Source organism: Catenuloplanes sp. NPDC051500 (assembly GCF_044454585.1).
Classification (GTDB): Bacteria; Actinomycetota; Actinomycetes; order Mycobacteriales; family Micromonosporaceae; genus Catenuloplanes.
On the sequence record NZ_JBITDX010000003.1, the window covers coordinates 225,549 to 282,811 of the forward strand.

50 protein-coding genes (1 of these 50 only partly in view) are annotated in these 57,263 nt (G+C 70.3%); 38 read left to right on the forward strand and 12 right to left on the reverse strand.

Annotated features, from left to right (window positions below):
* Positions 1 to 289: 289 nt before the first annotated feature.
* A complete protein-coding gene (locus ACIA8K_RS07615) occupies positions 290 to 892 on the forward strand; it encodes an ArsR/SmtB family transcription factor (RefSeq protein ID WP_396056083.1) in 603 nt (200 codons plus the stop codon).
* An 8-nt stretch (positions 893 to 900) separates the two neighbouring features.
* Here ACIA8K_RS07615 and ACIA8K_RS07620 read toward each other — a convergent pair whose 3' ends face one another.
* Positions 901 to 1,218, reverse strand: a complete 318-nt coding sequence (locus ACIA8K_RS07620) for a helix-turn-helix domain-containing protein (protein WP_396056085.1) — start codon at positions 1,216 to 1,218, stop codon at positions 901 to 903.
* Positions 1,215 to 1,580 (reverse strand): type II toxin-antitoxin system RelE/ParE family toxin, encoded by a 366-nt coding sequence (locus ACIA8K_RS07625; RefSeq protein WP_396056088.1) that lies wholly within the window; start codon positions 1,578 to 1,580, stop codon positions 1,215 to 1,217. Before ACIA8K_RS07625 ends, ACIA8K_RS07620 begins: the two co-directional genes overlap by 4 nt.
* A gap of 65 nt (positions 1,581 to 1,645) precedes the next feature.
* On the opposite strand from ACIA8K_RS07625, the gene ACIA8K_RS07630 reads away from it, so the two are divergent.
* The 3 genes from ACIA8K_RS07630 (at position 1,646) to ACIA8K_RS07640 (ending at position 4,814) form a co-directional block, all read left to right on the forward strand.
* Positions 1,646 to 2,923: an MFS transporter gene (locus ACIA8K_RS07630; protein ID WP_396056090.1), complete on the forward strand. Its 1,278-nt coding sequence runs from the start codon at positions 1,646 to 1,648 to the stop codon at positions 2,921 to 2,923.
* Positions 2,924 to 3,032: 109 nt separating this feature from the next.
* Positions 3,033 to 4,127 (forward strand): hypothetical protein, encoded by a 1,095-nt coding sequence (locus tag ACIA8K_RS07635; protein WP_396056092.1) that lies wholly within the window; start codon positions 3,033 to 3,035, stop codon positions 4,125 to 4,127.
* Positions 4,128 to 4,349: 222 nt separating this feature from the next.
* Complete coding sequence (locus tag ACIA8K_RS07640; RefSeq protein WP_396056094.1) at positions 4,350 to 4,814, forward strand: GNAT family N-acetyltransferase; 465 nt, start codon at positions 4,350 to 4,352, stop codon at positions 4,812 to 4,814.
* 31 nt (positions 4,815 to 4,845) lie between these two features.
* Here ACIA8K_RS07640 and ACIA8K_RS07645 read toward each other — a convergent pair whose 3' ends face one another.
* Entirely contained in the window at positions 4,846 to 5,712 is an 867-nt protein-coding gene (locus ACIA8K_RS07645) for a menaquinone biosynthetic enzyme MqnA/MqnD family protein (protein WP_396056096.1), read from the reverse strand.
* A gap of 98 nt (positions 5,713 to 5,810) precedes the next feature.
* A complete protein-coding gene (locus ACIA8K_RS07650) occupies positions 5,811 to 6,740 on the reverse strand; it encodes a hypothetical protein (protein WP_396056098.1) in 930 nt (309 codons plus the stop codon).
* A 94-nt stretch (positions 6,741 to 6,834) separates the two neighbouring features.
* On the opposite strand from ACIA8K_RS07650, the gene paaA reads away from it, so the two are divergent.
* The 5 genes from paaA to ACIA8K_RS07675 are packed head-to-tail and all read left to right on the forward strand — an operon-like array spanning position 6,835 to position 10,394.
* Positions 6,835 to 7,791 (forward strand): 1,2-phenylacetyl-CoA epoxidase subunit PaaA, encoded by a 957-nt coding sequence (gene paaA / locus ACIA8K_RS07655; protein WP_396056100.1) that lies wholly within the window; start codon positions 6,835 to 6,837, stop codon positions 7,789 to 7,791.
* Complete coding sequence (paaB, locus tag ACIA8K_RS07660; protein WP_396056102.1) at positions 7,788 to 8,060, forward strand: 1,2-phenylacetyl-CoA epoxidase subunit PaaB; 273 nt, start codon at positions 7,788 to 7,790, stop codon at positions 8,058 to 8,060. Before paaA ends, paaB begins: the two co-directional genes overlap by 4 nt.
* A complete protein-coding gene (gene paaC / locus ACIA8K_RS07665; RefSeq protein WP_396056104.1) occupies positions 8,057 to 8,803 on the forward strand; it encodes a 1,2-phenylacetyl-CoA epoxidase subunit PaaC in 747 nt (248 codons plus the stop codon). The genes paaB and paaC overlap by 4 nt, the downstream gene beginning before the upstream one ends.
* A 47-nt stretch (positions 8,804 to 8,850) precedes the next feature.
* Positions 8,851 to 9,309, forward strand: a complete 459-nt coding sequence (gene paaD, locus ACIA8K_RS07670; protein ID WP_396056704.1) for a 1,2-phenylacetyl-CoA epoxidase subunit PaaD — start codon at positions 8,851 to 8,853, stop codon at positions 9,307 to 9,309.
* Positions 9,306 to 10,394 carry a 2Fe-2S iron-sulfur cluster-binding protein gene (locus tag ACIA8K_RS07675; RefSeq protein ID WP_396056106.1) on the forward strand — a complete coding sequence of 363 codons (1,089 nt, stop codon included), beginning with the start codon at positions 9,306 to 9,308 and terminating at the stop codon, positions 10,392 to 10,394. The genes paaD and ACIA8K_RS07675 overlap by 4 nt, the downstream gene beginning before the upstream one ends.
* On the opposite strand, the gene ACIA8K_RS07680 is transcribed toward ACIA8K_RS07675, so the two are convergent.
* The 3 genes from ACIA8K_RS07680 to ACIA8K_RS07690 are packed head-to-tail and all read right to left on the reverse strand — an operon-like array spanning position 10,391 to position 15,242.
* On the reverse strand, positions 10,391 to 11,332 hold the full coding sequence (locus ACIA8K_RS07680) for an aldo/keto reductase (protein ID WP_396056108.1): 942 nt from the start codon (positions 11,330 to 11,332) through the stop codon (positions 10,391 to 10,393). The genes ACIA8K_RS07675 and ACIA8K_RS07680 overlap by 4 nt on opposite strands.
* 41 nt (positions 11,333 to 11,373) lie before the next feature.
* Positions 11,374 to 12,210 carry an SWIM zinc finger family protein gene (locus ACIA8K_RS07685; RefSeq protein WP_396056110.1) on the reverse strand — a complete coding sequence of 279 codons (837 nt, stop codon included), beginning with the start codon at positions 12,208 to 12,210 and terminating at the stop codon, positions 11,374 to 11,376.
* Complete coding sequence (locus tag ACIA8K_RS07690) at positions 12,210 to 15,242, reverse strand: SNF2-related protein (protein WP_396056112.1); 3,033 nt, start codon at positions 15,240 to 15,242, stop codon at positions 12,210 to 12,212. Before ACIA8K_RS07690 ends, ACIA8K_RS07685 begins: the two co-directional genes overlap by 1 nt.
* A 94-nt stretch (positions 15,243 to 15,336) precedes the next feature.
* On the opposite strand from ACIA8K_RS07690, the gene mqnC reads away from it, so the two are divergent.
* From mqnC to ACIA8K_RS07805, 23 genes are all read left to right on the forward strand, one after another.
* Complete coding sequence (mqnC, locus tag ACIA8K_RS07695) at positions 15,337 to 16,527, forward strand: cyclic dehypoxanthinyl futalosine synthase (protein WP_396056114.1); 1,191 nt, start codon at positions 15,337 to 15,339, stop codon at positions 16,525 to 16,527.
* A gap of 735 nt (positions 16,528 to 17,262) precedes the next feature.
* Positions 17,263 to 18,345 carry an LPXTG cell wall anchor domain-containing protein gene (locus ACIA8K_RS07700; RefSeq protein ID WP_396056117.1) on the forward strand — a complete coding sequence of 361 codons (1,083 nt, stop codon included), beginning with the start codon at positions 17,263 to 17,265 and terminating at the stop codon, positions 18,343 to 18,345.
* 348 nt (positions 18,346 to 18,693) lie between these two features.
* Positions 18,694 to 19,386 carry a demethylmenaquinone methyltransferase gene (locus tag ACIA8K_RS07705; RefSeq protein ID WP_396056119.1) on the forward strand — a complete coding sequence of 231 codons (693 nt, stop codon included), beginning with the start codon at positions 18,694 to 18,696 and terminating at the stop codon, positions 19,384 to 19,386.
* 402 nt (positions 19,387 to 19,788) lie between these two features.
* The gene (locus tag ACIA8K_RS07710; RefSeq protein ID WP_396056121.1) at positions 19,789 to 21,087 is read left to right on the forward strand and encodes a geranylgeranyl reductase family protein; all 1,299 of its coding nucleotides are present in this window, start codon (positions 19,789 to 19,791) and stop codon (positions 21,085 to 21,087) included.
* Positions 21,088 to 21,199: 112 nt separating this feature from the next.
* Positions 21,200 to 21,565 (forward strand): NADH-quinone oxidoreductase subunit A, encoded by a 366-nt coding sequence (locus tag ACIA8K_RS07715; protein WP_396056123.1) that lies wholly within the window; start codon positions 21,200 to 21,202, stop codon positions 21,563 to 21,565.
* Between the two features lie 82 nt (positions 21,566 to 21,647).
* Positions 21,648 to 22,319, forward strand: coding sequence for a NuoB/complex I 20 kDa subunit family protein (locus ACIA8K_RS07720; protein WP_396056125.1), 672 nt, complete (start codon positions 21,648 to 21,650; stop codon positions 22,317 to 22,319).
* Positions 22,316 to 23,020, forward strand: coding sequence for an NADH-quinone oxidoreductase subunit C (locus ACIA8K_RS07725; RefSeq protein ID WP_396056127.1), 705 nt, complete (start codon positions 22,316 to 22,318; stop codon positions 23,018 to 23,020). Before ACIA8K_RS07720 ends, ACIA8K_RS07725 begins: the two co-directional genes overlap by 4 nt.
* Positions 23,017 to 24,339 (forward strand): NADH-quinone oxidoreductase subunit D, encoded by a 1,323-nt coding sequence (locus ACIA8K_RS07730; protein ID WP_396056129.1) that lies wholly within the window; start codon positions 23,017 to 23,019, stop codon positions 24,337 to 24,339. Before ACIA8K_RS07725 ends, ACIA8K_RS07730 begins: the two co-directional genes overlap by 4 nt.
* The gene (gene nuoE, locus ACIA8K_RS07735; RefSeq protein ID WP_396056131.1) at positions 24,340 to 25,347 is read left to right on the forward strand and encodes an NADH-quinone oxidoreductase subunit NuoE; all 1,008 of its coding nucleotides are present in this window, start codon (positions 24,340 to 24,342) and stop codon (positions 25,345 to 25,347) included.
* Positions 25,348 to 25,372: 25 nt separating this feature from the next.
* Complete coding sequence (gene nuoF / locus ACIA8K_RS07740; RefSeq protein WP_396056134.1) at positions 25,373 to 26,689, forward strand: NADH-quinone oxidoreductase subunit NuoF; 1,317 nt, start codon at positions 25,373 to 25,375, stop codon at positions 26,687 to 26,689.
* 100 nt (positions 26,690 to 26,789) lie between these two features.
* Positions 26,790 to 29,273 carry an NADH-quinone oxidoreductase subunit G gene (locus ACIA8K_RS07745; protein WP_396056136.1) on the forward strand — a complete coding sequence of 828 codons (2,484 nt, stop codon included), beginning with the start codon at positions 26,790 to 26,792 and terminating at the stop codon, positions 29,271 to 29,273.
* Positions 29,273 to 30,604, forward strand: coding sequence for an NADH-quinone oxidoreductase subunit NuoH (gene nuoH / locus ACIA8K_RS07750; protein WP_396056138.1), 1,332 nt, complete (start codon positions 29,273 to 29,275; stop codon positions 30,602 to 30,604). The genes ACIA8K_RS07745 and nuoH overlap by 1 nt, the downstream gene beginning before the upstream one ends.
* 10 nt (positions 30,605 to 30,614) lie before the next feature.
* The gene (gene nuoI / locus ACIA8K_RS07755) at positions 30,615 to 31,160 is read left to right on the forward strand and encodes an NADH-quinone oxidoreductase subunit NuoI (protein WP_396056140.1); all 546 of its coding nucleotides are present in this window, start codon (positions 30,615 to 30,617) and stop codon (positions 31,158 to 31,160) included.
* Positions 31,157 to 31,891: an NADH-quinone oxidoreductase subunit J gene (locus tag ACIA8K_RS07760; protein WP_396056142.1), complete on the forward strand. Its 735-nt coding sequence runs from the start codon at positions 31,157 to 31,159 to the stop codon at positions 31,889 to 31,891. Before nuoI ends, ACIA8K_RS07760 begins: the two co-directional genes overlap by 4 nt.
* The gene (nuoK, locus tag ACIA8K_RS07765) at positions 31,892 to 32,191 is read left to right on the forward strand and encodes an NADH-quinone oxidoreductase subunit NuoK (protein WP_396056144.1); all 300 of its coding nucleotides are present in this window, start codon (positions 31,892 to 31,894) and stop codon (positions 32,189 to 32,191) included. It begins immediately after the preceding gene.
* A gap of 10 nt (positions 32,192 to 32,201) precedes the next feature.
* On the forward strand, positions 32,202 to 34,124 hold the full coding sequence (gene nuoL / locus ACIA8K_RS07770) for an NADH-quinone oxidoreductase subunit L (RefSeq protein ID WP_396056146.1): 1,923 nt from the start codon (positions 32,202 to 32,204) through the stop codon (positions 34,122 to 34,124).
* A complete protein-coding gene (locus ACIA8K_RS07775; protein WP_396056148.1) occupies positions 34,121 to 35,647 on the forward strand; it encodes an NADH-quinone oxidoreductase subunit M in 1,527 nt (508 codons plus the stop codon). Before nuoL ends, ACIA8K_RS07775 begins: the two co-directional genes overlap by 4 nt.
* Positions 35,647 to 37,179, forward strand: a complete 1,533-nt coding sequence (gene nuoN / locus ACIA8K_RS07780; protein WP_396056150.1) for an NADH-quinone oxidoreductase subunit NuoN — start codon at positions 35,647 to 35,649, stop codon at positions 37,177 to 37,179. Before ACIA8K_RS07775 ends, nuoN begins: the two co-directional genes overlap by 1 nt.
* Before the next feature lie 91 nt (positions 37,180 to 37,270).
* The gene (locus ACIA8K_RS07785) at positions 37,271 to 38,251 is read left to right on the forward strand and encodes a polyprenyl synthetase family protein (protein ID WP_396056706.1); all 981 of its coding nucleotides are present in this window, start codon (positions 37,271 to 37,273) and stop codon (positions 38,249 to 38,251) included.
* A gap of 244 nt (positions 38,252 to 38,495) precedes the next feature.
* Positions 38,496 to 40,232 (forward strand): lysine--tRNA ligase, encoded by a 1,737-nt coding sequence (lysS, locus tag ACIA8K_RS07790; RefSeq protein ID WP_396056152.1) that lies wholly within the window; start codon positions 38,496 to 38,498, stop codon positions 40,230 to 40,232.
* A gap of 405 nt (positions 40,233 to 40,637) precedes the next feature.
* The gene (locus tag ACIA8K_RS07795) at positions 40,638 to 41,048 is read left to right on the forward strand and encodes a hypothetical protein (RefSeq protein WP_396056154.1); all 411 of its coding nucleotides are present in this window, start codon (positions 40,638 to 40,640) and stop codon (positions 41,046 to 41,048) included.
* A 138-nt stretch (positions 41,049 to 41,186) separates the two neighbouring features.
* The gene (locus ACIA8K_RS07800; RefSeq protein ID WP_396056708.1) at positions 41,187 to 41,984 is read left to right on the forward strand and encodes an IclR family transcriptional regulator; all 798 of its coding nucleotides are present in this window, start codon (positions 41,187 to 41,189) and stop codon (positions 41,982 to 41,984) included.
* Between the two features lie 73 nt (positions 41,985 to 42,057).
* On the forward strand, positions 42,058 to 43,446 hold the full coding sequence (locus ACIA8K_RS07805) for an alpha/beta hydrolase family protein (protein WP_396056156.1): 1,389 nt from the start codon (positions 42,058 to 42,060) through the stop codon (positions 43,444 to 43,446).
* Positions 43,447 to 43,520: 74 nt separating this feature from the next.
* On the opposite strand, the gene ACIA8K_RS07810 is transcribed toward ACIA8K_RS07805, so the two are convergent.
* Together ACIA8K_RS07810 and ACIA8K_RS07815 are read right to left on the reverse strand one after the other, a co-directional pair.
* Positions 43,521 to 44,912, reverse strand: a complete 1,392-nt coding sequence (locus ACIA8K_RS07810; RefSeq protein WP_396056158.1) for a non-reducing end alpha-L-arabinofuranosidase family hydrolase — start codon at positions 44,910 to 44,912, stop codon at positions 43,521 to 43,523.
* A 359-nt stretch (positions 44,913 to 45,271) separates the two neighbouring features.
* Positions 45,272 to 47,383 carry a PhoX family protein gene (locus ACIA8K_RS07815; protein WP_396056160.1) on the reverse strand — a complete coding sequence of 704 codons (2,112 nt, stop codon included), beginning with the start codon at positions 47,381 to 47,383 and terminating at the stop codon, positions 45,272 to 45,274.
* Positions 47,384 to 47,649: 266 nt separating this feature from the next.
* Here ACIA8K_RS07815 and ACIA8K_RS07820 point away from each other — a divergent pair, with 266 nt between their 5' ends.
* A complete protein-coding gene (locus ACIA8K_RS07820; protein WP_396056710.1) occupies positions 47,650 to 48,144 on the forward strand; it encodes a sigma-70 family RNA polymerase sigma factor in 495 nt (164 codons plus the stop codon).
* Entirely contained in the window at positions 48,141 to 48,869 is a 729-nt protein-coding gene (locus tag ACIA8K_RS07825; protein ID WP_396056162.1) for an anti-sigma factor family protein, read from the forward strand. Before ACIA8K_RS07820 ends, ACIA8K_RS07825 begins: the two co-directional genes overlap by 4 nt.
* On the opposite strand, the gene rarD is transcribed toward ACIA8K_RS07825, so the two are convergent.
* Both rarD and ACIA8K_RS07835 read right to left on the reverse strand, forming a co-directional pair.
* Positions 48,866 to 49,777, reverse strand: coding sequence for an EamA family transporter RarD (gene rarD / locus ACIA8K_RS07830; protein ID WP_396056164.1), 912 nt, complete (start codon positions 49,775 to 49,777; stop codon positions 48,866 to 48,868). The genes ACIA8K_RS07825 and rarD overlap by 4 nt on opposite strands.
* 55 nt (positions 49,778 to 49,832) lie before the next feature.
* Positions 49,833 to 50,210, reverse strand: coding sequence for a phage holin family protein (locus ACIA8K_RS07835; RefSeq protein ID WP_396056166.1), 378 nt, complete (start codon positions 50,208 to 50,210; stop codon positions 49,833 to 49,835).
* A 141-nt stretch (positions 50,211 to 50,351) separates the two neighbouring features.
* On the opposite strand from ACIA8K_RS07835, the gene eccB reads away from it, so the two are divergent.
* The 3 genes from eccB to ACIA8K_RS07850 all read left to right on the forward strand — a co-directional run bounded on the left by eccB (position 50,352) and on the right by ACIA8K_RS07850 (position 52,458).
* A complete protein-coding gene (gene eccB / locus ACIA8K_RS07840; RefSeq protein ID WP_396056168.1) occupies positions 50,352 to 51,659 on the forward strand; it encodes a type VII secretion protein EccB in 1,308 nt (435 codons plus the stop codon).
* A gap of 185 nt (positions 51,660 to 51,844) precedes the next feature.
* The gene (locus tag ACIA8K_RS07845) at positions 51,845 to 52,177 is read left to right on the forward strand and encodes a WXG100 family type VII secretion target (RefSeq protein ID WP_396056170.1); all 333 of its coding nucleotides are present in this window, start codon (positions 51,845 to 51,847) and stop codon (positions 52,175 to 52,177) included.
* A complete protein-coding gene (locus ACIA8K_RS07850; RefSeq protein ID WP_396056172.1) occupies positions 52,174 to 52,458 on the forward strand; it encodes a WXG100 family type VII secretion target in 285 nt (94 codons plus the stop codon). The genes ACIA8K_RS07845 and ACIA8K_RS07850 overlap by 4 nt, the downstream gene beginning before the upstream one ends.
* 110 nt (positions 52,459 to 52,568) lie before the next feature.
* Here ACIA8K_RS07850 and mycP read toward each other — a convergent pair whose 3' ends face one another.
* Positions 52,569 to 53,804, reverse strand: a complete 1,236-nt coding sequence (gene mycP / locus ACIA8K_RS07855; protein WP_396056174.1) for a type VII secretion-associated serine protease mycosin — start codon at positions 53,802 to 53,804, stop codon at positions 52,569 to 52,571.
* Between the two features lie 214 nt (positions 53,805 to 54,018).
* Between mycP and ACIA8K_RS07860 the strand changes: the two genes are divergently transcribed.
* Positions 54,019 to 57,263, forward strand: partial view of an SseB family protein gene (locus tag ACIA8K_RS07860; protein ID WP_396056176.1) — the 5' portion only. The gene runs 10 nt beyond the window's last position; the window shows 3,245 of its 3,255 coding nt (coding positions 1–3,245); it begins with the start codon at positions 54,019 to 54,021; its stop codon lies off the right edge, out of view.

Genomic DNA, 57,263 nt, shown 5'->3' on the forward strand with positions numbered 1-57,263 from the left:
ACCGCGGCCGTCAAGCGGCCCTCGACCATACGCCCCCACCCTCGGCATCTCCACCGATTTACAGGTCGCGGTCGCCCGAGGTGAGAACCGATCCCCGAGGCGGAATACTTGACGGAGCGCGAGCGGGAGGCCGGCGATGAGCGGCATTACGCGGTGGCGGCATAAAGGCACGCTCACCCGCATCGCCGACGGTCGCCTGAGTCCCGCCGGACTTCCGGTGCGCGGCCCCCGAAAGATCGAGGGGTGATGTGCGGCTGGGATGATCGGGGTGGCCGAGGGAGGGGTGCTGATGACCGACGCGGAGCGGCGTGGGACGCAGCGGGTGACGATTTCGGACCCGCGGGTGATGCGGGCGCTGGCACACCCGGCCCGGTTGGCGATCATGGAGCACCTCGGCTCGACAGGCGAATCGGTGACCGCCACCTCGTGTGCCGAGGTGGCCGGCCTGTCACCGAGCGCCACCAGCTACCACCTGCGCGCCCTGGCCAAGGCCGGCCTGGTCGAGGAGGCGCCGAGCCGGGGTGACGGACGCGAGCGACTGTGGCAGCCGACCGTCCCGGCGTTCGCCATCGACGCCGGTCAGGACGCGACGGACGACGTGCGGGCCGCCGAGAGCGCGCTCGTCGACGCCTTCCTGCAGCGCGACTTCGAGCGGATCCGCACCTGGGCGCGCTCGGCCCACCTGGCGCCGCCGGAGTGGTACAACGTCGGGCAGCTCAGCAGCATCGTCTGCACCATGACGCCGGACGAGGCGCTCGCGGTCAGCCAGGCCATCTCCGACCTGGTGGACCCCTACCGCAGCCGCACCCGCACCGCCCCGCCCGACAACGCCCGCACCGTCGTCATCCACTACGCCGCCACCCCGCGTGACGTGCTGCCCCCGGCCGACTGACCGCAGTCTCAGGCGATCGCCGCGACGTCCCCGTTCTCGAAGTAGATCGTCTGGCGCAGCCGTCCGCCGAGCGCTGTCGCATACCGCGCCAGCACGTCCTGCCCCGAGATCTTGCCCTGCTCGATCTGCGAGACCCGGCCCTTCGTGATCCCCATCCGCTCCGCGACCTGCTGCTGCGTGAGCCCTCGCGCCTTCCGCAGCTCCGCGAGCCGGTGCCCCACCACGGTGGCCAGCAGCTCCTGCTTGCCGGCCTCGACCGCTTCCTCCCCGCCCGCGCGCTCGACGTACTCGGCGCGCACATCCTTCCAGTGCACGTAGTTGCTCACGGCTGCTCGCTTTCCCCAGTTGAGCGTTCTTTCAGGTAAACGTCGTAGCGTTGCTCCGCCAACGGGATGGCCGAGCGGTACCACCTGTTCCATTCTCCTGCCTTGTCCCCCGCAACCAGCAGGATGCTGGAGCGCCAGGGATCGAAGACAAACAAGATCCGCATTGTGCCTGGCCGCAGCTCCTTCAGGTTCGCTATGGACGACCGGTGGATCGTGTCGACCAAAGGCCGCCCCAGGCCTGGACCGAACTCTGCGAGCAGGTCGAGCGCCTGCACCACGCGCTCGTTGTCGCCGGCTTCGAGGCCGTCGATCCACTCGAGTACCTCATCGATGACGCGGATCTCCCACTCGGTCTCCTCCACCCGAAAAGTATAGCGATTGCTAAACCCCCTTGCGTACCCAATATGTGAAGCGTTATTTTCGAAGTATGTCTTTCACATCTGGATCGGGTTGGCGGGACGCGTATCTGGCGGCCGGGGCGCGTGGGCTCTCCGTGACCGGTGACTTCCTGGCGGCGACCGCGCTCGCGCTCACCCTGCAGTCGGCGGGCGCGGGAGGGTTCGCGGTGGCCGGACTGCTGCTTGCCGGGGTGTTGCCGCTGGTGGTGCTGGCCCCGCTGACCGGGCGGGTCGTCGACCGGGTGGACAGCCGGCGGCTGCTGTGCGGCGTGGGGCTGGCGCAGGCGGCGGTGTGTACGGTGCTGGCCTTCGTGTCGTCGCCGGTGCTGATCGTCGCGCTTGTCGCGTTGCTCGCCTGCGGGCTGGCGTTGACCCAGCCGACGCTCGCGGCGCTGCTGCCGGCCATGGTCGGCCGCGACGACCTGCCGCGGGCCGCCGCGCTCAACCAGACGATGACCTCGATCGGCGCCCTGGCCGCGCCGGTGCTGGCCGGCGTGCTTGTCGGCGGGTTCGGCGCCCGGGTGCCGCTGCTGATCGACGCCGGCGCCTACCTGGCGCTTGTCGTGGCAGGCCTGCTGATCCGCACCCGTCGCGGCGGCAGCGGCGGCGGCGGGGTCAGCGGGGTCAGCGGGGTCACGACACCTGAGCGGACGGCATTCCGCTACTGGCGTGACCCGCTGCTCGGGTCGCTCACGGTGGCGATCGCCGGCGTGGTGCTCGGCGTGGGCGCGATCAACGTGGTGGCGATCTTCTACCTGCGGGAGACGCTGCACGCGTCCACCACCGCGTACGGACTGATCGAGGCGCTCTGGGCGGCCGGGCTGCTGGCCGGCACCTGGGTGGTCGCCCGGCTGGTCCGCCGCATGCGCGACGACGGCATGCTCGTCTACGGCACGTTGTGCACGCTTGCCGGCACCTGCGCGGCGATCGCGGCGATGGCGATCGTCCCGGCGTTGCTCTGGGTCGCCCCGTTCTACCTGCTCGGCGGCTTCTTCAACGGTGGGCTGAACGTGCAGCAGAACGTGCTGATCGCCCGCCGGGTGCCGGCCGAGTCGCACGGCCGGGCCTACGCGGTCTTCGTCGGCTGGGTGCAGGGCGCGAGCCTGACCGGGTACGCGCTGGCCGGCTTCATGCTCGAACTCGCCCCGCCCCGCACGCTTGTGTTCGCGCTGGGCGCCGCGGGCCTCACCATCTGCGCCCTGGTCGCGGTGCCGATCGTCCGCGCGATCCGCCGGGAGCGCGTGGACCGCCGGACGGCCGGACCGGTGACGGCCGGACCGGTGACGACCGCCCTGGTCGCCGCCTGACACCCGTACCCAATTGTCGTCATTCTCGGGTCCTGAAACGGGGTCGTCCGGTGCGGCGCGGGCGGCGACGATCAGATGCGCAGCCAAGAATTGCCGGACGGGGGACGAGATGACCGGCACACAGCGCACCACCGCCCGGGAAGACCTGGTCACAGTGCTGCTCGTGGGCGTCCTGGTGGCCGGCGGCATCACGGACGGCTGGGCGCACTCCAACCTCCCGTCCACGCTGGAGTCGTTCTTCACTCCCTGGCACGGCCTGATCTACGCCGGGTTCGCCGGCCTGGCCGCCTGGACGTGCTGGCAGGCCTACTCGCGTCGCGACGCCGCGCCGCGCTGGTGGCGTGACGGCTGGCCCGCCGGTTACCGGGTCGGTGCGCTCGGTGTGCTCGTCTTCGCGGCCGGCGGTCTCGGCGACCTGATCTGGCACGAGACGATCGGCATCGAACTGGGGCTGAACGCGCAGTTCAGCCCCAGCCACCTGCTGCTCGTCATCGGCGCGATGCTGCTCGCCAGCAGCCCCCTGCGCGCCTGGTGGGCCGCGGGCGAGAACGGTCTGCGCACGGTCACCGGCGTTGCCTCGCTCGCGCTGACCACCTCACTCACCACGATCCTGTTCAGCCACTCCAGCGCGTTCCTCACCGACGCGCCGACGCAGCCGTTCGCGCCGGGCAACGCGGCCTCAAACGGCGGGCTCGACGCGATCGGCGGCACGACCGCACTGATCGGCATCGACGCGTTCGTCTTCACCACCCCGATCATCGCGATTCCGTTCCTGCTCGCCCACCGCCGCCGCCCCACGCTCGGCGCGGGCACCGCGATCGTCGCCGCGACGGCCCTGTTCGGCCTGTTCATGTTCGAGTTCGCGGCCCCGATGGCGATCGCCGCGCTTGTCGCCGTGCTCGCCGCGCTCCTCGCCGACGTAGCAGTCCTCTGGCTCGACGCGGTCCGTGGCCCCCGCGCCCCGCTGCGGCTGCCGCTGGCCGGCGCGGTCTACGTCGCCATGGTCTGGTCCGGCCTGCTGCTCGGCCTGCACCTGGACGCGGGCCTGCGCTGGCCGATCGAGATGATCACCGGCATCGTGGTGATCACCGCCGCGCTCGGCGCACTGCTGGGCGGCCTGGCCGCACCCCCGGCCACCCACGTCACCCCGGAACCCCACACCCTCGTCCCGGCACCCGAAAAGGCACAGACCGGACGCCCCTGAAGCACAGACCTGAAACCCGAAAGCACAGACCTGAAACCCGGAAGTACAGGGCCGAAGATCCGGAAACCCGAAGCGATCTTCCCGCTTCCGCGGTGGTCCGGCCCGCACGCTCCCGCGGGCCGCGGTCCGCGGGTGGCAAGGGCACCTGACGGGTGTGCGATACCTCGCGGCCAGCGCCACCCGGCGGAGGCGTGCGACAGGTGTCCTGGAACCATGCGCGGCATGTCGAACATCTCCGAGAGCGTGAACCTGGCCGCGGTCGACGCCGGGAACTGGCGGGTGGTGGCGGATCTGTCCGTGGCGGCGCATCAACGTGAGTGGGTGGCTCCGCCGACCTACTACCTGGCGCTCTGCACCTACGGGGAGGCCGGGTGGCGGCCGCTGGCGGTCCGGGCCGGGGACGAGGTCGTCGGGTTCCTGATGTGGACGATCGACCCCGACGACAACGCGGCGTGGATCGGTGGCGTCGTCATCGACCAGACCCGGCAGGGACAGGGCATCGGGCGGGCGGCGATCCGCGCGCTGATCACGCGGATCGAGGCCGAGGAGCCGGGCGTGACCGGATTCGCGCTGTCCTACGAGCCGGCGAACGAGGCGGCCCGCCGCTGCTACGCCAGCCTGGGCTTCGTCGAGACGGGCGAGACCGAGGACACCGAGGTCGTCGCCCGCCTCACGAAAACGGCGTAGGGCGTATGCGGCGGATGGTCGTGCGCCGTCGCTATCCGCCACGCACGCCTGGCGCGGTGAAGAACGCCGGTCCGCCCTCGGGCAGGGCCGGCGCCTCGCCCGCGACGGCGGCCCGGCGAGCGAACTCGCGCAGCCCGTCGACCTGACGCGCGCCGAGCGAGAAGTCAAGCGCCCGGAAGTAGGTGGCCAGCGTGGCCGCGTCGAACGGCTCCCAGCGCGCGGCGGCCTCGGCGACGTCGTCCAGCTCGGCGAGGCACAGGTCGCGGGAGCGCAGGAACGCCTCGTGCACATCCTTGACCAGGCCGGGGTGCGCTGCGGCGAAGTCGCGGCGGGCGGCCCAGACCGCGAAGACCATCGGCAGGCCGGTCCACTCGCGCCAGGCCTGGCCGAGGTCGGTGACGTGCAGGCCGAGGCGCGGGGCCTCGTACATGGCGCGCAGCGCCACGTCGCCGATCACCACTGCGGCGTCCGCCTCAAGCAGCATGGCGGTCAGGTCGGGCGGGCAGGTGTAGTACTCCGGGTTCACGCCCCAGCGCTCGGCGAGGAGCATACGGGCGAGCAGCACGCTGGTCCTGGACGCGGAGCCGAGCGCGACCCGGGCGCCGTCCAGCTCTTCGAGCGGCTTCTTGGACACGATGTTGACGGAGAGCACCGGCCCGTCGCTGCCGACCGCTATGTCCGGCAGGACCACAAGCTTGTCCGCGTTCCGTACGTACTCGATGAGCGAGATCGGCCCGATGTCCAGGTCGCCCGCGACGAGCGCGTCGTTCAGCTTGTCCGGGCTGTCCTTGTGCAGGTCCACGTCGAGGAGGGCGCCGGAGCGCATCAGACCCCAGTAGATCGGGATGCAGTTGAGGAACTGGATGTGACCGACCCGGGGGCGCTGTGCGACGCTCATGGCCGCCAGGTTATCCGCCGTTCGGCGGCGCAGGCCCGGGCGGAAGGTCACAGTGCGGCCGAGAACACAAACCCTCAGAAATCGCTCGGCGGGGTGGCTCAGGACCGCAGTTGCCGGCCGACCTTCCGGCAGATGGCTGCGCCGTAGTCGAACCCGCGCCACGCCGGATACCTGGTCATCACGCCGATGCTCCAGCCGTCGCCGATCGCCAGGCAGTTCACGTGCCACTGGCCGAGCGTCTCCCGGACCACCCAGCCGTTCTTGATCGCGATGGTCGGCGCGACCGTGGCCGGGAACGCCCGGCGCAGGCCGAAGTCGCCCACGCCGCGGACCGCGCGCATCTCGTGCAGCAGCCACGGCGTCCAGGTCGCGCCGGCCGCCCGGCCGTCCGCGAGGCAGCGGCCGAGCAGCGCCACGTCGCGGGCGGAGAGCCGGGTGTTGCTCCACATCTGCCGGTGCGGCCCGCCGTCGACCAGCTGGCAGAGGCGTTGCAGCCGCCGGATCGACTCGGACCGGCCGACCGCGGCCCAGAGCGACTCCGCCGCGTCGTTGTCGCTGTCCCGGATCATGATGCGGAGCTGGCGCATGCGCGACTGGCCGGGGCGGCGGCCGGCCTCGTCCGCGCGGCGCAGGAAGTCAGCACCGATCCACGCTTTGATCAGGGAGGCGGTGGTGCTTGTCTCGCCGAGGTTGGGTGAGCCGGAGACGATCCCGGTGCGGTGGTCGAGCAGTGCCCAGGACCACCAGGCGTCGTCGTCGAGGTGCACGGCGGCCGGTCGGACCTCGTCCGCCGGGCGGGACTCCAGGACGCGTGCGGAGGTCGGCGGCACCGCGGCCTTCTCCAGCACCCGGGGCGGCGGCGCCGGTGGAGCGGCGGGCGTGTGCCAGATCGCGGGCGCGGCCTGTGCGTCGTCCGGGACCAGGCGCATGACGGCGACGCCGCTGCCGGCCGCGAGCACCGCCAGCACGGCGGCGGGCAGGATCAGCCCGCTTGCCCGGCGCCGTGGCACTGCTCGTCGCTTACCCACGAGAATGATCCTATGCCCGAAAAGTAGAAAATGCCGGTTTCGCCGCGTGTGACAGTCTATTGCTTGCGTGCCGGTGTGGTGTAACACTCGGGTGATGGACGGCATCGATGAGCTGACCCGCGAGGAACGCTTCGACGCCCTGGTCGCGGCCGAGGAGAAGGTCGAGCCGGCCGACTGGATGCCGGAGGCGTACCGGAAAGGGCTGATCCGCCAGATCGCCCAGCACGCCCACTCCGAGATCATCGGCATGCAGCCGGAGGGCTCCTGGATCACCCGGGCCCCAAGTCTCAAGCGCAAGGCGATCCTGCTCGCCAAGGTGCAGGACGAGGCCGGCCACGGGCTCTACCTCTACGCCGCCGCGGAGACGCTCGGCGTGACCCGCGACGAGCTGGTCGGCCACCTGCTGGAGAAACGGCAGAAGTACAGCTCGATCTTCAACTACCCCACGCTTACCTGGGCGGACATCGGGGCGATCGGCTGGCTTGTGGACGGCGCCGCGATCGTCAACCAGGTCCCGCTCTGCCGCTGTTCCTACGGGCCGTACGCACGGGCCATGGTGCGCATCTGCAAGGAGGAGTCGTTCCACCAGCGCCAGGGCTACGAGCTGCTGCACACGCTCGCCCACGGCACCGAGGCCCAGCACGCGATGGCCCAGGACGCGCTCGACCGCTGGTGGTACCCGTCGCTGGCGATGTTCGGCCCGCCGGACGCCGACTCGACGCACTCCACCCGCTCGATGACCTGGAAGATCAAGCGCTTCGGCAACGACGAGCTGCGCCGGCGCTTCGTCGACATGTGCGTACCCCAGGCGGAAGTGCTTGGTCTGCGCATCCCGGACGACGCGCTCCGCTGGGACGACGCCCGGCAGACCCACGACTTCACCCCGCCGGACTTCGACGAGCTGATGCGTGTGATCGGCGGCGACGGCCCGTGCAACGACGAGCGCATGGCCCACCGCCGCGCCGCTCACGAGGACGGCGCCTGGGTCCGGGAGGCCGCCACCGCATACGCGGAGAAGAACACCCGAAAAGCCGCGGGGGTACGGGCGTGAGCGCGGACTGGCCGCTCTGGGAGGTCTTCGTCCGCCCGCGCCGCGGCCTGTCGCACACGCACGCCGGCAGCCTGCACGCGCCGGACGCGGCCATGGCGCTGCGCAACGCCCGCGACCTCTACACCCGGCGGCAGGAGGGCGTCTCCGTCTGGGTCGTCCCGTCCACAGCGATCGTCACCTCCGACGATCCGGCCGTGGCCACCGCCCCGGACAAGGCCTACCGCCACCCCACCTACTACCAGGTCCCGGACGGAGCGCCGCACCTGTGACCGCGGACCTGGCCGCCTACCTGCTCGGGATCGGCGACGACGCGCTGATCGCCGCCCAGCGGCTCGGCGAGCTGTACGCGTCCTCACCCGAGATGGAGGAGGACGTGGCGCTTGCGAACATCGCGCTCGACCAGCTCGGCGCCGCCCGCCTGCTGCTCGAGTACGCGGCGGAGCTGACCGGCGACGGCGACGAGGACACGCTCGCGTTTCTGCGCGGCCCGGCCGAGTTCCGCCACCACGTGCTTGTCGAGCTGCCCAACGGCGACTTCGCTGTCACCATCGCCAAGCTGCTGTTCCTCGCGGCCTGGCAGCGCCCGCTCTACGCCCGCCTCGCGGTGGAGTCGGCGGATGTGCGGCTGACCGGGATCGCGGCCACGGCCGGGCTGGAGACCGCCTACCACCTCGACCATGCGGCACAGTGGACGATCCGGCTCGGCGACGGCACCGGCGAGTCGCATCGGCGCATGCAGGACGCGATCGACGCGCTCTGGCCGTACACCCGCGAGTTCTTCGCTCCTGATCCGGTCGCGCAGCGACTGCCAGGCGTCGCGGTGACGCCGACGCGCGCGGAGTGGGACGCGCTCATCGCCCCGACGCTTGCCGAGGCCACGCTGCGCACGCCCGCGGCCGGCCCGGCGGAGCCGGAGACGAACGGCCGCGCCGGCCGGCACACCGCACACCTTGACGCGCTGCTCGACGAGATGCAGTCGCTGTACCGCGCGCATCCGGGCGCACGCTGGTGACCCCGCACCCGCAGGGCACGGCCGCGGCCGTGAACCCGGAGGGCGTGGTGACGACCGCGCTGTCTGCCGCCTCGGCTGTCGTCGATCCGGAGCTGCCGTTTGTGACCATCGCCGAGCTGGGCATCCTGCGCGCGGTCGACGAGCTGGACGGCGGCCGCGTCGCCGTGACGATCACGCCGACCTACACCGGCTGCCCGGCCGTGTCCGTGATCCGCGAGGACGTGCGGGCCGCGCTCGCGGACGCCGGCTATCCGGACGCGGAGGTGCTGACCAGGCTGAACCCGCCGTGGAGCACCGAATGGATCAGCGCGGACGGCCGCCGCAAACTTGCGGACGCCGGGTTGGCGCCGCCCGCGGTGAAGCCGCTGCTGACGATCTCCGTGCGCTGCCCGCGCTGCGGCTCGCCGGACACCGAGGAGCTGAGCCGCTTCGGCTCGACCGCGTGCACCGCGGTGTGGCGCTGCCGTGCCTGCGCGGAACCCTTCCCGCGGGTCAAGGAGCGATGACCATGACCACGATGGTACGGAGGCGCCCGGTCTGGCACCCGCTGCCGGTGGCGGCCGTCGGGCGGCTCACCGCGGAGGCGGTCACGATCACGTTCGCGGTGCCGCCGGAGCTGCGCGCTGTTTACGCGTTCCGCCCCGGCCAGCACCTGACCGTCCGCTACGCGCCGGACGTGCGCCGCTCCTACTCGATCTGCTCGACCCCGTCCGAGCTGGCGGAGGCCGGAAGGATCCGGATCGGCGTGAAGGAGGTGCCGGGCGGCGCGTTCAGCAGCCACGGCGTCCGCGCGCTGCTCGCCGGTGCGACGCTTGAGGTGCTGCCGCCGCTCGGTACGTTCACCACCGCGCTCGACCCGGGCCGCACCCGACGCTACGGCGCGATCGTGGCCGGCTCCGGCGTCACCCCGGTGCTGAGCCTGATCGCCACCGCGCTCGCCACGGAGCCGGCCAGCACGTTCACGCTGATCTACGGCAACCGCGCGGCCGCGAGCGTGATGTTCGCGGACGAGCTCGGTGACCTGAAGGACCGCTACCCGTCCCGCCTGCAGATTCTGCACGTGCTGTCCCGCGAGCCGGGCCTGTCGCCCGCGCTCTCCGGCCGTCTCGACCGTCCGCGTCTTGAGCTGCTGCTCGGCAACCTAGTTCCGCAGGACATCGACGAGTGGTTCCTGTGCGGCCCGGCCGGCCTGGTCGAGACGGCCCGCGAGGCGGTGCAGGCCCGCGAGGCGGTGCAGGCGCCGTTGGTGCACGCGGAGCTGTTCTACGCCGGAGCGGAACCGACGGCCCCGATCGTGCCGGTGGGCGCCGCGGGCGACGTCGCGTTGACGTTCCGCCTGGACGGCCGCGAGTCAAGCACCACGATGTCCCACGACACCCGGGTGCTCGACGCCGCGCTTGCGGTCCGCGCCGAGCTTCCCTACGCCTGCAAGGGCGGTGTCTGCGCCACCTGCCGCGCCCGCTTGACCTCGGGCCGGGTCGAGATGGCACGCAACTACGCGCTGGAGCCGGACGACGTGGCCGCCGGCTACATCCTGACCTGCCAGTCCGTCCCGCTCACCGACGCACTCACAGTCGATTACGACGGCTAACGGATCGCGTCCAGCTTGACCAGGTCGTCCGCACTCAGGCGCCACGCACCGGCGGCCGCGTTCGCCCGGACCTGTTCGGGGCTTGTGGCACCGGCTATCACGCTCGACACGCCGCGCCGCGAGGTCAGGCCCGCGATCGCCACGTCGAGCAAGGTTTTGCCGCGGACCTGGGCGAAGCTCTCGATCGTCTCGATCACGTCCCACGGCGCGTCGGCAAGCAGCGCGGCATAGCGCTCATCCGAGAGACGGCCGCCCACCGGCGGGGGTGACTCGCGCCGGTACTTGCCGCTGAGCAGCCCGCTGTCCAGCGGGAAGAACGGCAGCAGCCCCAGGCCGAAGCGCTGGCAGGCGGGCAGCAGCTCGGCCTCCGGGTCGCGGTGCAACAGGCTGTACCGGTTCTGCGCGCTGATGAACGGCGTCCGGTGCGTGGTGCGGGCGGTCCAGGCCGCGTCGACGATCTCCCAGGCCGCGAAGTTCGAACAGCCCAGGTAACGCACCTTGCCGGCCCGGACCAGGTCGTCGAGTGCGGACAACGTCTCCTCTATCGGCGTGGCCGGGTCGGGCCGATGCAGCTGGTAGAGGTCGATGTAGTCGGTGTCCAGCCGGCGTAGCGAGGACTCGACCGCACGAGTCACGTAGCGGCGGGACGCGCGGGCGCCGAAGTCCTGCCCGTTGCCGCCGGCCATGTCCATGCCGAACTTGGTGGCGATGACCACGTCGTCGCGCCGGCCCTTGAGCGCGGCGCCGAGGAACTGCTCGGAGGTGCCGCGCGGCTCGCCGTACACGTCAGCGGTGTCGAAGAAGTTGATCCCGGAGTCGAGCGCGGCGTCGACCACGGCCCGGCTGGCGTCCGCGTCCAGGCGGCGCCCGAAGCTGCTGCAGCCGAGGCCGATCGCGGAGACCGTCAAACCCGAGTCGCCGAGTCGCCGATAACTCATCTCGTCCTGCCCCACAACCGCAGCTTAAGTCTCCCTGGTCGTCAGCCGGCACTGTCCGTCGGCAGGTCACCGCCATCAAGCGAACGGTAGGCCGCGCGCAGCAGATCCACCAACGGAATATGGCGAACCCGGATCTCGGGCGGGTCCAGCGCGCGAAGCAGCAGGTCAGGAGGGGCCGTGACGCGATTCATGCCGTGCTCGCGGAGCTTGGCGGGGGAAGCGCCGGGCGCGTAGAAACCGTCAAGCGCGTCGGCAAGCGGCACGTGCTCCACGGCCAGCGCGTCATAGGCGGGACCGGCCGTGCCCAACGACCCCAGAAGCTCCTCCCGGGTACGCCCCCGCCACGCCAACACCAGGAACGGGTCGTCGTCGAACGCCTCCGCGAGCAGGTAGAGCGCGGCGGACAGGTGCTTGCACGGGAAGCCCCAGTCCGGGCAGCTGCACTCCATGTCCAGCTCGGCCGGGAACAGCGGCGCGCCGAGTGCGTCGAAGACCTCGACGATCTCGGTGGGCATCTCGCCGGCAAGCAGTTTCGCGCGGTACAGCGCCTGCGAGGCCAGCTCCGACGAGATCGCGTCCCAGCGGCTCTCGTCGTACCGCTGGATGGTGATCGTGACCTTGTAGGGTTTCGGCCGCGAGCCCTGAACCTCGGACGTGACAGTGCCGGGCGCCACCGACAGGCTGAGCACCTGGCCCTTGCGGGCGTAGGCGCGGCCGCGGGCGAGTCGTCCCGGATCGCAGATGCCCTCCAGGATCTCGATGAAATGCCGTGACCACCACTGCTCGCCGATCGCGCCGCGTTGTGAGCGCGCCTTGAGACCGCCGCTGACCTCGATGGGCTTGGCGGCCTCGAACCAGCCGTCACGTCCGACCGGCATCAGCCCACCGCCGACGGGTCGAGCGCGAAGAGGTCGCGCAGCGCGTCCGTGGACAGGTCGGTGATCCACTCTTCGCCGGTGCCGACCACGGACTCGGCGAGCGCCTTCTTCCGCTCGATCATCTCGTCGATCCGCTCCTCAAGGGTGCCGGTGCAGATGAACTTCCGGACCTGCACGTTCTTACGCTGGCCGATCCGGTACGCCCGGTCCGTGGCCTGGTCCTCGACGGCCGGATTCCACCACCTGTCGACGTGTACGACGTGGTTCGCGGCGGTCAGGTTGAGCCCGGTCCCGGCCGCCTTCAGCGAGAGCAGGAAGATCGTCGGCTCGTCCGAGGTCTGGAACGTCTCGACCAGCTCGTCCCGCCGCGCCTTGGTGAGGCCGCCGTGCAGCCAGAGCACCGGGCGGTCCAGCCGGGCCTGCAGGTACGGCTGGAGCAGCGTGCCGAACTCCGCGTACTGGGTGAAGACCAGCCCTTTCTCCCCGTCCGCCACGATCTCCTCGCAGAGCGACTCCAGCCGGTCCAGCTTGCCGGAGCGGCCGGGCAGCGCGGAGCCGTCCTTGAGCAGGTGCGCCGGGTGGTTGCAGACCTGCTTGAGCCGGGTCATCGCGGCAAGCACGTTGCCGCGCCGCTCGATGCCGGTGCTCGCCGAGATGGTCGCCATCATGTCCTCGACGACAGCGGCGTAGAGCGTGGCCTGCTCCGGCGTGAGCGTGCACCACACCTTGACCTCAAGCTTCTCCGGCAGGTCGGAGATGATTGACTTGTCAGTCTTCAGGCGCCGCAGGATGAACGGCCCGGTGGCCTGCTTGAGCGCGTGCGCCGCGGCCTCGTCCTGCCGGGCCTCGATCGGCTCCTGGTACCGCGAACGGAACCGCTTTGCCGTGCCGAGCAGCCCCGGGTTGCAGAATTCGAGAAGCGCCCACAGCTCCGCGAGGTGGTTCTCCACAGGCGTGCCGGACAGTGCCAGCCGGGTCCGGGCCGGGATCGCGCGCGCGGCCTGCGCCTGCCGGGTGCCGCTGTTCTTCAGCGCCTGCGCCTCGTCACAGACCACGCGCTCCCACTGCTGCTCCTGCAACAGCTCAAGATCCCGCAGCGCGGTGCCGTAGGTGGTGATCACCAGGTCGTGCTTGCTCAGCGCCGAGGGGTCGCGTCCGGCGCCGTGGTGCACGTGGACGGTCAGCCCGGGCGCGAACCGCTCGGCCTCCTTGCGCCAGTTCGACACCAGCGACATCGGGCAGATCAGCAGCGTGGGGCCGGTCGAGTCTGCCTTTTCGGACACGAGCAGGGAGAGCGTCTGCGCGGTCTTGCCGAGGCCCATGTCGTCGGCCAGGATCCCGCCGAGCCCGAGCTTGGACAGGAACGACAACCAGGACAGACCCCTCTCCTGGTACGGCCGGAGCGTGCCGGCGAACCCCTCGGGCGTCGCGATCGGCGTCAACCGTTCCGCGGCCTGGCCGGAGAGCAGGTCACCGAGCGGCCCGTCCGCGTCCACGGCCAGCAGCGGCAGGTCCGACTCTCCGCCGTCGACCACCTGGGCCAGCACGTCCGCCGCGGTCAGCTCGCCCTCGCGGCGCCGGCCCACGGCCTTGAGCGCGGCCTTGAGCTGCCGGTCGTCAAGCTCCACCCAGCGCCCGCGCACCCGGATCAGCGGTACCGCGCTGAGTGCCAGCCGTTCCAGCTCCGCCGCGTCGATCGTCTCGTCGCCGACCATCAGGTCCAGCCGGTAGTCGACAAGCTCCGACATGCCGAAGCCCTGGGACGCGACCGCCTTCGGCCCGGACGTGGTCTTCTTGGTTCTCGCGGTGAGCTTCAGGCCGAGGCCGCGCTTGCCGGCCCACGACGGGAGCTGCACACCGTAGCCCGCGGCCTGAAGCAACGGCGCCGCCGCGCTGAGGAAGTCGAACGCGCCGGCCGTGTCCAGCTCCATGCCGTCCGGCCGGGCCTTGCGCAGCGACTCGTAGAGCGCGGGGAACAGCCGCACCGCGCGACCCAGACCGGCCAGCAGCGTCTCGTCCGCGCGCGGCCATTCCGCCGCGCCCTCGAAGACGTCCTCCGCGGTCACGTAGTGCGCCGGATCCTCCGTGGACTGCAACGCGAACTCAAGCCACCACTCGTCCGCGCCCCGCACCGGCTCGTCCAGCCGGAAGCTCACCCGTGCCGGTCCGTTCGCCGCCTGCGCCGCCTCGAACCATTCCGTCAGCGCCGCCTGCAGCGCCTCGGCCTCGGCCTTCTTCGCGCCTGGCAATGTTGCGTCGTCGCCGGAGAGCGCCACGACCCAGCGATCGGCAAGCGGCGCCGTCTTCCCGGGCCGGTGACCGAGCAGCAGCCGCTCCGGGAAGACCTGCCGGGCCGCGGCATCAACCAGAAGATCAAGCGCCTGCCGGAGTACGGCGTCAGCGTGTTGTTCGGTGTCGCCGAGTGCACGGCAGACCGGCGGCATGGCCTGCGCGAAGGACCGGAACGCGGCCGCGTCCGAACCGGTCAGCACGGCACGCCAGCGAGCCTCGTCGGGTGCCGCGCGGCTCGGTGCGGCGTCGTTCACCGCGCGGCGTGGTGTGCCGTTGCGCGCCGCGTGCGGGCGGGCCTCGCCGCGCACCAGCTGTGGCAGCATCCGGCCGCGCCGGACCAGGTCCTCGGCCAGCTCGGCGACGGCGCCCAGATAGCGCAGCGATTCGGCCGGAGCCCAGGTGCCGTCGGTCTCGGCGCGCAGGAACTGCAGCGCGCGGCGCGCGTCGACAAGCAGTGCCGGGACGGTCCAGCGGGCCAGCTTGGGCGCGCGGGCGGCGACCGTCAGGCCGCTCTCCGGCGACGGCAGCGGCGACCGGGTGGAACTGGGGAGCGCGATGACGAGCACGGTCTCCTCGCCGGCCAGGTCGATCGCGCCGGCCAGATCGTGTGCCCCAGCGGCGTACCGATGAGGCTTGATCGTGGTTTTGATCTGGCTCTTGGTGTCCTCGCCCGCTCGCGTGGGGTCCTCGGCCCAGAGCGCCAGGCGGCCGTCGTGCCAGCCGCCGTGCACCACCAGCATGTGCGACCTCTTCCTCTGCGCGGACCGTCCGACGATACCGGCATCGTGACCTGGGACGCGGCAGGCCGTGACCCGATGGACGTACGCTCGGGGGGTGACGGTGAACAGGGAGATCGACGACATCCTGCAGCGTGGCGCGGACGGCGGGCGGATCACGCCCGAGGAGGCGCTGCTCATCTACACCGATGCCCCGCTGCACGAGCTGGGCGAGGCCGCCGATGCGGTGCGCCGGCGGCGGTACCCGGACGGCATCGTCACCTACCTGATCGACCGCAACATCAACTACACGAACGTCTGTGTGACCGCGTGCAAGTTCTGCGCGTTCTACCGCGCGCCGAAGCACAAGGAGGGCTGGTCGCACCCGATGGAGGAGATCCTCCGCCGGTGCGCCGAGGCCGTCGACCTGGGCGCGACCCAGGTGATGCTGCAGGGCGGTCACCACCCGGACTACGGCACCGCCTACTACGAGGAACTGTTCTCCTCGGTCAAGGGCGCCTACCCGCAGTTGGTCATCCACTCGATCGGCCCGTCCGAGATCCTGCACATGGCGAAGGTCGACGGCATCTCGATCGAGGACGCCATCCTCCGGATCAAGGCGGCCGGGCTGGACTCGATCGCCGGCGCCGGCGCGGAGATGCTGCCGGAGCGGCCGCGGAAGGCGATCGCGCCGCTCAAGGAGTCCGGCGCACGCTGGCTCGAGGTGATGGAGACCGCGCACCGGCACGGCATCGAGTCGACCGCGACGATGATGATGGGCACCGGCGAGACGCACGCGGAGCGCGTCGAGCACATCGCGATGATCCGCGACGTGCAGGACCGGACCGGCGGCTTCCGCGCGTTCATCCCGTGGACCTACCAGCCGGAGAACAACCATCTGAAGGGCCGTACCCAGGCCACCACGCTGGAATATCTCCGGTTCGTGGCGATGTCGCGGATCTTCTTCCACAACGTGGACCACCTGCAGGCGTCCTGGCTGACCACGGGCAAGGAGGTCGGCCAGCTGTCGCTGCACATGGGCGTGGACGACCTCGGCTCGATCATGCTTGAGGAGAACGTGATCTCCTCCGCCGGCGCGAAGCACAGGTCGAACCTGCACGACCTGATCGCGATGATCAGGTCGGCCGGCCGCATCCCGGCGCAGCGCGACACGCTCTACCGCCACCTGGCCGTGCACCACACGCCCGCGGACGACCCGACCGACGACCGCGTCACGTCGCACTTCTCGTCGATCGCGATTCCCGGTGGTGGCGTGGGCCGGTCGCTGCCGCTTGTCGAGGCGCACTGAGCCGTTCCGCTCTGCAGCGCGGTCCCCGGCGTCGGGGGCCGCGCTTTTCTCTGTGCCGGTCTGCCGTTCGGCCCATTCCGCAATCGTCCTTCTGGTGAGGGGCGCGCTATTCAGATGGGGCAAAGGATCGCTTAAGACCGTTTTAAGACGGCGTGATCCGGACACGGGAGTCGATGCCGCTCTCACGGCCGGGATTGCGGCTTGATTCGCGCGATGACGGGGTTGCGCGCATTGGTTAGCGTGCGGGGGTCATATCCGTCCTTGTCCGCTCTTGATGGCGTTGTGTGATTGCTCTGCGTAACGACTCGTGGTAACTGCCGGTCACTACCGGGTTTTAGCAAGGCTTATGCGGTGTGACAGTCCACATTGTTGAGTGTTCACGCTTCTTCGTGTTCCGGTGCGCTTGCCGTGCTTCTTCGGTGGTGCAGCGCGCTTTTGTCGACGTGAATGCATGGAGTGACTGCCCGAACGCTTAGCGCGCATATTTGGGAGCGCTTCTACGCGCGGCCGATCCCCCGTTCGGTCGATGTTTATGCTGCTTTCCGGAGAATTTTTGTCGACCACAGGCGGGCCAAAGGTCCACTTAAGCCCGTTTTAACTCTTCACAAATCCGGACATATGATGACCTGCGAGGAATGGCTCACAGCGGACTGTCCGATTTGTGCAGTAGACGGATTGATACGTCTTCGTTAACGTCCCAGCGTCCCGACCGTCCTCGTACCGAGGAGCCACATAATGCCGTTCCGCACGCGGAACTTCGCCCGTCTCTGTGCCGCCACTGCGCTGGCTGCGGGCGCCACCGGCTTCTTCGCCGCCCCGGCCTTTGCCGCCGCTCCGGCCGCCGATTTCAGCATCGTCACCGCCGACATCACCGGTGCAAACGGAGCGCCGCTGCCCCCGGGTAGTGACGCCGTGGTCAACACCACAATCGCCAATGCCAGCTCCGTCGTCATCACGGGCTTCGAGCTCAGCGTGACGCTTCCGGACGGCGTCACCTTCAAGGGCGCCGCGGCTGACAAGTACACGTCCTGTGAGTACGTGGGTCAGACCGTCACCTGCGAGCTGGCCGGCGACTGGAACCTGGTTCCGGTCGGCCAGGAGGTTCCCGCGGAGAAGATCTACTCCAAGTGGGACGTCCCGTTCCAGGTGACCATCGCCGAGGGCGTCAAGGGCCCGAAGCTTGAGGGTGGCAAGTCCACCGGCAAGATCACCAGCGCGGCCGTGTTCGAGACCGGCGCGGAGGCCGAGATCAAGGCCGACGCGGCCGAGTTCGTGCCGGCGGCCTTCAACGGCACCGACTCCGACATCACGCTGGCGTCGTTCAAGCAGACCCCCAACCACGGGCGCGGCAACGGTCGCGACCGCTGGCGTCAGCAGGGCAACGGCGGCGGCTGCGGCCACCCGCACAACCCGCCGCACTCCGAGTCGCCGAAGCCGTCGCCGTCCGCCTCGCAGTCGAAGAGCCCGTCGCCGTCGCCGTCCGTCTCGCAGTCGCAGAGCCCGTCGCCGTCTCCCTCCGCCTCGCAGTCGCAGAGCCCGTCGCCGTCGCCGTCGACCACCACGCCCACGACGCCGCCCACCACCCCGCCCACCACGCCGCCGGTCGTGCACAGCGATGACTTCGTCGCACTTGTGGCGCTGCCGGGTGGCAACGGTGGCGGCGGCGAGGAGCCCCCGCTGCCGAACACCGGTGTCAAGGTCGGCGTCATCGGTGGCCTCGGTGCCGCGGTCCTCGTGGCCGGTGCCGCGATGTTCATGATGGCCCGCCGTCGTCGGGTCGTCACGGTTGCTCCGGGTGACGGCAACTCGTCGCTCTGACGTAGCGCTCGGTGGCCTTGAGTCACCGCTAAAGCACCACCACAACGCCGCGGGCCGAGAGGCTCGCGGCGTTGTCGCATTCCGGATCGTCGTATTCCGGCGAGGTGTCGCAAGTGGGCGTATTGCGACGCTATCCGGGTCGATTGTCGCGTGAGCGTCATGATTTCGCGGTCCCGCCGAGTCCGCATCGTTACCGGCAGGCCCGAGGATGATGATCCGACCCGCCAATAGGCGTTGATATAGAGATTCAGTGCCGCGGACCATGGTGCAAACCGGGTCCGCGGTTTTTTCATGTCCTGACGAAAGCCCGGCGGACGCGTGCGCCGGGCCTCTGGCAGAGTGGACGGCGTGAGCCGCGCAGACTTGGACAAACAGCCCCACGAGGTCGCGACGATGTTCGACGGCGTGGCGCGCAACTACGACCTGACGAACACTGTGCTCTCATTCGGCCAGGACCGTGGCTGGCGCCGGGCCACCCGGGCCGCACTGCAGCTCAAGCTCGGGCAGCGCGTTCTCGACGTCGGCGCCGGCACCGGCGTCTCCACGCTTGAGCTGGGCCGGTCCGGCGCGTTCGCGGTGGGTCTGGACCTCTCCCAGGGGATGCTCCGCGCCGGCCGCCGGGTGCGCCCGGACGTGCCGCTGCTGGCCGGCGACGCGCTGCGGCTGCCGTTCGGGGACGAGACGTTCGACGCGGTCACGATCTCCTTCGCGCTTCGCAACGTCGTGGACGTGGACGGCGCGCTGACCGAGCTGGCCCGGGTGGTCCGCCCCGGCGGGCGTCTGGTCGTCTGCGAGTTCAGCCACCCCACCAACGGCGCGTTCCGGGGCGTCTACATGTCGTACCTGATGCGCTCGCTGCCGGCCGTGGCCCGCTCGGTCTCCAGCAATCCGGACGCCTACGTCTACCTGGCCGAGTCGATCCGCGCCTGGCCGGATCAGGCCGGGCTGGCCACCCGCATCGCCGGCGCCGGCTGGTCCGAGGTCGCCTGGCGGAATCTCAGCGGTGGCATCGTCGCGCTGCACCGGGCCGTCAAGCCCTGAGTCGTCACCGCGAGCCGGGCTCCCGCGGGGTGCGTCCGGCAGTGGCCGTGGTGTGGTTCTGGACCGGTCGCCGACGGGACTCGATGCCCGCGGGAGCGTGCGGGTCGCGACCACCGCGAGAGCGGGAAGAGGAGCTTCCAGGTCGTGCTCTTCGGGGTTGAGTTTGATCATGAGAAGCCGGGTTGCGGCGGCGTCAAGCAGGTGATCTCGGCGCGCAGCGGTGAGACAAAAGCCGCATAGCACCCGAAGACCGCCCTGAAAGAGTGGATTTGTCACTCCTGAGAGTGATCTATCTAGAACTCTTTAACGAATCGGAAACAATAAGGGTGGCCTAAGACACACAAAGATCAGAAGCGGGCCTACACTGCTCTCGCACATGCTTGTGAAGTTCTTCACTAGCACATGCGAGGAGGTGTGGCCGTGACGCACGTTGAGGCTGACCAGGCCGACGTGATCGTGGTGGGCGCGGGCCCAGGAGGCTCCGCGACCGCATATCACCTTGCCAGTCACGGGGTCCGGGTCCTGCTGCTCGAGAAGACCGAGTTCCCGCGGGAGAAGGTCTGCGGCGACGGGCTGACCCCGCGCGCGGTCAAGCAGCTGATCAAGATGGGCGTCGACACGTCCGAAGAGGCCGGTTGGCTGCGGAACAAGGGCCTGCGGGTGATCGGCGGCGGCGTCCGGCTGGAGTTGGACTGGCCGGAGCTCGCCAGCTTCCCCAACTACGGTGTGACCCGCACCCGGCTCGACTTCGACCAGATGCTCGCACGGCGGGCGGCCGACGCCGGCGCCATCGTCCGGAACAGCATCAACGTCACCGGCCCGGTGCTCGACGACGACGGCCGGGTGATCGGCGTCACTGCGGAGTCCGGTCCCGGCAAGGAGCCGGTCGAGTTCCGGGCGCCGCTTGTGGTCGCCGCGGACGGCGTCTCCGGCCGGCTGCCGCTCGCGCTCGGCATCGCGAAGCGCGACGACCGGCCGATGGGCGTCGCGGTCCGGCGCTACTACACGTCGCCGGTCAAGCACGACGACGACTACCTGGAGTCCTGGCTGGAGCTTCGCTCCAGGGAGAACCCCGACAAGCTCCTCCCGGGGTACGGGTGGATCTTCGGCATGGGTGACGGCCGGGTCAACGTGGGCCTTGGCGTGCTCAACTCCTCCGCCGGCTACGGCAAGACCAACTACCGGCACATGCTGCTGGACTGGCTTTCCACCACGCCCGGCGAGTGGGGCACCAACGACGAGGCGAATGCGGACGGCCCGATCCTCGGTGCCGCGCTGCCGATGGGCTTCAACCGGGTGCCGCACTACACGCGGGGCACGCTGCTGGTCGGCGACTCGGGCGGCATGGTGAACCCGTTCAACGGTGAGGGCATCGCCTACGCCATGGAGTCCGGCGAGCTGGCTGCGGAGGTCATCGCACAGGCGCTGGCCCGTGCGGAGGGCCCGGAGCGGGAGCGCGCGCTGCGCGCCTACCCGGCGGAGCTGAAGACGCGGTACGGCGGCTACTACCGGCTCGGCGGCGTCTTCGTGAAGATGATCGGCCGCCCCGAGATCATGAAGATCGCCACCCGGTACGGCATGCCTCAGCCGCTGCTCATGCGGTTCGTCCTCAAGCTGCTCGCCAACCTCACCGACCCCCGTGGCGGCGACGCCATGGACAGGGTCATCAATGCGATGACAAAGGTCGCGCCCGCGGTCTGACCACCCCCGGTAGCGACGCGGTTTCGAGCCGCTAATAGTGTCAGTGTCACAGAGATCACAAAGGTAATACCAGGAAACATCCCCCCACCCCCGTCCGGACCCAGGAGACGACATGTCGTTCTCGCCGTACGTACCCATCGTCGCCTTGTTCGTCCTCGGCGCGCTCTTCGCGTTGTTCTCCGTCTCGATCGCGCCGATCGTCGGGCCGAAGCGGTACAACCGGGCCAAGCTCGACGCCTACGAGTGCGGCATCGAACCGACGCCGCAGCCGGTCGGGGGTGGGCGTTTCCCGATCAAGTTCTATCTGACCGCGATGCTCTTCATCGTCTTCGACATCGAGACGATCTTCCTCTACCCGTGGGCCGTGTCCTTCGATGCGCTCGGCCTGTTCGGGCTGGTGGAGATGGTCCTGTTCATCGGCACCGTCTTCATCGCGTACGCCTACGTCTGGCGGCGCGGCGGCCTGAACTGGGACTAGCTCCCGGCTTGTTGCACAACCCCCGCGGTGCACAACCCCCGCACAACCCGCACCTGAAACGGATTGGGAAGGAGGGCCGGGCATGGGTATCGAGGAGAAGCTGCCGAGCGGCATTCTGCTGACCAGTGTGGAGAAGCTGTCCAACTGGGCACGGAAGTCGTCGTTCTGGGGCGCTACCTTCGGCCTGGCATGCTGCGCCATCGAGATGATGGCGGCCGGCGGACCCCACTATGACCTGGGCAGATGGGGCATGGAGGTGTTCCGTGCCTCGCCCCGGCAGGCCGACCTGATGATCGTGGCGGGCCGGGTGAGCCAGAAGATGGCACCTGTCGTCCGGCAGATCTACGACCAGATGCCCGAGCCGCGCTCGGTCATCTCGATGGGCGTCTGCGCCTCGTCCGGCGGCATGTTCAACAACTACGCGATCGTTCAGGGCGTCGACCACATCATCCCGGTCGACGTCTACCTGCCGGGCTGCCCGCCGCGGCCGGAGATGCTTATCGACGCGATCCTCAAGATGCGCGAGAAGGTCATGATCGCGCCGCTCGGGCCGAACGGGCGGAAGATGCTCGACCAGCGCAAGGCCGACGGCAAGATGCCGCTTGTCGCCGCGGGTGCGATGCCCTCGTCCTACCGGGCCGACCCGGCCCGCCGCGCGCAGTGGGAGCAGGCCGTGCGTGAGGGCCGCGAGGAGCAGCTCCGCATCGAGAATTGGATGAACGCGCAGAACCACCTGCGGGGCGGTGCGTCATGACCGACGTGACCCCGACCCCGGCCGGCGCGACCACAGGTGCTCCGGCGGACTACCCGCCGTCCACCCGGGCGGGCCGGGGACTCTTCGGCGTCGCCGGCACCGGTGACACCTCCGGCTTCGGTGGCCTGGTGCGCCAGCGGCCGCCGGTCGTCACGCCGCCGCGGCCGTTCGGCGGGTACCTGGACGAGGTGTACGACGCGCTTCAGGAGGCGTACCCCCAGTTCGGCGACGCCATCGAGAAGGTTGTGGTGTTCCGCGACGAGCTGACGCTGCACATCGCGCCGGAGCGGATCGCCGAGGTGTGCCGCGTGATGCGGGACGACCCGGCGCTGCGCTTCGAGCTGTGCTCCTCGGTGTCCGGGGTGGACTACCTCGGCTCGGACGAGCGGCGGCTGCACGTGACGTACCAGCTGACGTCGTTGACCTTCCGCCGCCGGGTGCGGCTCGAGGTGGCGGTCACGCCTGATGCGCCCGAGGTGCCGAGCGTGACCGCGGTCTACCCGACCGCCGACTGGCAGGAGCGGGAGACGTACGACATGTTCGGCGTGATCTTTGCCGGCCACCCCAACCTGACCCGGATCCTGATGCCGGACGACTGGGAGGGCCACCCGCAACGCAAGGACTACCCGCTCGGCGGTGTCCCGGTGGAGTACAAGGGCGCCGTGATCCCGCCGCCGGACGCGCGGAGGACCTACCAATGACGCAGTCGTATGCAAGCGAGCGCGAGACCACCGAGGGCAAGGTCTTCACCGTCACCGGTGGGGACTGGGACCAGGTCGTCTCCGGCATCGATCCGCTCACCGACGAGCGGATCGTTGTCAACATGGGGCCGCAGCACCCGTCCACCCACGGCGTGCTTCGCCTGGTGCTGGAACTCGAGGGTGAGACGGTCACCGAGGCGCGGCCGGTCATCGGCTATCTGCACACCGGCATCGAGAAGAGCATCGAGTACCGGAACTGGGTGCAGGGCTCGACGTTCGTGACCCGCATGGACTACCTGGCGCCGATGCACAACGAGCTCGGGTACGCGCTTGCGGTGGAGAAGCTGCTCGGCATCGAGGAGCAGATCACCGAGCGCGCCACCACGATCCGCGTGCTGATGACTGAGCTGAACCGGATCAGTTCGCACCTGGTCTGGCTGGCCACCACCGGCATGGAGCTGGGCGCGATCTCGATGATGCTCTACGGCTTCCGCGAGCGTGAGTACATCCTGGACATCTTCGAGGAGGCCTCCGGGCTGCGGATGAACCACGCGTACATCCGGCCGGGCGGGCTCGCGCAGGACATCCCGAACTCCGTGGTCACCAAGACGCGCGATTTCCTGAAGTACCTGCCGAAGAAGCTCAAAGAGTACGAGGACATGCTCAGCGGCCAGCCGATCTGGCACGAGCGGACCAAAGGCGTCGCGGTGCTTGACGTGACCGGGTGCATGGCGCTCGGCATCACCGGCCCGGTGCTGCGCGCGGCCGGTCTCGGCTGGGACCTGCGGAAGACCATGCCGTACTGCGGGCTGGAGACGTACGAGTTCGACGTGCCGACCGCGACAACTGCCGACGTGTGGGGCCGCTACCAGGTCCGGCTCGCCGAGATCCGCGAGTCGATGAAGATCGTCGAGCAGGCGCTGGACCGGCTGCGGCCCGGCCCGGTGGTGATCGCGGACAAGAAGATCGCCTGGCCCGCGCAGCTCGCGATCGGCGTGGACGGCATGGGCAACTCGCTCGAGCACGTCGCCAAGATCATGGGTCAGTCGATGGAGTCGCTGATCCACCACTTCAAGCTGGTCACCGAGGGCTTCCGGGTCCCGGCCGGCCAGGTCTACGTGTCGATCGAGGGGCCCCGCGGCGAGCTCGGCGTGCACGCGGTCTCCGACGGAGGCACCCGTCCCTACCGGGTGCACTACCGGGAGCCGAGCTTCGTCAACCTCCAGGCCATTCCCGCGATGGCCGAGGGTGCGCTGCTGGCCGACGTCATCGCCGGCGGCGCCTCGCTGGATCCGGTTATGGGTGGATGTGATCGCTAGATGACGACGACGGTCTTCACGGAAACGGTCTACGAGCGGGCGCGGGCGATTCTGGCCCGCTACCCCGAGGGACGCGAGCGGTCGGCGCTGCTCCCGCTGCTGCACCTGGTGCAGAGCGAGGAGGGCTATGTCAGCCCGGCCGGTGTGTCGTTCTGCGCCGAGGTGCTCGGCATCAACAAGGCGCAGGTCGGCGCGGTCGCCACGTTCTACACGATGTACAAGCGCCGGCCGACCGGCGACTGGCTGGTAAGCGTCTGCACGAACACCATGTGCAACGTGCTCGGCGGCCAGGAGGTCTACGACACGCTCGCCGAGACGCTCGGTGTCGGGCACGACGAGACCACGGCCGACGGAAAGATCACGCTCGAGCACGCGGAATGCCTCGCGGCCTGCGATTACGGCCCCGTGCTGACAGTCAACTACGACTTCTTCGACAACGTCACGCCGGACTCGGCGGTCGAGGTGGTCGAGGCGCTCCGGGCCGGCAACCCGCCGACGCCCAGCCGGGCGCCACGGCTTTGCACGCTCAAGGAGATGGCGGTGCAGCTGGCCGGCTTCTCCGACCCGCGCGAGGGTGCGGTGGGCGAGGGAGTCGCCGGCGCGCCCACGCTGCGCGGCGTCACGCTCGCGCAGGAGCACGGCATCTCGGTGCCGGGCTTCAACCTGGACACGCCGATCCCCCGCAAGGACGCGGACGGTGCGGCCAAGCCGGCTTCGGCGCCGGCCAAGGTTGCGACGGCGGTGAAGGCCGCGCCCGGCAAGCTCGTGGACGCGGTCAAGGACAAGGTCGGCGCCGTTACCAGTCGCGGCCCGAGTGACAGCTCCGGCGGCGACGTCAAGGACCCCGAGGTCCGCGCCGCCGAAGCCCGTAACCCGGACGCGAAGACCCCCGCGCCCGACTCGACCGGCCGGCAGGCTCCGGGGCAGACCGGAGACGCGGCCGGGGACGGGAAGCCCGCCGGGGACGACCCGGGTCCGCAGCAGCAGAACCTGAAGGACGCCCAATGAGCTTTTCGGACTCTCGGGAGGAACGGTGACCTCTCCTCGGCGTGAAGTGCTGGAGAAGCTGACTCCGGTGCTTACCAAGCGCTGGCTTTCGCCGGACGCCTGGGACCTCGACGTCTATGAGCGGCTGGACGGCTATGCGGCCCTACGCAAGGCGCTCGCCGTACACCCAGATGATCTTATCCAATTGATCAAGGACTCCGGGCTTCGGGGCCGCGGTGGCGCGGGCTTCCCGACCGGCCTGAAGTGGGGTTTCATCCCGCAGGGCGACGGCAAGCCGCACTACCTGGTGATCAACGCCGATGAGGGCGAGCCCGGTACCTGCAAGGACCTGCCGCTGATGACGCACGACCCGCACTCGCTGATCGAGGGCGCGATCATCGCGTCCTACGCGATCCGCGCGGAGCGTGCCTACATCTACATCAGGGGTGAGGCGGTGCACGCCGCGCGCCGCCTGCGGAACGCGGTCGACCAGGCCTACGCCAAGGGCTACCTGGGCCGGAACATCCTCGGCTCCGGGCTCAACCTCGACCTGGTGATCCACAGCGGTGCGGGCGCCTACATCTGTGGCGAGGAGACCGCGCTGCTCGACTCGCTGGAGGGGTTCCGCGGCCAGCCCCGGCTCCGGCCGCCGTTCCCGGCCACGCACGGGCTGTATGCCAGCCCGACAGTGGTGAACAACGTCGGGACGATCTCAAGCGTGCCGTACATCGTGCTGGGCGGTGCGGCCTGGTGGAAGAGCATGGGCACGGAGAAGTCGGCCGGCCCGATGATCTACTCGCTCTCCGGCCGGGTGGTGAACCCGGGCCAGTACGAGTGCGGGCTCGGCATCACACTGCGCGAGCTGATCGAGCTGGCCGGCGGCATGCTGCCCGGCCACGAGCTGAAGTTCTGGACGCCCGGCGGCTCGTCGACGCCGCTGTTGTCCGCGGAGCACATCGACACCCCGATGGACTTCGAGGGCGTGGCCGCGGCCGGATCGATCCTCGGCACCACTGCCACCCAGATCTTCAGCGATCAGGACTGCCCGGTGTACGCGACGTACCGCTGGCTGGAGTTCTACCACCACGAGTCGTGCGGCAAGTGCACCCCGTGCCGCGAGGGCAACTACTGGATGGTCCGGGTGTTCCGCCGGATCCTGTCCGGCCAGGGCACCCACGCGGACCTCGACACGCTGCTGGACACCTGCGACAACGTGCTGGGCCGCTCGTTCTGCGGTCTCGGCGACGGTGCGACCAGCTCGGTGACGTCCTCGCTCCAGTACTTCAAGCAGGACTACCTGGACTACATCGAGGGCCGTAAGGCGCCTCGGCTCTCCGCGAAGCAGCTGGTGGGGGCGCATTAATGGGTGCGAGGAGTGCAGCGGAGCGAACGGTGCCGCAGCCGTTCGACGGGCCGGGACCGCGTAGCGGAGCCCCGCAGTCGCCCATCCAGGAGGCACAGCAATGACTGACGTACAGAAGAAGGCCGACACCGTCACGCTGACCATCGACGGGATCGAGGTGACCGCGCCGAAGGGTGCGCTGCTGATCCGGGTCGCGGAGCAGCTCGGCATCGCCATCCCGCGCTTCTGCGACCACCCGCTGCTCGCCCCGGCCGGCGCCTGCCGTCAGTGCCTGGTCGACGTGGAGGGTCAGCGCAAGCCGGTCGCCTCGTGCACCCAGACCGTCGCCGAGGGCATGGTCGTCAAGACCCAGCTCACCTCGCCGGTCGCGCAGAAGGCGCAGAGCGGCGTGATGGAGCTGCTGCTCATCAACCACCCGCTCGACTGCCCGATGTGTGACAAGGGCGGCGAGTGCCCGCTGCAGAACCAGGCCATGTCGACCGGCCGCACGGAGTCGCGGTTCGTCGAGGAGAAGCGCGAGTACCAGAAGCCGATCAACATCTCCAGCCAGGTGCTGCTGGACCGTGAGCGGTGCGTGCTCTGCCAGCGGTGCACGCGGTTCTCCGAGGAGATCGCGGGCGACAAGTTCATCGACCTGATGGACAGGTCGTCCGGGGAGCAGATCAACACGTACCGGGACGACTTCTTCGGCGGCACCAAGACCGGTGACGTCGCGTCCGAGGGCGACGTGCTGTTCAACTCCTACTTCTCCGGCAACACCGTGCAGATCTGCCCGGTCGGCGCGCTCACCGGCGCGCAGTACCGCTTCCGGGCCCGCCCGTTCGACCTGGTCTCCACGCCGAGCGTGTGCGAGCACTGCTCCGCCGGGTGTTCCCAGCGCACCGACTGGCGCCGCGGCAAGGTGATGCGGCGGCTGGCCGGCGACGACCCGCAGGTCAACGAGGAGTGGAACTGCGACAAGGGCCGGTGGGGCTTCCGGTACGCGACCGCGTCCGGCCGCCTCTCCACCCCGCTGATCCGGGAGAACGGAGAGCTGCGCGAGGCGTCCTGGAGCGAGGCGTTCTCGGTCGCGGCCGAAGGGCTGCGCAAGGCCCGGGACGGCGCGCACGGCATCGGCGTGCTGACCGGCGGGCGACTCACGGTGGAGGACGCGTACGCGTACGCGAAGTTCGCCCGGGTCGCGCTGAAGACGAACGACATCGACTTCCGGGCCCGGCCCGTCTCCGCGGAGGAGGCCGACTTCCTGGCCTCGAACGTGGTCGACCGGACGGACGTGACCTACGCGGACGTGGACACCGCGCCCGCCGTGGTCTTCGCCGGGCTGGACCCGGAGGAGGAGTGCCCGATCCTCTTCCTGCGGGTGCGCAAGGCGTTCACCAAGCGCCGGCTGCCGGTGCTGACAGTGGCGTCCTGGCTGAGCCGCGGCTTCCAGAAGCTGGACGCGGTGCTTGTCGGCACCGTGCCGGGCGACGAGGCGCGGCTGCTCAACGAGGACGCGTCGATCGCGTCCGCGCTGGCCCAGCCGGGTGCGATCCTGTTCGTCGGCGAGCGTCTGGCCACCGTGCCGGGCGCGCTGTCGGCGGCCGCGGCGCTCGCCTCCCGTACCGGCGCGAAGCTGGCCTGGGTTCCCCGGCGTGCCGGAGACCGGGGAGCGGTCGACGCCGGCTGCCTGCCGAACCTGCTGCCCGGCGGCCGCCCGGTCTCGGACGCGAGCGCCCGCGCGGAGCTCACCAACGCGTGGGGCCTGGAGCCCGGCGTGATCTCCTCGGCCCCCGGCCGGGACACCGACGGCATCATCGCGGCGGCTGCCACCGGGCGGATCGGCGCGCTTGTCGTTGCCGGTGTCGACCCGGCCGACCTGGCCGACCCCCGGCAGGCCGAGGCCGCGCTTGACGCGGTGCCGTTCCTGGTCAGCCTGGAGCTGCGGGCCGGCCCGGTCACCCGCCGCGCGGACGTGGTCTTCCCGGTCGCGCCGGTGGTCGAGAAGGCCGGCTCGTTCGTGGACTGGGAGGGCCGGCTGCGCACGTTCGAGGCGGTGCTGCAGACGACCGCGATGTCCGATGCCAGGGTGCTCGACGCGCTCGCCGACCTGCTCGGCACCGCGCTCAACACCGGCGACGTCAACGGCGTCCGCCGCGAGCTGGGCAGCCTGCCGGCCACCCGGTCGACCCGCCCGTCGGCTCCGGCCGTGGCGGCGGCCGAGCCGGCCCGGCCCGGTGAGCACGAGGCCGTGCTCGCCACCTGGCACCACCTGATCGACCTGGGCTCGCTCACCGACGGGGACGAGCACCTCAACGGCACAGCCCGGCCGCCGGTGGTCCGGTTGTCCCGGGCCACCGCGGACGCGCTCGGCGTCGGCAACGGCGAGCCGGTCACGGTCGGTGCGGAGCGGGGCGCGGTCACGCTGCCCGCGCTGATCACCGACATCGCGGACGGCGTGGTCTGGTTGCCGACGAACTCGCCCGGTTCGACGGTACGGCGCTCGCTCGGCACGGCCGGGTCGATCGTCCGGCTGTCCGTGGGCGCGTCACCGAACGGGTCCGGTCCACTGCTGGCCCAGCGCACGGCGGGAGGTGAGTCGTAATGGACCCCACCCTTGCGACCTTCGAGAACGACATCTGGTGGATCCAGCTGATCAAGGTGCTGGGCGTCTTCGTCCTGCTCCTGCTGCTGACGCTGTTCACAATCAACTACGAGCGCAAGGTCGTCGCCCGGATGGCGGTGCGGCCCGGCCCGAACCAGGTCGGGCCGAAGGGCTGGCTGCAGAGCCTCACGGACGGTTTGAAGCTGCCGTTCAAGGAGGAGATCATCCCGCGTACGGCGGACAAGGTGATCTACTTCATCGCCCCGGTCATCTCCGCGACCTGCGCGTTCACCGCGTTCGCGGTCATCCCGTTCGGCCCGGTGGTGTCGATCTTCGGGCAGCACACCGCGTTGCAGGTAACCGACGTGCCGGTCTCGGTGCTCGTGGTGCTGGCCTGCTCGTCGCTCGGCATCTACGGCGTGGTGCTGGCCGGCTGGGCGTCCGGGTCGACGTACCCGCTGCTCGGCGGCCTGCGGTCGAGCGCCCAGATGATCTCCTACGAGGTCGCCATGGGCCTGTCGATCGTGGCGGTCTTCATGATGTCCGGCTCGATGTCGACGTCGGAGATCGTGGCGGCGCAGGGGAGCGGCCGCGAGGTCTCACTCTTCGGCCTCGACTTCACCGCCCCCGGCTGGTACGCGATTCTGCTCGCCCCGAGCTTCATCATCTACGCGATCTCCGCGGTCGGTGAGACGAACCGGGCGCCGTTCGACCTGCCCGAGGCGGAGTCCGAGCTGGTCGGCGGCTTCCACACGGAGTACTCGTCGTTCAAGTTCGCGCTGTTCTTCCTGGCCGAGTACATCAACATGATCACCGTCTCGGCGCTCTGCACCACGCTCTTCCTGGGCGGTTGGCACGCGACCTGGCCGATCACGCTCTGGTCCGGGGCGAACACCGGCTGGTGGCCGATGCTCTGGTTCCTGGCCAAGGTGCTGCTCTGCCTGTTCGTCTTCATCTGGCTGCGGGCCACGCTCCCCCGGATGCGCTACGACCAGTTCATGCGGTTCGGCTGGAAGGTCCTGATCCCGGTCAACCTGGTGTGGATCCTGCTGCTCGCCACCGTGCGCGTGCTGCAGACCTCCGACCTGGAGGCGCAGACCCGGTTCACGCTGATCGGCGCGGCCGTGCTGGTGATCGTGCTGATCGCGGTGCTGTGGCCGTCCGGGAAGAAGGCCGCGGCGCCGAGCCTGGCCGACCTGGTCGCGGCCCGTCCGCAGGGCAGCTTCCCGCTTCCCCCGCTCGATCTGCAGGTGCCCCCGAGCCCGCGCGCCGCGCGCCAGGTAGCCGAGCGGCAGCCGGCAGACGTCTCTTCAGACAGAAGTGAGGTGTGACGTGGGCGTGATGGATCCCTTCAAGGGCTTCGGAGTGACCTTCTCCCACATGTTCCGGAAGGTCATCACCACCGACTACCCCTTCAAGCCGCCGGTGTCCGCACCGCGGTACCACGGCCGGCACATCCTCAACCGGCACCCGGACGGGCTGGAGAAGTGCATCGGCTGCGAGCTGTGCGCCTGGGCCTGCCCGGCCGACGCGATCTTCGTCGAGGGCGGCGACAACACGGACGAGGAGCGCTTCTCGCCGGGTGAGCGGTACGCGAAGAACTACCAGATCAACTACGCGCGCTGCATCTTCTGCGGGCTCTGCATCGAGGCCTGCCCGACCCGTTCGCTGACCATGTCGAACGAGTACGAGCTGGCCCGGGACAACCGGCAGGACCTCATCTTCACCAAGGAGCAGCTGCTCGCGCCGCTGCTTGAGGGGATGAGCAAGCCGCCGCACGCGATGTTCCTGGGCGAGACGGAGAAGGACTACTACCTCGGCGCGCTTGAGAACCCGGGCACGTCCGCCGGGGCGGAGCGGGCGTCCACCTCGGAGGCCCCGGCATGAGCGGCGGCGAAGCCACACTCTTCTGGATCCTGGCGCCGCTCGCGGTGATCGGCGCGCTCGGCATGGTGCTTGCCCGCAACGCGGTGCACTCCGCGCTCTGGCTGGTCTGCACCATGCTCAGCCTGGGTGTCTTCTATGTCGCGCAGGCCGGCCCGTTCATCGGCATGGCGCAGATCATCGTCTACACCGGCGCGATCATGATGCTGTTCCTGTTCGTGCTGATGCTTGTCGGCCGGGACGCGTCCGACTCGCTGATCGAGACGTTGCGCGGCCAGCGGGTCGCCGCGATCGTGCTCGGCGTCGGGTTCGCCGGCATCGTCGGCGCCGGGCTGTCCCGCGCGCTGGCCGGCTCGGACGCGGTCGGCCTGTCCGCCGCGAACGAGAACGGCAACCTGCAGGGCATCGCGCAGCTGCTGTTCACCAAGTACGTGTTCGCGTTCGAGGTCACGTCCGCGCTGCTGATCAGCGCCGCGGTCGGCGCGATGATCCTGGCCCACGTCGAGCGCGCCAAGGGCGAGAAGCCGAACCAGGTGGACCGGATGAAGGCCCGGTTCGCACCCGGCAATTACCCGGGCCCGAAAGCTGGTCCCGGCATCTTCGCCACCTCGGACTCGGTCGCCACCCCGGCGCGCCTGCCGGACGGCACGTTCGCCGAGCGCAGCATCTCGAAGATCCTCCCGGTCCGCGAGCTGACCTCCCAGGAGTCGGCGCCCAAGGGGACGGAGAAGTAGATGGAACCCTCCGCCTACATCGTGCTGTCCGCGATCCTGTTCACGATCGGCGCGTCCGGCGTGCTGATCCGCCGGAACGCGATCGTGCTCTTCATGTGCATCGAGCTGATGCTCAACGCGGCCAACCTCGCGCTGGTCACCTTCAGCCGGATCAACGGCAATCTCGACGGGCAGATCATGGCGTTCTTCGTCATGGTCGTCGCGGCCGCGGAGGTGGTGGTCGGCCTGGCAATCATCATGTCGATCTTCCGCACCCGGCGTTCCGCGAGCGTCGACGACGCCAACCTCCTGAAGTACTAAGGGGCCGACAGTGGAACAACACACGGTGGAGTACGCCCAGGCCACGGGGCTGCTGGGGAGCGTGTGGCTGCTGGTGGCGATCCCGCTCGCCAGCGCCGCGCTCCTACTGCTGCTCGGCCGCCGCGCCGATCGCTGGGGGCACTGGCTCGGCGTGCTGGCCCCGGCGGCCTCGTTCGTCCTCGGGCTCGTCTTCTTCGCGCAGCTGAGCGGCCTGGAGAACAAGTCTGTCGAGTTGTCCCTCTGGGACTTCATCGACGTCTTCGCTTTCAAGGTCGACTTCGGACTGCTCTACGATCCGCTCTCCGCGATCTTCGTCCTGCTGATCACCGGCGTCGGATCGCTGATCCACGTCTACGCGGTGGAGTACATGCGCCACGACGAGGGGCGTCGCCGGTTCTTCGGCTACTTCAACCTCTTCGTCGCGGCCATGCTGCTGCTCGTGCTCGGCAACAACTACGTGATGCTCTACGTCGGCTGGGAGGGCGTGGGTCTCGCGTCGTACCTGCTGATCTCGTTCTGGTACACCCGTCCGGCCGCTGCGACCGCGGGCAAGAAGGCGTTCCTGATGAACCGGGTCGGCGACGCCGGCTTCGCCATCGCGATCTTCCTGCTCTTCGCCGCGCTCGGCACCACGCAGTACGACGAGGTGTTCAGCAACGTCTCCGCGCTGAGTTCGGGCATGGTGCTCGCGATCGGGCTTCTGCTGCTGCTCGGTGCGACTGGTAAGTCCGGCCAGTTCCCGCTGCAGGCGTGGCTGCCGGACGCGATGGAGGGCCCGACCCCGGTCTCCGCGCTCATCCACGCGGCCACGATGGTCACCGCGGGCGTCTACCTGATCGCCCGCTCCAACCCGGTCTTCTCCGCGAACGAGACGCTGCAGACAGTGGTCGTCTCGATCGGCGCGCTGACGCTTGTGATCGGCTGCATCATCGGCTGCGCCAAGGACGACATCAAGCGGGTGCTCGCCTGGTCCACGGTCTCGCAGATCGGCTACATGTTCCTCGGCGTCGGGCTCGGTGGCGGCGCGTACGCGCTGGCGATCGTGCACCTGCTGGCGCACGGCTTCTTCAAGGCCGGGCTGTTCCTCGGCGCCGGCTCGGTCATGCACGGCATGCACGACCAGACCGACATCCGGCGGTTCGGCGGGCTCGCGCCGCACATGCGGATCACCTGGGCCACGTTCGGCCTGGGCTGGCTCGCGATCATCGGCATGTTCCCGTTCTCCGGCTTCTTCTCCAAGGAGCCGATCATCGCGGCGGCCTTCGAGCGGGACGACTGGACCGCCTGGCTGTTCGGCGGCGCGGCGCTGCTCGGTGCGGCGCTCACCGCGTTCTACATGACGCGGCTGTTCGTGCTGACGTTCCACGGCCCCAAGCGGTGGACCGAGGACATCACGCACCCGCACGAGTCGCCCGCGCTGATGACGATCCCGCTGATCCTGCTTGCGGTCGGCTCGGTCGCGGCCGGCTTCCTGCTCTCCACGAGCGTGCCGGACTGGCTCACGCCGGTGCTGCCGGAGCACGGCGAGGAGGCGCACGGCGTGCTCTCGCACACCGTGATCACCATCCTGTCGCTGCTTGTCACAGTGCTCGGCGCGGGCCTGGCCTGGTTCCTGTTCCGCAACGGCACCCAGGAGCAGGAGCAGCCGGCCGGTGTGCTGATCACCGCGGCCCGCCGGAACCTCTACGCGGACTCGTTCAACGAGTGGGTGTTCGAGCGTCCGGGCATCTACCTGACCCGCGCGCTCGTCTTCCTCGACAACAGGGGCATCGACGGCCTGGTCAACGGGCTGGCGGCCGGCGTCGGCGGCGCGTCAAGCCGGTTGCGGCGGACACAGACCGGCTTCGTCCGCTCCTATGCCATGTCGATCCTCACCGGCGCGCTGGTGGTCACGGCGGCGTTCGTCGCGCTGCAGTTGGGGTGGTTGGTGTGAGCTCCTTTCCGTACCTGTCGGTGCTGACCGTGGCGCCGCTTGTGGGTGCGCTTGTCGTGGCGTTCCTGCCACGCAGCCGCCCCGAGCTGGCGAAGTGGATCACGCTCGCCTGGTCGCTCGGCATCCTGGCGCTGACCGTGGCGCTGTGGATCGCGTTCGAGGCCGGCGGCGAGCGGCTGCAACTGCGCGAGTCGTACCCGTGGATCCCGAACTGGGGTGTGAACTTCACGTTCGCGGTGGACGGCATCGCGCTGGTCATGCTGATGCTGATCGCGGTGCTGGTGCCGATCGTGATCCTGGCCGCCTGGCACGAGGCGGACGGCAGCGGCCGGTCCGTGCCCGTCTACTTCGCGCTGCTGCTGGCGCTGGAGTCGACGATGCTCGGCGTCTTCGCTGCCGCCGACGTCTTCCTGTTCTACGTGTTCTTTGAGGTCATGCTGGTGCCGATGTACTTCCTCATCGGCTCCTACGGCGGGGCACGACGGCAGTACGCGGCAGTGAAGTTCTTCCTCTACTCCCTGGTCGGCGGCCTGTTCATGCTCGCGGCCGTGGTCGGGCTCTGGGTGGTCGGCGGCAACACGTTCGACTGGCAGGCGCTCACCCAGATCGACATGTCGACCGGGACCGAGCGCTGGCTGTTCCTCGGCTTCTTCCTGGCGTTCGCGATCAAGGCGCCGTTCTTCCCGTTCCACACCTGGCTGCCGGACGCCGGTGGCACCGCTCCGGTGGGTGCGGGCGCACTGCTGGTCGGGATACTCGACAAGGTCGGCACGTTCGGCATCCTGCGGTACTGCCTGCCGATCTTCCCGAACGCGTCGAAGTACTTCGCGCCGCTCGCGCTCGTGCTCGGCGTCATCGGGATCATCTACGCGGCGCTGCTCGCGGTCGGGCAGAACGATCTGAAGCGGCTGGTCTCGTACACGTCGATCGCGCACTTCGGTTTCATCGGTGTCGGGATCTTCGCGTTCACCACGCAGGCGGGCACCGGTGCGGTGCTCTACATGGTCAATCACGGCCTCGCCACCGGCCTGCTCTTCCTTGTCGTCGGCATGCTCGTGACCCGCCGCGGCTCGTCGCTGATCTCCGACTTCGGCGGCGCCGGCAAGACGCTCCCGGTCCTGGCCGGCGTGCTGTTCTTCGCCGGTCTGGCCTCGCTTGCCATGCCGGGGACCGCGCCGTTCGTCTCCGAGTTCCTGGTGCTGATCGGCACGTTCACTGTGAACAAGCCGATCGCGATCATCTCCACGCTCGGAATCGTGCTCGCGGCCGCCTACGTGCTCTGGATGGTCCAGCGCACCATGCAGGGCACCCCGAACCCGGCGCTTGCCGAGGTGGAGGGCATGCGGCGGGACATCACGCTGCGCGAGAAGGTGGTGGTCGCGCCGCTGATCGCGCTGATCATCCTGTTCGGTTTCTACCCGAAGCCGATCACCGACGTCATCAACCCCGCCGTGCAGGCCACCATGCAGGACATCGGCGCGACCGACCCCGCACCCACGGCGATCACCGAGGCGGCGAAGTAATGGACGATCTCAAGGCACCATCAATCGATTACGCGGCCGTCGCGCCGATCCTGATCCTGTTCGGCGCGGCCTGCCTCGGCGTGGTCGTGGAGGCGTTCGTGCCGCGCCGGGCCCGGCACGCGGTGCAGCTGACGCTGGCGCTGCTTGCCACGCTTGCCGCGCTGGTCGTGGTGATCACCCAGGCGTCGACCCGGATCACCACCGCCACCGGCGCGCTCGCCATCGACGGCCCCGCGGTCTTCCTGCAGGGTGCGATCCTGGCGCTTGCGCTGGTCTCGCTGCTGCTGATGGGCGAGCGGAAGCTGGAGCCCGGTGGCGCGTTCGTGCCGCAGGCCGCGATCACTGTCGGCTCCGAGGCGGACGAGCGGCAGGCCACCCACGCGCCCGGCCTCACCGAGGTCTTCCCGATCTCGCTGTTCGCAATTGCCGGCATGCTGCTCTTCGTGGCCGCGAACGACCTGCTCACCATGTTCGTCGCGCTTGAGGTCTTCTCGCTGCCGCTCTACCTGCTCTGCGCGCTCGCCCGCCGGCGTCGCCTGCTGAGCCAGGAGGCCGCGCTGAAGTACTTCCTGCTCGGGTCGTACGCGTCCGCGTTCTTCCTGTTCGGGGTGGCGCTCATCTACGGCTTCGTCGGCGCGGTCGACCTCGCGTCGATCCACACCGCGGCCGCGGAGTCCGACCGGGACCCGCTGCTGCTCTACGCGGGCCTGGCGCTGCTCTCCATCGGCCTGCTCTTCAAGACCGCGGCCGTGCCGTTCCACGTCTGGACGCCTGACGTCTACCAGGGCGCGCCGACGCCTGTCACCGCGTTCATGGCCGCGTGCACCAAGGTCGCCGCGTTCGGCGCGCTGCTCCGCGTGCTCTACGTCGGCTTCAACGGCCTGAGCTGGGACTTCACGCCGATCCTTGGCGTGGTGGCGGTGCTGACCATGATCATCGGTGCGGTGCTTGCCGTGACGCAGACGGACATCAAGCGGCTGCTGGCCTACTCGTCCATCGCGAACGCCGGATATCTCCTGGTGGGCGTGCTGGCCAGTGGCGAGCGCGGGCTGGCGAGCACGATGTTCTACCTGGTCGCCTACGGCTTCTCGGTGCTCGCCGCGTTCGCCGTGGTCACGCTGGTCCGGGACGCGGACGGCGAGGCCGGGCACCTGTCCCGCTGGGCCGGGCTGGGCCGCCGGTCGCCGCTCATCGCCGGCGTCTTCGCCTTCATCCTGCTCGCGTTCGCCGGCATCCCGCTGACCAGCGGGTTCATCGGCAAGTTCGCGGTGTTCGGCGCCGCGATCGAGGGCGGGCAGACCTGGCTCGTCATCGCGGGCGTGATCAGCAGCATCGTGCTGGCCTTCCCGTACCTCCGGGTGGTGGTCATGATGTGGCTCTCCGACCCGAGCGAGCTGACGCCGACCGTGTCGGTGCCGGGCGTGCTCACCACGGCCGCGCTGGCGATCGGCGTAGCCGTGACGCTACTGCTCGGCGTCGCTCCGTCCCTGCTCCTGGACCTGACCACCGGCGCCGCCGAGTTCGTCCAATAGCGGCGTGTTCCCCCACAGGGTGGGCCTGCCACGCATATGGCATCGTAGAACCGTGGCAGGCCTTACCCCAGGTGCAGAGCACGCGAGCGGGATCGACTTTGTCGACCCCGCCATCGAGGCGTCGGTTTCGGCGATCCTCGAGGAGGTCGAGGCCAGTCTCCGGGACAGCGTCGACACCGCCGATCCGCTGGTCAGAGAGGCGTCGATGCACCTCGTCTCGGCCGGCGGCAAACGCTTCCGGCCGCTGCTGGTCGCGGTCGGGGCCCATCTCGGCGACCCGACCCGGGAGCGGGTGACCCAGGCCGCGGTCGTCATGGAGATGACCCACCTGGCCACGCTCTACCACGACGACGTGATGGACGAGGCGTCCGTCCGGCGCGGCGCCCCAAGCGCCAACAGCCGCTGGACGAATTCGGTGGCGATCCTCGTCGGTGACTACCTGTTCGCCCGCGCCGCGGACATCTCCGCCGACCTCGGCACCGAGGCCGTCCGGCTGCAGGCCCGCACGTTCTCCCAGCTGGTCCAAGGCCAGCTGGCCGAGACCGTGGGCTCGCGCGACGGCGACCCGATCGCCCACCACCTCAAGGTCATCGAGGACAAGACCGCCTCGCTGATCTCCACGTCTGCCCGCTTCGGCGGCCTCTTCTCCGGCGCGCCCACGGAGCAGGTCGAGGCACTCGCCGGCTACGGCACCTCGATGGGCATCGCGTTCCAGCTCTCCGACGACCTGCTGGACATCGCGTCCGAGTCCGTCCAGTCCGGCAAGACGCCCGGCACCGACCTGCGCGAGGGCGTGCCCACGCTTCCGGTCTTCTACGCGCTCACCTCCGACGACGCCGACGCCAGCTCGGTCCGCCTCCGCGAGCTGCTCTCGATGGGCCCGCTCGTCGACGACGCGCTGCACGCGGAGGCGCTCGGCCTGCTGCGCGAGTCCCCGGCCATGAAACGCGCCCGGGAGACGGTCCGCACCTACGCCGACGAGGCGCGCGCCCGCATAACTGTCCTCCCGGAGGGCCCGACGCGCCGCACGCTCGAAGGCCTCTGCGACTTCATCTCAGACCGGACCTCCTGAGCCAAGCAAAGACCTTAAAAGCGGATATTCCCGCTTTCGTCGTGGTCCAGCCCGCATGCTCCCGCGGGCCGGCGGCCCCGTCGTCGGTCGCTCGAAACCTCCGCGCTCTTCCCCTGCGGCTTCCCTCGACCGCGGCGCAACTCAGCCGCGTCGTGAGGCGCGGCCCTGGCGCCGAGCCCGGAGGAGCGAAACGACGACCAGAAGTAGAGTATGTGTTGATTTCTTCGGGAGGGTGTAACAGGTCGTGGCTGCTGGCAGCGATGTTGACTGGGTCAATCGGTTCGCGGACGAGGTGATCGCCGAGGCGGCGCGTCGTGCGCCGGGTAAGCCGATCGTCTGTGCGTCAGGGCTGAGCCCATCCGGGCCGGTGCACCTGGGCAACCTGCGCGAGGTGATGACGCCGCACCTGGTCGTGGACGAGATCCGGCGGCGCGGGCACCAGGTCGAGCACATCATCTCGTGGGACGACTTCGACAGGTACCGGAAGGTGCCGAAGGGCATCCCCGGCATCGACTCCGAGGACCCGGCCTGGCAGGACCACATCGGCAAGCCGCTGAGCCGCGTCCCGGCGCCGCCCGGCAGCGCCTACCCCTCCTGGGCCGAGCACTTCAAGGCCGCGATGATCGCGTCGCTGGCCGAGCTGGGCGTGGAGTACCGGGGGATCAGCCAGACCGAGATGTACACCTCCGGTGCGTACCGCGACGAGGTCTTGAAGGCCATGCGCGAGCGAGGCCGGATCGACGAGATCCTCGGCCGCTACCGCACCAAGAAGGGCCCGGGCCCGAAGCAGAACCAGAAGCTTGACGAGGAGGAGGCCGCAGCCGCCGCCGAGGCCGCCGAGGGCTCCGGTGCGGCGAACGAGGACGACGGCGCCACCGCGGCGGGCTACTTCCCGTTCAAGCCGTTCTGCGCGGACTGCGGCAAGGACTTCACCACAGTCGTCGCCTACGACGACGACAGCACCGAGCTGACGTACACCTGCACCTGCGGGCACACCGCGACCGTGCTGCTGAGCGAGTTCACCGACGGCAAGCTGGTCTGGAAGGTCGACTGGCCGATGCGGTGGGCGCGCGAGGGCGTCGTCTTCGAGCCGTCCGGCGTGGACCACCAGTCGCCGGGCAGCTCGTTCGTGGTCGGCGGCCAGATCGTCACCGAGATCTTCGGCGGCGAGCAGCCGATCGGGCCGATGTACGCGTTCGTCGGCATCTCCGGCCAGGCGAAGATGTCCAGCTCCAAGGGCGGCGTGCCGACACCTGCCGACGCGCTGGAGATCATGGAGGCGCCGCTGCTGCGCTGGCTCTACGCCCGCCGCCGGCCGAACCAGTCGTTCAAGGTCGCGTTCGACCAGGAGATCCAGCGGCTCTACGACGAGTGGGACGCGCTTGAGAAGCGGATCGCGGCCGGCGAGGCGAACGAGGTGGACGCGGCAGTGCACACGCGGGCCGCGAGCACCGCTGCCGGGCCGCTGCCGGTGACGCCGCGCCCGGTGTCGTACCGGACGCTGGCCAGCGTCGCGGACATCACCACCGGCGACGAGGCGCAGATCCTGCGCATCCTGCACGACCTGGACCCGGCGGCGCCGATCACCGACCTGGACGAGGTGCGCCCGCGCCTGGACCGGGCCGCCACCTGGGTCGCGACCCACGTGCCGGCCGAGCAGCGCACCCGGGTGCGGGACGAGCCGGACACCGACCTGATCAAGAGCCTGGACGACACGCAGCGGGAGTCGCTGCGGCTGCTTGCGGCCGGGCTGGACGAGCACTGGTCGCTTGAGGGCCTGACCACGCTTGTCTACGGCGTACCCAAGGTGCTGGCCGGGCTGCCGCCGGACACCAAGCCCACGCCGGAGCTGAAGGTGGCACAGCGGCAGTTCTTCGCGCTGCTCTACCACCTGCTGGTCGGCCGGGACACCGGCCCGCGCCTGCCGACGCTGCTGCTGGCGGCCGGCCCGGACCGGGTGCGCACGCTGATCGGCGCCTGAGCGAGGGCGAGCCGTGGCCGGGCCACCCCGGGCTGCGGTTCGGCCGGCCCACGCTGCTGCTGGCGGCCGGGCGCGCACGCTGATCGGCGCCTGAGCGAGGGCGAGCCGTGGCCCGGCCACTCCGGGCTGCGGAGTGGCCGGCCCCGCGCTGTGCCTGAGTGATGTCTGGCGGAGTGCTGAGCGGCACCCGGGCAAAGCCTGGGCGGTGTCTGGGCGCCGCCTCGGTACGACCGAACCGGCGGACCCGTTCAGCGCCGGAGCAACGAGGCGCCGAGCGCCATGCACACGGCGGCCGTCAGCATCGCGCTGGCGGCCGTCAGCCACATGGTGGTGTACCCGAAGTGGGTCGCCACGATTCCGAGCGTCAGCGGCCCCAGACAGCCGCCCGCGTAGACCCCGGTCTGCGTGACCGAGGTGGCTGCGGCCGGCGACTGCGGGTGCAGCCGCACCACCGCGAAGTTCATCAGCCCGGGCCACGCCCAGCCCAGCCCAGCCCAGCCCGAAGCCGAGCACCACGCCCGCGATCAGCACCGCGTTGCCGCCCAGGGTGAGCAGCGCCAGCCCGCCCGCGCCGATGACCAGCTGGCCGATGCGCTCGACCACCCGGCCGGCCGGGACCGAGGCGAGCGCGCTCACACCGAAGTAGACGGAGATCGCGATGCCGAGCTGGGCCGGGGAGAGCGGGAACGACTCGCCGATCTGGACCGCGAGCCCGCCGACGAGGAACCCGGGGAGCACCACCGCGATCGTGGTGGCAAGCACTCCGGCGACCGGGCCCGGGCGGAAATGGATCTCGGTCACGTCGGCAAATGCTAACCGATTCCGGGCGTACCAACCCAAAGTGTCCAGACGGTCACCGAAGGTCGCGAGATATCTGGCTCTCTCAATCCATTCGGGCATTCCCTCATCGAAGGGTTTTTCATATGGTGTAAGTCCATGGCTACGGAGGTGGGTGTGCGCGACCCCTTAGCGGAGCCGTCCGACCTGATTCGTAGCGTCTCGCGTGCGCTACGTGTCCTGGAATCGGTCGGGCGGGCACCGCGTGGACTGACTGTGAAACAGATCGCACGGCGGTGCGAGCTGACGGTGGCGACGACCTATCACCTGGTCAGAACCCTCGCCTACGAGGGTTACGTGATCAGGCGGGAGGACGGCACCTACATCGTCGGGCTCGAGGTCGCCGACCGGTACCGGGAACTGGTAGCCGCGTTCCGCGGTCCGCCCGCGGTCGGTGAGGCGCTGCGCCGGGCGGCGTCCGACAGCGGCTACAGCCACTATCTGGGCCGGTTCGTCGGCAACAAGGTGGCGATAACCGCGGTGGCGGAGGGCGCTCGATCGCCCTATGTGGAGGATCTCGTCCCCGGCTTCGACGAGGGCGCGCACGCGACCGCGCTCGGCAAGGCGCTGCTTGCGACGCTCACGCCCGACCAGCGCGCGCGGTACCTGCGGGATTTCGGCATGCGGCAGTTCACGGCGCAGACGCTGATCACGGTCGAGCAGCTGGAGAACGATCTGGCCGCCGGTGACCGCCGCGGCATGCAGATCGAGATGGGCCAGTTCCGGCAGGGCGTCGCGTGCGCCGGCCTGATCGTGACGCCGGACCGGGACCTGGAGCGGCGCGTGGTCATCGCGTGCGCGCTCCCGGCGGCCGAGCTGATGACGTCCGCACGCGTGCTGCGCACCCGGTTGCAGGCCACCGCGCGGCTGGTGGCGGACGCACTCGCGGCCGGCGAGCCGAACGGCGCGAGTTGAACATCTTGTCAGGAACCGATCAGGTTCTGTTGTGGACGGCGGTTCCGGCGGCCTGATCGTGTTCGATGGCGCCATGACACGACAGATACGGACCGGGGCGGCCGCGGCCACGCTGCTTGCGTCGCTGCTGGCCCCGTCGGCCGCACAGGCGGCGGTCCCGGTTGGAGTCGCGCAGGCGGCGGTGCCGGGTGGAGTCGCACAGGCGGCGGTCCAGGGAGGATCCGCGGCGGTCCAGGGCGGCGCCGAACCCGGTGCGCCCGGGCCGTACCGGGTGGCGTCCCAGGACTACACGCTCGGTGACCGCGTCTTCCAGGTGCCGGGCTTCCACGTGAACCCGGAGGACGAGGCGCTCGCCGACCTCGAGGTGACCGGGAACGTGCACTACCCCACGTCCGCGGCGGGCGGGCCGTACCCACTTGTGGTGCTTTCGCATGGCTATTGGGCGACGTGTGCGGACCGGGAGGCGGCCGAGATCAAGGCTGCCCGGGAGGCGGCGCTCTCCGAGGAGGAGATCTACGACGATCCGGCGTGGCTGGCCGCGATCGGGCGGCTCTGGCGGTGGCCGTGCGTGCCCGGCGTGACGCCGCTGCCCAGCTATCAGGGCTATGACTACCTGGCGGAGCGGCTGGCCAGCCACGGCATGGTGGTGGTGTCGGTGAGCGCGAACGGCGTCAACGCCGGCGAGCTGGGGGAGGCGGCGGACGCGGCCCGCGCCGGGGTGATCAACAAGCATCTGGCGCTGTGGAGCGAGCTGACCCGCACCGGCAGGGGCCCGCTCGCCGGGAAGCTGCGTGGCGCGTTCAAGGGCCTGATCGACCTGACCCGGGTCGGCACGCTCGGTCACTCGCGTGGCGGCCGGGGCGTCGCCTGGCACGCGGCCGACGTGCACGCGAACGCGTTGCCGGCCGGCGTGCGGATCAAGGGCGTGATCGCGCTGGCCGCGGCCGGCGCCGGAACCTCCACCCAGCCCGGCTCGCCGGAGGCGCCGCTCTACCGGGTCACGGCCGCGCCGCTCGCGGTCTGGCTCGGCTCCTGCGACACGGATCAGGGCGAGGACTACCTGACGCTGGCGCAGGGGCACACGCGCTTCCCGAACTACAGGTGGACCGTCGGCGGTGCGAACCACAACTTCCTGAACACCCAGTGGTCACCGGGAAGCGGCCAGGTCGAGGCGGTCGACGACGGCGCGGGACCGGAGCCCGGCCTCTGCGGTGACCAGGTGTGGGACATCCCGGACGGCTGGGACCCGGAGGATCCGTCCTCCCCGCAGCCGACGAAGCACTGGGAGAACGTCGTTCACAAGCTGACCGAGGACGAGGAGCACCGGGTGCTGACCGGCTACGCCACCGCGTTCTTCCTGGAGACGCTGCGTGGCGACCGCCGGTACGCGGACGTGCTCGACGGCGTGCGCCAGCCCTACCGGTCGTTCACCGGCATCACGGCGGACAAAATCAAACCCTGAAGGACAGCGGGGGGTACGACGTCTCGTCGTACCCCCCGGGGCTCCTGCCCTGTGCCGGTGGCGTCCTCGCCGGGTCAGCGTTGCAGGGTCAGCAGGCCCGGCCGCCACGGCAGACTGTTGTAGTCGCCGCCGGCCGACGGGTTCTTTCCCTGGTAGAGCAGTTGCAGGTTGCAGGGGTCGATCGTCTTCGTCTGGTCCGGGTTGTTGCGGACCAGGTCACCGTGGCTGATGTCGTTGGTCCAGGTGGCGCCGCTGTTGGCCTTGCCCGCGAACGGGTTGCTCTCGGTGGCCGCCTGCGGGGTCCACGTGCCGCCCAGACTGGTGGCCGTGAACGAGCGGAAGTAGCGCCCCTGACTGCCGATCGCCTCGACCAGCATCAGGTACTGGTTCTGACCCTGGACCTTGTAGACCTCGACCGCCTCGAACAGGTTGTTCGTCGAGTCGCTCATGATCGTCGTGTACGACGACCCGAAGCTGCCGGGGAAGTTGCCGATCGGCATGCTGGCGCGGTAGATCTTGCCGTTGTCGCCGGCGAAGAAGAGGTACATGTTCTGGTCGTCGCCGATCAGGGTCTGGTCGATCACACCTGTGTTGGAGCCGCTGATGCTCCCGGTGAACAGCGTCTGCGCCGACGACCAGCCGTTGGCGTTGGTCGGATCACTTGAGGTCTTGTAGCTGAAAGCGGTCGGGCCCCACTGGTAGGCGAGCACCCAGACGTTCTTCGGGGCGAAGTAGAGCAGCGTCGGTGCGACAGTGCCCTGACCCATCCCGTTCTGACTGGCCGAGGCCATGTCGGACCAGTTGGTGAACAGGCCGAAGTTCATCGACCCGTAGGACCCGTTGGCGACCGTCGAACCGTAGACGAGATGCTTGCCGTTGTAGACGACGGTGGTGAAGTCCTTGAGAGCGACCCATCCGTTCTTCGGGGTGGCCAGCACGCCGGAGGACGACCAGCGGTAGCTCGACGGGAGGGCACACGAGGCGGGCGGCGTGGTCGTGGTTGTCGGCGATGGGGTGGGAGACCCTGTCGGCGACGTGGTCGGGGTGATGCCGCCGGTGCAGGCCACGCCGTTCAGCGCGAAGCCGGTCGGAGCCGGGTTGCTTCCCGTCCACGACCCGTTGAACCCGAACGACACCGAGGCGTCGGTCCCGACCGATCCGTTGTATCCGGCGTTCTTGGCGCTCACCGTCGTGCCGGTCTGGGTCAGCGTGGCGTTCCAGGCCTGGGTGACTGTTTGCTCGGCACCGAAGGTCCAGGTCAACGTCCAGCCATCCAGCGGGTCACCGAGATTGGTGATCGCGACGTTGGCGCCGAACCCGCCCTGCCACTGCGACGACACGGTGTAGGCGACCGAGCAGCCCGCGGCTGCGGCGTCCGCGGGCATCGCGACGACCACCGCTGCCGAGGCCAGCAGGGCGCCCGCCGCTGACGCCAGGCCGGCTCTGACCGATCTGTTTCTGGCCATGGACAACCTCCTGAGGATGGGAAGGGGATCGAGCGTGCAAATCGGCGCGCGGAGCCGACTGTGGGAGCGATCCCACGCTCTTCCTGGAGGTTGCCAGAATGTTTCAAGACATTCAATAGAACTGATGAATAGACCTCGCCGATGACATATCTGAGCAGGTCATCGGTGTCTCCTGAAGGGAAACGACGACCCCGAGGGGAGGTGCGGAATAACAGTTTTTCACTGTTTCTGCTGCGGAATATGGAGGCGGTTCACTTTCTTGCGGGGAATCGACGCCCGATCTTCCGTGACGGTCGAGGCCCACCTACGGCGATCGGGGGTACGGCTGGCGCCGTACCCCCGATGGGATCCCACTGCGGTCAGGCGCCGATGTAGCCGCCGTCGCGACGCCAGGTCACTACGACGCCCGGCTTGGCGATGTCGCCGTCCGGCCAGTTGGAGGCCGGGTTCTCGACCGAGGCGCCGGTGATCTCGCCCGGGTGTTGCACCGACACGAAGACCGACCGGTCGTCGCCGGTGATGAACGGGCCGCAGGTCTCCGCGCCGCGTGGCACGGTGAGGAACTGCTTGAGGTGGCCCTTCTCCGGGCCCTCGATCGGCGTGGCGAACAGGCCGTCGTTGCTGCCCAGCGCGTTGCCGTCGGTGGAGATCCAGAGGTTGCCGGTCGAGTCGAACGCGACGTTGTCCGGGCAGGAGATCGGCGAGACCTTGGTCTTGTCGTATCCGGAGAAGAACGTTGCCGGGTCGGCCGGGTCGCCGCAGACGATCGGGATCGCCCAGGTGAACGTCTCGCCGGTGTGGTCGCCCTTGTCCTCGGTGATCTCGAAGATGTGGCCGTGCTTGTTGGCGTTGCGCGGGTTCGCCTCGTCGGCGGCCGCGTTCGTACCCACGCCGCGGTTGGTGTTGTTTGTCAGTGCCGCGTAGATCTTGCCGGTGATCAGGCTCGGCTGCACGTCCTCGGGGCGGTCCATCTTGGTGGCGCCGACCTTGTCGCCGGCCAGGCGGGTGAAGACCAGGACGTCGGCCGCGGTCATGCCGTCCACGAAGGACTTGTTGCCGCTGACCAGCTTGATCCACTTACCGGCGCCGTTGAACGCGCCGTCGCTCGGCAGCTTGCCGGTGCCGTCGATCTCGGCGGCGCTTGTGTAGCCGAGCTTCGCCACGTAGAGCGTGCCGGACTCGAGCAGCGACAGGTTGTTCTTCCGGGCGTAGGACGAGTCGCCCTCGATGAACTTCCGGTCCGAGACGAACTTGTAGAGGTAGTCGAACCGCTCGTCGTCGCCCATGTACGCCACGACCTTGCCGTTCTTCGCCACGATGACGTTCGCGCCCTCGTGCTTGAAGCGGCCCATCGCGGTGTGCTTGCGCGGCTTCGCCTCCGGGTCGAACGGGTCGATCTCGACGATCCAGCCGAAGCGGTGCCCCTCGTTGGGGTGCTTGGCCAGGTCGAAGCGCTCCTGCACGCGCTCCCACTTGCGGCTGTCCGCGGGGTAGCGGGCCGAGGTCGTGATGCCGTAGCGGCCGTACTTCGTCTTCAGGTCCGCGGGGAGCGCGTCGCCGCCCACGAAGTACTGGTTGAAGTTCTCCTCGCCGGAGAGCACGGTGCCCCACGGCGTGACGCCGCCGGCGCAGTTGTTCACCGTGCCGATCGGCGTGGTGCCGCGCGGGTCCGCCGCGGTCTTCAGCCACGCGGAGCCGGCGGCCGGCCCGGTGAACGCGAACTGGGTCTCGGACGCGGTGATCCGGCGGTTGTAGACGCGCCGGCCGTTGTCGACCACCGCCCACTCGCCGGTGTCGCCCGCGCGCTCGATCTCCACAACCGACAGGCCGTGGGCGGCCATCGCGACCTTGATCTGCTCCGGGCTCAGCGCGTCGAGCGTGGTGAAGCCGGGGAACATCAGGTTCTCGTTCGTGTACTCGTGGTTGACCACGAGCAGCGCCTTGTTGCCGCGCTTGTCCAGCGGGATCACGCCGACGAAGTCGTTGTTGTAGCCGAACTGGTTCGACTGCGCCTTGCCGGTCTGCGAGGCCAGGTCGAAGCGGGGCGCGCCGGGAACGACCTCGTCGCCCCACTTGATCACGACGGCGTGGTCGTAGCCGTTCGGGACCACGAAGCTGTCCAGCGTGTTCGGCGGGGTGGCCTTGAAGGCCAGCTTGCCCTTGGTGCCGTTGCCGTTGCCGGGCTTCCACGTGGCGGGCAGCGTCTCCGCGGCGGGCGCGGCGATCGCCGGGCTGGCGGCCGCGGCAGCGGCACCGCTGAAGCCGAGCACCACGGCGCCGATCGCGCCGGCCCGCATGACGCCGCGGCGGGAGACCTCGCCGGAGACCAGGTCGCCGAAGTACTCGTTACCGGACTCGTTCGGAACCGGGTGGTCGCACGCGTTGCCACAGCGGTACATGCAGGTCATCGAGCTGCGACCGCGGTGGCCGGCCTGGCCGATGAGCGGCAGCAGGCGGGGGCGTTCGGACATGGGGTGGAGCCTCCTCGTCGGATGGACATATCGGTGTTCCACGTCCGAAGGCAGGGGCGTGGACGAGCACGGCCGTCGTCGTCCGTTCAGCCGTGCGTGCCGCACGCTGCCAGAACGTCGTGATCCGAACCCCTCACCGACGGTTGCCGACAAATGAACGCACGGTGAATTGGCGCATCTGAACAGCGCTTTGAACCGTTCGTGCCCTCGGCCGCGTACCTAGAACCAGGAAAGGGGGGTGGCGCTTGACGGACGAGGGCACCGCGCTGCTGCGGGTCTTGCACGATGAGCATGGGGACGCGTTGTTCGCACACGCACTCCGGCTTGCCGGCGGAGACCGTCAGCGCGCCGAGGATCTGTGTCAGGAGACGTTGCTTCGTGCCTGGCGTCATCCCGAGGCATTGGACCCGCAGCGGGGTTCGGTCCGGGCGTGGCTGTTCACGACCGCACGGAACCTGGCGATCGACGCATGGCGACGGCGGTCGGCACGACCCGGTGAAGTGATCACCGACATGCTGCCGGAACCACCACCAACGGAAGACGAGGCTGACCGCGCAGTGGAGGCGTGGACCGTGGCCGAGGCTCTGTCCCGGCTCTCGCTTGCGCACCGCGAGGTTCTGGTGGAGTGCTTCTACCAGGGGCGATCGGTTTCGGAAGCGGCGCAACGGCTGGGCATACCGCCCGGCACAGTCAAGTCCAGGACCCACTACGCGTTGCGAGCTCTGCGCATGGCGCTGGAAGAAATGGGGGTGATGCGATGAGGTGCGACTACGCGTACGACGATGGCGCTTACGTCCTCGGCGCACTGTCCCCGGGAGAACGTGCCGCCTACGAGCGACACCTGGCCACCTGTTCGTTCTGCCGGGAGGCGGTCGCGGAGATCGCGGTCCTGCCCGGCCTGCTCGGACGGCTCGACCCGGCGGACTTCGCCGATCTCGCCGTCCCCGCCGCGGAGAACTCACGACTGCCCCGCGTCATCACGGCGGCCACCACGGAACGACGCCGGAGCCGGCGCACGAACCGCTGGCGGTACGCCGGAACGCTTGCCGCCGCGGCCGCGCTCGCGCTCGTGGTGGGCTTCGGCGCGGACGCGCTGAGCGGTGCGGGGTCGAACGGCACCACTCCGGTCGCGGGGGGCACGCAGTCCTCCTCGTCGGGGCCGCCGGTCTCGCTGTCGGAGATGAAACCGGTCGCGGACACCGTGCCGATCGCCGCCTCGGTGGGGCTGACGGCCCGGGAGTACGGGACGTCGGTCTTCATGGAGTGCGCCTACGAGGCACCGGGCGGGAAGGAAGGCAAGAAGCTGTTGTTCCGCCTGGTCGCCAAGGGGACCGACGGGACGGACGAGCAGCTCGGATCATGGTGGGCCGGCCCGGGGGACAAGCTCGACTTCACCGGATTGACGCATTACACGGGGGACGAGCTGGATCGACTGGAGTTGATCCGGTCTGACAACACGCAGTTGCTGACGTACACGGTGGATTAGGCGGCCACGGCTTCCGGGGTCGCCGCGCGGCGACCGGCACGGCCCGCCCGGATGCCGTCCACCGTGAAGATGATCAACGCGACCCAGACCAGCGCGAAACCGGCCAGGCGGGCCGCGGGCATCGGCTCGTGGAAGACGAACAGGCCGACCGCGAGCTGCAGGATCGGCGCCACGTACTGCAGGATGCCGACCGCGGTGAGCGGCAGCCGGTTCGCCGCGCCCGCGAACAGGATCAGCGGGATCGCGGTCGCGGCGCCGGACATCACCATCAGCGCCAGGTGGCCGGCGCCCTCCGAGCCGAACGTGGAGTCGCCGGTCGCGGTCAGCCAGATCAGATACGCAAGCGCGGGCAACGCCAGCACGCCCGACTCCAGGAACAGTCCGCCGGTCGGCGGCAGCGCCAGGTTCTTCTTCACTAGGCTGTAGCTGCCGAAGCTCGCGGCAAGCGTCAACGCGATGTACGGCAGCCGGCCGTAGTCCACGGTCAGCACCACCACGGCAAGCACGCCCACACCGAGCGCTGCCCACTGCGCCACCCGCAGCCGCTCACGCAGCGCCACCACGCCGAGCAGCACCACGACAAGCGGCGTGATGAAGTAACCGAGCGCGGTCTCGACCACCCGCTCGGAGTTGACGCCGTAGATGTAGCCGCCCCAGTTGATGCCGATCAGCACGGCGGCCAGCGCGATGCCCGCCTGCCGCTTCGGCTGACCACCCATCTCGCGCAGGAACGACCAGCCGCGGACGATCGTGAGAAGTGCGGCGACGAAGACGACGGACCAGACGACCCGGTGGGCGAGGATCTCCACCGCACCGGCCGGGCGCAGCCAGCGGATGTAGAGCGGGAAGAAACCCCAGATGGCGTACGCGGTCAGGCCGTACGCGAGTCCGCGGCGTGTCTCGTCCATTGGCACACCGTAAGGCGTCCCATCGCTACCGGTCCTTGCATATGAGCCAGGTAACTCAGTCGTCGCCGTCCGGCACCAGGAAGTTGAGCGTCCAGCTCACCACGGCGACCAGCAGCGCGCCGAGCACTGCCGCCCAGAACCCGTCCACCGTGAACGGCAGGTCGAACTCACCCGCGATCCAGCCGGTGAGCATGAACAGCAGACCGTTCACGACAAGCGCGATCAGGCCGAGCGTCAGCAGGTAGAACCCGAAGCCGACCAGCTTGATCAGCGGGCGCAGCACCGCGTTGACCACGCCGAAGATGACGGCGACCGCGAACAGCGTGCCGACCGCGCCGGGAAGGGAGTCGGTGTCGAGCGTGATGCCCGGCACGATGAGCGTGGCGATCCAGAGCGCCAGCGCACTGATACCGAGTCGGATGAGGATGCCCACGCTCCGATCTTGCCACAGCGTCACCAGCGGCTATGACGGCGCGTGACCGTTTTGTCCGAGTTGGGCCACGGATCGACGGTCATCGCGCTAATCTCCCGGTCTGTAGCCGCATGCAGCGGCCGACACACCCTGGAGGGTGCTGTGCCGTCCCGGCAGGACCAGCTCCACTCGCACCGTTTCGCCGTCCGCCGGGTGGTGGCCGCGCTCGTGACGCGCGAGACCGACCCGGCCCGTGCGCCGTTCGCCCGCAGCGGCGGCGCGGTGCTCGCCGGGCTGCTCGTCACCGCGATCGGCGCCGGCGCGGTGCTGCTCTACGACCTGTTCGCCGGCGGGGGCGCCACGAACTGGCGCGACCCGTCCGTGGTCGTCGTGGAGAAGGAGACCGGCGCCCGGTACGTCTACCGGGAGCCCCGACTGCATCCGGTGGCCAACTACACGTCCGCGCTGCTGCTCGCGGGCGCGCCGGACACCGTGCTGGTGTCGCGGCGGTCGATCGAGGACGTGCCGCGCGGCGCGCCGCTGGGCATCGCGGACGCGCCGGACTCGCTGCCGCCCGCGGATCGCCTGGCCGGGGCGCCGTGGGCGCTCTGCTCGTCCGCGGCGTCGCCGGTGCTGTGGGCGGGGTCCCCGCCTGCCGGTGGGACGGAGCTCGACAAGTCCGGGGCGCTGGTGACGGCGGGCCCGGACACATATCTGCTCTGGCGCGACCGGCGGTACCCGGTGGCGTCGCAGGCCGTGCTCGCCGCGCTCGGCTGGGGCGCGGCCCGCCCCACCGCAGTGGTCGCGGAACTGCTCAACAGCATGGCGCTGGGTGCCCCGCTCGCGCCGCCACCGGTGCCGGGCCTCGGGCGCCCGTCCGCCGCGATGCCTGGCGCGATCGTCGGGCGGGTCCACGTGGTGACCACCCAGAGCGGTGCCCGGGAGTACGCGGTGATGCTGTCCGGTGGCCTGGCCGCGATCACCCAGGTGCAGGCGGATCTGCTGCTCGGCGACCCACGGGCCGGCCAGTCCGGGCCGTCCGAGATGTCGCAGTCGGCCTACGCGTCAGCGCCGCGGGCCGGTGACCTCCGGCCGGCGGACGGGCCCGCGACCACACCCGCGCTGATCCCGGTGGAAGGGGCGCTGTGCGGAACTCTCGGAGCCACCGACTCCGAACTACGCGGTCTGCGGGTGGCGGTGCCGCTGCCGGACGGCAACGCCTCTCCGCCGCCGGTCCGGATGGAACCGGGGCGGGCCGCGCTTGTCGAGTCGGTCTCCGCGCCCGGCGCCACCGGCGGGACGGTCAGCCTGGTCACGGACGTGGGCCGCCGCCACGCGCTCGCCACCCCCGAGGTCAAGACCATGCTGGGGTACGGGGAGGCCGTGCCGATCCGGTTGCCGGCCGCACTTGTCGCGTTGATCCCTGAGGGAGCGGCGCTGGACCCGGCCGCGGCGGCGCGCTCGTCGTGACCGATTGCGGTTCCGGTGACCCTTCGTACAGCGGCCCGGCTCGGCGTTTGCGCTGGTCGACGGCGCGGGTTTGCCTCAGAAACGCCCGGGCGCTCCCGGCATGCGGCTATTGAGCCGTGGGGTCGCGGAGGGCGGCAGGGCTGGCTACCTTCCGAACCGCCGGACGACTTCGGGAGGTGCGGCGGATGGCAGATGTGACCACAGTGGACGTGGCGGCGCTTGTGGGCGCGGCGGTGCGGTGCGAGGAGGCGGCGGCGCGGCTGCGGGCGCTGCTGGACGGCGTGCGGGCGGCCTGGCCGGGGCGCGGCGGATCGACGGTCTGGCAGGGCCGGGGCGGAGAAGCGTTCGAAGAGGTGCGACGTGGTTGGGCCGCCGAGCAGGAGGCGCTGGTGAGCGCGCTCGCCGAGACCGGCGTGCTGCTGCGGGCGACGGCGGCCCGCTACGTGGCGACGGACGACGGGGCGGCGTGGCAGATCGCGGCGGCGGTTCGCCTCGGGGCGGGGGAGTGGGGCGGATGATGCTTGTCGTCGACGTTGCGGCGCTGCGGCGGGTGGCGGCGGAGATCGCGGCGGCACGCGCGCTGCTCGACTCCACACTGGACGAACTGGACACCGATGTGCGCCCGCTGAACGAGACATGGGGTGGCGTGGCACAGCGCGCCTACGCGGAGCGGCGGGAGGCATGGCGTCGCGCGGCCGGTGAGCTGGCCGCGTCGCTCGGCGAGATCGGGCGCGCGGTCGACGACTCGGCCGCCGACTACCTGACCGCCGAGCAGCGGAACCGTGCGCTCTTCGATTGACGCTGCCAGGCGTGCGCTCATCGGACCCGATGTTCATCGGACCCGATGTTCATCGGACCCGGGCGGACTCGGCGCCGCCCCGGGCCCCGCCGCAGGCCGTCGGGATCCGCCTAGGAGGCGTCGTCGAGTTCGGCGGCTGCGCGCCACCGTCGGCGGCGGGCGCGGGGCAGCACCACGGCGAGCGTGAGCGTGAGCACCACGGCGGCGAGCCCGGCGGCGGCGAGCGTGAGCGCGCGGGGTGTGCTGTCGTTCCGGGCGGCGGCGGCTGCGGCCTGAGCTGCCGGGATCGCCGGTGCCGCGGCCGGGCCGGGCCGGGTGGACCGCGGCGCGGGAACGGCGTCGGAGACCGCGCGGAACGGGTTGAGGACGCCGTAGCCGTACGCGTCACTACTCGGTCCGCCCGGGGCCGGGTCGGTGGTGGCGATGATCCGCTCGATGACCTCGGTGGCGGTCAGTTCGGGCGAGCGCTGCCGGACAAGCGCGGCCGTCGCGGCGCCGAACGGCGCGGCGTAACTGGTCCCGTCCGCGTAGGCGTGCCCGCCGCCGGGCCGCGCGGTCAGCACGTGCGCGCCCGGAGCCACCAGGTCGACGTAGGCGCCGGCCTGGGAGTAGTCCGCCGCCTGCCCGTCCTCGGTGATCGCGCCGACGCCGAGGACCCCGGCGTACGCGGCCGGGTAGGGAACCGGGTCCGCCGGCCGGGGCGGGTCGCTCCCGCCGTGCTGGTTACCGGCGGCGGCGACCACGACCACGTCCTTCGCCGAGGCGTAGCTGATCGCTGCCCGAACGGCGGGGTCGTCGCCGTAGAGGACCACGGAGAGGTTGAGGACGTCGGCGCCGTTGTCCACCGCCCAGCGGACCGCGGCGGCGAACCGGTCCGGCGGCACGGTCCGGCCGGTCTGCGCGCCGTCGACGATCTGCTGCTCGCTTACCCGTACCGGCAGAATCCGTGCTCCAGGCGCGAGGCCGTGGAACGCGACGCCGTCCGCGGGGGCCGCAGCGATCAGGCTGGCGACCGCGGTGCCGTGCCCGACGCAGTCGTGGATGCCCTCGCCGCCGGGGTCGAGGAAGTCGGCGCCGGGCAGCACGTGTCCGGCCAGTTGAGGGTGGGTGGGGTCGACACCGGAGTCGATCACCGCGACCACGATGCCGGTGCCGTCCGCGACCGGGGAGAGGCGGCCGGCGCCGTACCGCCGCTGGGCCCAGGGCTCGTCCCGGACGATGCCGGAAGCCGGGACGGTCGTTTCGCACGCCGGAGCGGTGGTCGAGTGTGCCCTAAGGGGTACTGGCGCGAAAGCGGAGAGTTGTGTTCTGATGCCCGCCAGGTGCGTGGCGGTTTTCTGTGGCATGGTGGGTTCTGGAGGGATAAATCCCGTCAAAGTCCACAGCACGGTGACTGCGGCGATGCCTGCTCGGCCACGCATCCCGCCTCCTTCGCTGCGGCGAATGGTAGCCGGGAGAACCTGACTCTGTGACCCACTCCGGCCGCGCGTTGTGATCTTGGATCTACCTTGTAGGTTGTACGCGAATGCGTCTGGCCTGATGGGTTGAAGGGAGGTGGCCGTGACTGATTGGGAGCCGGCCACCGAGGCCGAAGAGGCCATGCGGGAGGCCCTCCGTAAGGAGGACCAGGAAGCTTACTTCCAGGTGCTCGCGCGTACGGAGCTGTTGTTGCCCGTCTCCGGCGACACCCCGAGCGGCGGCGGCCCGCTGAGCTGGGGCACGTGGACGACGGGCGGGCGCACGCACGTGCTGGCGTTCACCTCGGCCGCCTCGCTGCAAGCCTGCCTCGCCCAGCACGCCGGGTCGACGCGCCATGTGCCGTACACCGAGCTGGCCTCCGGCTGGCCGAACCCGGACTGGTGGCTCGCCGTCAACCCCGGCCTGCCCATCGAGGGTTACCTCCCGGCCTGGTTCGTGTCCCAGCTCGCGCGCGGTGACGTGCGCCTGCCGGGGCGGACGATGGGGGCCCGTGCCCGCCTGATCAAGGCCGACAACGCGAACCGCGCCCGCGCCACCGCGTCCGTGCCGGGCATGAAGCCGCCGAGCGAGGACGAGGTTGCGGCCGCGATCGCCGCGCCCGGCCTGGCACAGTCACCCGGCACGCTCGACGGCGCCGGGCTGATCACCAGCACCGAGCCGTCCGCGGGCCTGCCGGTCACCGACCCCGGACCCACCCGGTGGGCGGCGTCGCCGGGGAGCCCCGCGTCCAACGGGGACGAGTTCCCGGCCCGGACCGCCGATCCACTGCCGACCCGGCCGCGCGAGACGGTTCCGGCCGGTGGGGACACGTCCCCGCCGCGGTACGGCGAGGCGTTCCCTGCCACGCCGCCGCGGTACGGCGCGGGCGTGACGGATACGCCGTCGCACAGCGAGGGTGGGCTGCCGAGGCGGCCCGCCACAGAGCCGGGCGGCGCGGACACCCGGCCGCCGGGGTTCAGCCCGCTGCCGTCGCGACCGGAGACGTTCACGCCGTCGTCGTCGGATCTGCCGCCGTTCGGGTCGAACGCGCCGGCGAGGGACCTGCCGCCGTTCGGGTCCAATGCGCCGGCGAGGGACCTGCCGCCGTTCGGGTCGAACGCGCCCGCGGTTGACCTGCCGTCGTTCGGTTCCGACGCGCCGGTCGCGCGGAGTGGGACCGATGCGTTGCCGAAGCGGCCGCCCGGTGGCGAGTCGCTGCCGAAGCGGCCCGGTGGCGGAGAGTCGGCGCCGAAGGCGGACTTCAGCCCGACCCGGCCCGACTTCGGTGCGCCAGCGCCGTTCCGGCCCGCGGCGGACCCGCTGGCCGCACGGCCCGGCAGCGATGCACCGGCGCAGCGCCCTGAGGGCAACGGCTTCATGCCACGCCCGGACAGCAGCGGATTCCCGCAGCGCGCGGCGAGTGGTGGTCTGCCGGCGCGGCCGGAGAACGGCAGTCCGGAGGGCAACGGGTTCACGCCGCGGCCGGACTCAAGCGGTTTCTCGCCGCAGTCCGCGGAGTCCGCCGCGGAGACGCTGCCGAAGCGGCCCCCGGGCGGCGAGTCGATGCCCAAGCGTCCCTCGGCGGCGAGCGCTTTCCCGGCCCGCCCGGCCGCCTTCCCGCCTGCCTCGGAGGAAACGCCGGCCCGATCGGCCGCTGACGCCTTCGCGCCGCGGCCGGTTGCCGATGCGTTCCCGTCCCGGCCCGGCGCCGACGCATCGCGGTCGGCTACTGACGCGTTCCCGTCCCGGCCCGGCGCCGACGCATCGCGGTCGGCCACTGACGCGTTCACGTCACGTCCGCCCGCCGATCCGCTTCCGGCCCGGCCCGGCCCGGACCCGCTGACCCGGCCCGGTGTGGACTCGCTGCTGGCCGCCCGGTCCGGCGCCGACTCGCTGCTGTCCCGGCCCGGGTCTGACGCGCTGCCCACCCGCCCTGGTGCCGACCCGCTTCCGGCCCGGCCCACTCCGGCCGAGTCGACGGCGCCCACATCACCTGCAGCACCCACATCACCGGCGGCACCCACGTCACCGGCGGGGCCCGACGAGACGCCCGTGGTCGGCCCCGGTGGACTGCCGCGCCGGCAGGCCAGCGCCACCCCGACCGTCTACGGCGGCGCGGTCCCGGTCGACGAGGCCAACGACTACCTGCGCGGCTCCACGTACCAGCCGGAGGCGGAGACAGCGGCCCCGGAGCGCGGGCCGCACGTCTGGGCCGCGCCCGGCGAAGCGCCCTCCTACGGTGCGGGCTCGCCGTCGTACACCACCCAGCAGCCGGATGCCGGGGCGTACGCGCCGGATCCGGATCGGCCGTTCTCGCCCGCGCCGACGCCCGCCTACCGCCCGGAGTCGCAGACCGCGCCGCCGGCCGACCTGGCCGGGTTCGTCGCCGCGAACGAGGTCGAGGAGGACCTGCTCACGGCCGCCGGCGACGGCAGCACCGACTCGTTCCTCTCCACGCTGCTGCTGGCCCGAGTGCTGCTGCCGCTCAAGCCGGGCAGCGGTCGCACCGGCTCGCGGCCGGGCGACCCGGACTTCGCGTGGCGTACCGACGTGATCGACGACGAGCGGTACGTGGTGGTCTTCACCTCTCCGGAGCGGCTGGCCGAGCACCTGGTCGGCGGCGAGGCGGTCGAGACGGTCGGTGTGAAGTTCGCCCACCTGATCCGCCACTGGCCGGACCCGGGCCTGTCGTTCGCGGTCAACCCGGGCAGCCCGGTCGGCGCGACGCTGCCGGGCAGCCAGATCGTGGCGCTGGCCAGCTGGGCCAAGGAGGTCGGTCTCGGCGAGGACTCGGAGCCGGAGGAGCCGATCACGGCCGCGCCGGTGCGGGTGGCCGAGATGCCCGCGCCCGCGTCCCGCCCACCGGACCCGAACGTGCCCACCGTCATGCAGAAGACGGTCGGGCCGGAGCAGGTCGACTACTTCCTGAGCCGCGGGTACGACCGGGTGTCCGGCTTCGTGCACCGGGCCAACGAGGTCGAGCACTTGAGCACGCCGACGCAGCTGCTGACGGCGCTGGGCCTGATCTACCCGGGCTCGGTGTACCGGGCCGAGACCGAGACCGTGTACCTGCTGCGCTGGCCCGCGTACCGGCCGTCGTTGTACCGGATCCCGTACGGCGGGCAGAACGACGGTGCGATGCGCGCGATGGAGGGCTGGGTGATCGAGCGTGCGCCGTTCCGGGGCAACGGGTTCGCGCCCGGCGACAGCTCCGACGTGATCGCCGAGTTCAAGGTGGACAGTGCCCGGCTGCCGCACGGTTCGGAGCTGTGGAGCGTGGACCGCTCGGGCCGGCAGTCGCTGCTCGCGGTGCTCGACACGGACTCGATGACCTGGCGGAAGGCCGG

Excerpts from the sequence above, each read along its gene's own strand:
- ACIA8K_RS07615 (WP_396056083.1), top strand. The coding sequence starts at position 290 with ATGACCGACGCGGAGCGGCGTGGGACGCAGCGGGTGACGATTTCGGAC.
- ACIA8K_RS07630 (WP_396056090.1), top strand. The coding sequence starts at position 1,646 with ATGTCTTTCACATCTGGATCGGGTTGGCGGGACGCGTATCTGGCGGCC.
- ACIA8K_RS07635 (WP_396056092.1), top strand. The coding sequence starts at position 3,033 with ATGACCGGCACACAGCGCACCACCGCCCGGGAAGACCTGGTCACAGTG.
- ACIA8K_RS07640 (WP_396056094.1), top strand. The coding sequence starts at position 4,350 with ATGTCGAACATCTCCGAGAGCGTGAACCTGGCCGCGGTCGACGCCGGG.
- ACIA8K_RS07645 (WP_396056096.1), bottom strand. The coding sequence starts at position 5,712 with ATGAGCGTCGCACAGCGCCCCCGGGTCGGTCACATCCAGTTCCTCAAC.
- paaA (WP_396056100.1), top strand. The coding sequence starts at position 6,835 with ATGGACGGCATCGATGAGCTGACCCGCGAGGAACGCTTCGACGCCCTG.
- ACIA8K_RS07675 (WP_396056106.1), top strand. The coding sequence starts at position 9,306 with ATGACCATGACCACGATGGTACGGAGGCGCCCGGTCTGGCACCCGCTG.
- ACIA8K_RS07680 (WP_396056108.1), bottom strand. The coding sequence starts at position 11,332 with ATGAGTTATCGGCGACTCGGCGACTCGGGTTTGACGGTCTCCGCGATC.
- ACIA8K_RS07685 (WP_396056110.1), bottom strand. The coding sequence starts at position 12,210 with ATGCCGGTCGGACGTGACGGCTGGTTCGAGGCCGCCAAGCCCATCGAG.
- ACIA8K_RS07690 (WP_396056112.1), bottom strand. The coding sequence starts at position 15,242 with ATGCTGGTGGTGCACGGCGGCTGGCACGACGGCCGCCTGGCGCTCTGG.
- ACIA8K_RS07700 (WP_396056117.1), top strand. The coding sequence starts at position 17,263 with ATGCCGTTCCGCACGCGGAACTTCGCCCGTCTCTGTGCCGCCACTGCG.
- ACIA8K_RS07710 (WP_396056121.1), top strand. The coding sequence starts at position 19,789 with ATGCGAGGAGGTGTGGCCGTGACGCACGTTGAGGCTGACCAGGCCGAC.
- ACIA8K_RS07715 (WP_396056123.1), top strand. The coding sequence starts at position 21,200 with ATGTCGTTCTCGCCGTACGTACCCATCGTCGCCTTGTTCGTCCTCGGC.
- ACIA8K_RS07720 (WP_396056125.1), top strand. The coding sequence starts at position 21,648 with ATGGGTATCGAGGAGAAGCTGCCGAGCGGCATTCTGCTGACCAGTGTG.
- ACIA8K_RS07725 (WP_396056127.1), top strand. The coding sequence starts at position 22,316 with ATGACCGACGTGACCCCGACCCCGGCCGGCGCGACCACAGGTGCTCCG.
- ACIA8K_RS07730 (WP_396056129.1), top strand. The coding sequence starts at position 23,017 with ATGACGCAGTCGTATGCAAGCGAGCGCGAGACCACCGAGGGCAAGGTC.
- nuoE (WP_396056131.1), top strand. The coding sequence starts at position 24,340 with ATGACGACGACGGTCTTCACGGAAACGGTCTACGAGCGGGCGCGGGCG.
- ACIA8K_RS07745 (WP_396056136.1), top strand. The coding sequence starts at position 26,790 with ATGACTGACGTACAGAAGAAGGCCGACACCGTCACGCTGACCATCGAC.
- nuoH (WP_396056138.1), top strand. The coding sequence starts at position 29,273 with ATGGACCCCACCCTTGCGACCTTCGAGAACGACATCTGGTGGATCCAG.
- nuoI (WP_396056140.1), top strand. The coding sequence starts at position 30,615 with ATGGATCCCTTCAAGGGCTTCGGAGTGACCTTCTCCCACATGTTCCGG.
- ACIA8K_RS07760 (WP_396056142.1), top strand. The coding sequence starts at position 31,157 with ATGAGCGGCGGCGAAGCCACACTCTTCTGGATCCTGGCGCCGCTCGCG.
- nuoK (WP_396056144.1), top strand. The coding sequence starts at position 31,892 with ATGGAACCCTCCGCCTACATCGTGCTGTCCGCGATCCTGTTCACGATC.
- nuoN (WP_396056150.1), top strand. The coding sequence starts at position 35,647 with ATGGACGATCTCAAGGCACCATCAATCGATTACGCGGCCGTCGCGCCG.
- ACIA8K_RS07805 (WP_396056156.1), top strand. The coding sequence starts at position 42,058 with ATGACACGACAGATACGGACCGGGGCGGCCGCGGCCACGCTGCTTGCG.
- ACIA8K_RS07810 (WP_396056158.1), bottom strand. The coding sequence starts at position 44,912 with ATGGCCAGAAACAGATCGGTCAGAGCCGGCCTGGCGTCAGCGGCGGGC.
- ACIA8K_RS07815 (WP_396056160.1), bottom strand. The coding sequence starts at position 47,383 with ATGTCCGAACGCCCCCGCCTGCTGCCGCTCATCGGCCAGGCCGGCCAC.
- ACIA8K_RS07825 (WP_396056162.1), top strand. The coding sequence starts at position 48,141 with ATGAGGTGCGACTACGCGTACGACGATGGCGCTTACGTCCTCGGCGCA.
- rarD (WP_396056164.1), bottom strand. The coding sequence starts at position 49,777 with ATGGACGAGACACGCCGCGGACTCGCGTACGGCCTGACCGCGTACGCC.
- ACIA8K_RS07845 (WP_396056170.1), top strand. The coding sequence starts at position 51,845 with ATGGCAGATGTGACCACAGTGGACGTGGCGGCGCTTGTGGGCGCGGCG.
- ACIA8K_RS07850 (WP_396056172.1), top strand. The coding sequence starts at position 52,174 with ATGATGCTTGTCGTCGACGTTGCGGCGCTGCGGCGGGTGGCGGCGGAG.
- mycP (WP_396056174.1), bottom strand. The coding sequence starts at position 53,804 with ATGCCACAGAAAACCGCCACGCACCTGGCGGGCATCAGAACACAACTC.